51 protein-coding genes (1 of these 51 only partly in view) are annotated in these 57,234 nt (G+C 66.4%); 26 read left to right on the top strand and 25 right to left on the bottom strand.

The annotated features are described in order from the left end of the window. The 7 genes from J7E80_RS14430 to J7E80_RS14455 form a co-directional block, all read right to left on the bottom strand. A partial coding sequence (locus J7E80_RS14430; RefSeq protein WP_215052693.1) for a transporter substrate-binding domain-containing protein occupies nucleotides 1-517 on the bottom strand: 517 nt, incomplete at its 3' end. Nucleotides 518-564: 47 nt separating this feature from the next. Further along, on the bottom strand, nucleotides 565-1,386 hold the full coding sequence (locus J7E80_RS23870; RefSeq protein WP_251036900.1) for an FAD-binding oxidoreductase: 822 nt from the start codon (nucleotides 1,384-1,386) through the stop codon (nucleotides 565-567). Next, nucleotides 1,344-1,970, bottom strand: coding sequence for an FAD-binding oxidoreductase (locus J7E80_RS23875; protein ID WP_251036901.1), 627 nt, complete (start codon nucleotides 1,968-1,970; stop codon nucleotides 1,344-1,346). The genes J7E80_RS23870 and J7E80_RS23875 overlap by 43 nt, the downstream gene beginning before the upstream one ends. A gap of 35 nt (nucleotides 1,971-2,005) precedes the next feature. Beyond that, the gene (locus tag J7E80_RS14440; RefSeq protein ID WP_215052695.1) at nucleotides 2,006-2,740 is read right to left on the bottom strand and encodes an SDR family NAD(P)-dependent oxidoreductase; all 735 of its coding nucleotides are present in this window, start codon (nucleotides 2,738-2,740) and stop codon (nucleotides 2,006-2,008) included. Nucleotides 2,741-2,825: 85 nt separating this feature from the next. Continuing rightward, entirely contained in the window at nucleotides 2,826-3,932 is a 1,107-nt protein-coding gene (locus J7E80_RS14445) for an alanine racemase (protein ID WP_215052696.1), read from the bottom strand. Between the two features lie 135 nt (nucleotides 3,933-4,067). Beyond that, nucleotides 4,068-4,553: a RidA family protein gene (locus J7E80_RS14450; RefSeq protein WP_215052698.1), complete on the bottom strand. Its 486-nt coding sequence runs from the start codon at nucleotides 4,551-4,553 to the stop codon at nucleotides 4,068-4,070. 42 nt (nucleotides 4,554-4,595) lie between these two features. Then, entirely contained in the window at nucleotides 4,596-5,288 is a 693-nt protein-coding gene (locus J7E80_RS14455) for a haloacid dehalogenase type II (protein WP_215052700.1), read from the bottom strand. Nucleotides 5,289-6,259: 971 nt separating this feature from the next. Here J7E80_RS14455 and J7E80_RS14460 point away from each other — a divergent pair. The 4 genes from J7E80_RS14460 to J7E80_RS14475 all read left to right on the top strand — a co-directional run bounded on the left by J7E80_RS14460 (nucleotide 6,260) and on the right by J7E80_RS14475 (nucleotide 9,637). Continuing rightward, on the top strand, nucleotides 6,260-7,723 hold the full coding sequence (locus J7E80_RS14460) for a YdiU family protein (RefSeq protein ID WP_215052702.1): 1,464 nt from the start codon (nucleotides 6,260-6,262) through the stop codon (nucleotides 7,721-7,723). A gap of 136 nt (nucleotides 7,724-7,859) precedes the next feature. Further along, nucleotides 7,860-8,165 (top strand): hypothetical protein, encoded by a 306-nt coding sequence (locus J7E80_RS14465; RefSeq protein WP_251036902.1) that lies wholly within the window; start codon nucleotides 7,860-7,862, stop codon nucleotides 8,163-8,165. A gap of 44 nt (nucleotides 8,166-8,209) precedes the next feature. Then, nucleotides 8,210-9,340 (top strand): sialidase family protein, encoded by a 1,131-nt coding sequence (locus J7E80_RS14470; RefSeq protein ID WP_215052704.1) that lies wholly within the window; start codon nucleotides 8,210-8,212, stop codon nucleotides 9,338-9,340. 9 nt (nucleotides 9,341-9,349) lie between these two features. Beyond that, nucleotides 9,350-9,637, top strand: a complete 288-nt coding sequence (locus J7E80_RS14475) for a MoaD/ThiS family protein (RefSeq protein ID WP_215052706.1) — start codon at nucleotides 9,350-9,352, stop codon at nucleotides 9,635-9,637. A gap of 5 nt (nucleotides 9,638-9,642) precedes the next feature. On the opposite strand, the gene J7E80_RS14480 is transcribed toward J7E80_RS14475, so the two are convergent. Then, the gene (locus tag J7E80_RS14480; RefSeq protein WP_215052708.1) at nucleotides 9,643-9,879 is read right to left on the bottom strand and encodes a hypothetical protein; all 237 of its coding nucleotides are present in this window, start codon (nucleotides 9,877-9,879) and stop codon (nucleotides 9,643-9,645) included. Nucleotides 9,880-10,107: 228 nt separating this feature from the next. Between J7E80_RS14480 and J7E80_RS14485 the strand changes: the two genes are divergently transcribed. Beyond that, entirely contained in the window at nucleotides 10,108-11,841 is a 1,734-nt protein-coding gene (locus J7E80_RS14485; protein WP_215052710.1) for an alpha-glucosidase, read from the top strand. 53 nt (nucleotides 11,842-11,894) lie between these two features. Here the strand turns inward: J7E80_RS14485 and J7E80_RS14490 are convergent, their stop codons facing one another. Further along, nucleotides 11,895-13,589: an alpha-amylase family protein gene (locus tag J7E80_RS14490; RefSeq protein ID WP_215052712.1), complete on the bottom strand. Its 1,695-nt coding sequence runs from the start codon at nucleotides 13,587-13,589 to the stop codon at nucleotides 11,895-11,897. Further along, the gene (locus tag J7E80_RS14495) at nucleotides 13,586-14,557 is read right to left on the bottom strand and encodes a TIGR03885 family FMN-dependent LLM class oxidoreductase (RefSeq protein WP_215052714.1); all 972 of its coding nucleotides are present in this window, start codon (nucleotides 14,555-14,557) and stop codon (nucleotides 13,586-13,588) included. The genes J7E80_RS14490 and J7E80_RS14495 overlap by 4 nt, the downstream gene beginning before the upstream one ends. 156 nt (nucleotides 14,558-14,713) lie before the next feature. Between J7E80_RS14495 and J7E80_RS14500 the strand changes: the two genes are divergently transcribed. Further along, nucleotides 14,714-15,781, top strand: a complete 1,068-nt coding sequence (locus J7E80_RS14500) for an ATP-dependent DNA ligase (protein WP_215052716.1) — start codon at nucleotides 14,714-14,716, stop codon at nucleotides 15,779-15,781. A 72-nt stretch (nucleotides 15,782-15,853) separates the two neighbouring features. Here the strand turns inward: J7E80_RS14500 and J7E80_RS14505 are convergent, their stop codons facing one another. Beyond that, the gene (locus J7E80_RS14505; protein ID WP_215052718.1) at nucleotides 15,854-17,173 is read right to left on the bottom strand and encodes an MFS transporter; all 1,320 of its coding nucleotides are present in this window, start codon (nucleotides 17,171-17,173) and stop codon (nucleotides 15,854-15,856) included. Between the two features lie 386 nt (nucleotides 17,174-17,559). On the opposite strand from J7E80_RS14505, the gene J7E80_RS14510 reads away from it, so the two are divergent. From J7E80_RS14510 to J7E80_RS14585, 16 genes are all read left to right on the top strand, one after another. Next, nucleotides 17,560-18,300, top strand: coding sequence for an IclR family transcriptional regulator (locus tag J7E80_RS14510; protein WP_215052865.1), 741 nt, complete (start codon nucleotides 17,560-17,562; stop codon nucleotides 18,298-18,300). A gap of 151 nt (nucleotides 18,301-18,451) precedes the next feature. Next, on the top strand, nucleotides 18,452-19,333 hold the full coding sequence (locus J7E80_RS14515; protein WP_215052720.1) for a shikimate dehydrogenase: 882 nt from the start codon (nucleotides 18,452-18,454) through the stop codon (nucleotides 19,331-19,333). Beyond that, complete coding sequence (locus J7E80_RS14520; protein WP_215052722.1) at nucleotides 19,333-21,258, top strand: bifunctional sugar phosphate isomerase/epimerase/4-hydroxyphenylpyruvate dioxygenase family protein; 1,926 nt, start codon at nucleotides 19,333-19,335, stop codon at nucleotides 21,256-21,258. The genes J7E80_RS14515 and J7E80_RS14520 overlap by 1 nt, the downstream gene beginning before the upstream one ends. Before the next feature lie 12 nt (nucleotides 21,259-21,270). After that, complete coding sequence (gene pcaH / locus J7E80_RS14525) at nucleotides 21,271-22,176, top strand: protocatechuate 3,4-dioxygenase subunit beta (protein WP_215052724.1); 906 nt, start codon at nucleotides 21,271-21,273, stop codon at nucleotides 22,174-22,176. Beyond that, entirely contained in the window at nucleotides 22,169-22,750 is a 582-nt protein-coding gene (pcaG, locus tag J7E80_RS14530) for a protocatechuate 3,4-dioxygenase subunit alpha (protein ID WP_215052726.1), read from the top strand. The genes pcaH and pcaG overlap by 8 nt, the downstream gene beginning before the upstream one ends. After that, nucleotides 22,747-24,231 (top strand): lyase family protein, encoded by a 1,485-nt coding sequence (locus tag J7E80_RS14535; protein ID WP_215052728.1) that lies wholly within the window; start codon nucleotides 22,747-22,749, stop codon nucleotides 24,229-24,231. Before pcaG ends, J7E80_RS14535 begins: the two co-directional genes overlap by 4 nt. Next, nucleotides 24,224-25,027, top strand: coding sequence for an alpha/beta fold hydrolase (locus J7E80_RS14540; protein ID WP_215052730.1), 804 nt, complete (start codon nucleotides 24,224-24,226; stop codon nucleotides 25,025-25,027). Before J7E80_RS14535 ends, J7E80_RS14540 begins: the two co-directional genes overlap by 8 nt. After that, a complete protein-coding gene (gene pcaC / locus J7E80_RS14545) occupies nucleotides 25,024-25,521 on the top strand; it encodes a 4-carboxymuconolactone decarboxylase (RefSeq protein WP_215052732.1) in 498 nt (165 codons plus the stop codon). Before J7E80_RS14540 ends, pcaC begins: the two co-directional genes overlap by 4 nt. Continuing rightward, entirely contained in the window at nucleotides 25,518-26,729 is a 1,212-nt protein-coding gene (locus tag J7E80_RS14550; protein ID WP_215052733.1) for a thiolase family protein, read from the top strand. Before pcaC ends, J7E80_RS14550 begins: the two co-directional genes overlap by 4 nt. A 3-nt stretch (nucleotides 26,730-26,732) precedes the next feature. Further along, nucleotides 26,733-27,428 (top strand): 3-oxoacid CoA-transferase subunit A, encoded by a 696-nt coding sequence (locus J7E80_RS14555; protein WP_215052735.1) that lies wholly within the window; start codon nucleotides 26,733-26,735, stop codon nucleotides 27,426-27,428. Between the two features lies 1 nt (nucleotide 27,429). After that, nucleotides 27,430-28,113: a 3-oxoacid CoA-transferase subunit B gene (locus J7E80_RS14560; protein ID WP_215052738.1), complete on the top strand. Its 684-nt coding sequence runs from the start codon at nucleotides 27,430-27,432 to the stop codon at nucleotides 28,111-28,113. A 130-nt stretch (nucleotides 28,114-28,243) separates the two neighbouring features. Beyond that, the gene (locus J7E80_RS14565) at nucleotides 28,244-29,080 is read left to right on the top strand and encodes an IclR family transcriptional regulator C-terminal domain-containing protein (RefSeq protein WP_251036903.1); all 837 of its coding nucleotides are present in this window, start codon (nucleotides 28,244-28,246) and stop codon (nucleotides 29,078-29,080) included. 231 nt (nucleotides 29,081-29,311) lie between these two features. Then, nucleotides 29,312-30,502, top strand: coding sequence for a Re/Si-specific NAD(P)(+) transhydrogenase subunit alpha (locus tag J7E80_RS14570; protein WP_215052740.1), 1,191 nt, complete (start codon nucleotides 29,312-29,314; stop codon nucleotides 30,500-30,502). Continuing rightward, complete coding sequence (locus J7E80_RS14575; RefSeq protein ID WP_251036904.1) at nucleotides 30,502-30,864, top strand: NAD(P) transhydrogenase subunit alpha; 363 nt, start codon at nucleotides 30,502-30,504, stop codon at nucleotides 30,862-30,864. The genes J7E80_RS14570 and J7E80_RS14575 overlap by 1 nt, the downstream gene beginning before the upstream one ends. Then, the gene (locus J7E80_RS14580; RefSeq protein ID WP_215052742.1) at nucleotides 30,861-32,234 is read left to right on the top strand and encodes an NAD(P)(+) transhydrogenase (Re/Si-specific) subunit beta; all 1,374 of its coding nucleotides are present in this window, start codon (nucleotides 30,861-30,863) and stop codon (nucleotides 32,232-32,234) included. Before J7E80_RS14575 ends, J7E80_RS14580 begins: the two co-directional genes overlap by 4 nt. A gap of 92 nt (nucleotides 32,235-32,326) precedes the next feature. Beyond that, nucleotides 32,327-33,244 (top strand): diacylglycerol kinase family protein, encoded by a 918-nt coding sequence (locus J7E80_RS14585; RefSeq protein ID WP_215052744.1) that lies wholly within the window; start codon nucleotides 32,327-32,329, stop codon nucleotides 33,242-33,244. Nucleotides 33,245-33,387: 143 nt separating this feature from the next. Here J7E80_RS14585 and J7E80_RS14590 read toward each other — a convergent pair whose 3' ends face one another. From J7E80_RS14590 to J7E80_RS14615, 6 genes are all read right to left on the bottom strand, one after another. Then, nucleotides 33,388-34,116, bottom strand: coding sequence for an aspartate/glutamate racemase family protein (locus J7E80_RS14590; RefSeq protein ID WP_215052746.1), 729 nt, complete (start codon nucleotides 34,114-34,116; stop codon nucleotides 33,388-33,390). A gap of 8 nt (nucleotides 34,117-34,124) precedes the next feature. After that, nucleotides 34,125-35,552: an amidohydrolase family protein gene (locus J7E80_RS14595; protein WP_215052748.1), complete on the bottom strand. Its 1,428-nt coding sequence runs from the start codon at nucleotides 35,550-35,552 to the stop codon at nucleotides 34,125-34,127. Between the two features lie 91 nt (nucleotides 35,553-35,643). Further along, nucleotides 35,644-36,480, bottom strand: a complete 837-nt coding sequence (locus J7E80_RS14600; protein WP_215052750.1) for an aspartate/glutamate racemase family protein — start codon at nucleotides 36,478-36,480, stop codon at nucleotides 35,644-35,646. Continuing rightward, nucleotides 36,477-37,160, bottom strand: coding sequence for a GntR family transcriptional regulator (locus J7E80_RS14605; RefSeq protein WP_215052752.1), 684 nt, complete (start codon nucleotides 37,158-37,160; stop codon nucleotides 36,477-36,479). Before J7E80_RS14605 ends, J7E80_RS14600 begins: the two co-directional genes overlap by 4 nt. Before the next feature lie 82 nt (nucleotides 37,161-37,242). Then, entirely contained in the window at nucleotides 37,243-38,607 is a 1,365-nt protein-coding gene (locus J7E80_RS14610; protein ID WP_215052754.1) for an MFS transporter, read from the bottom strand. A 236-nt stretch (nucleotides 38,608-38,843) separates the two neighbouring features. Next, nucleotides 38,844-39,734, bottom strand: a complete 891-nt coding sequence (locus J7E80_RS14615; RefSeq protein ID WP_215052756.1) for an ACT domain-containing protein — start codon at nucleotides 39,732-39,734, stop codon at nucleotides 38,844-38,846. A gap of 100 nt (nucleotides 39,735-39,834) precedes the next feature. On the opposite strand from J7E80_RS14615, the gene J7E80_RS14620 reads away from it, so the two are divergent. The 3 genes from J7E80_RS14620 (at nucleotide 39,835) to J7E80_RS14630 (ending at nucleotide 43,476) form a co-directional block, all read left to right on the top strand. Then, nucleotides 39,835-40,890 (top strand): hypothetical protein, encoded by a 1,056-nt coding sequence (locus tag J7E80_RS14620; protein ID WP_311380845.1) that lies wholly within the window; start codon nucleotides 39,835-39,837, stop codon nucleotides 40,888-40,890. A gap of 510 nt (nucleotides 40,891-41,400) precedes the next feature. After that, on the top strand, nucleotides 41,401-42,156 hold the full coding sequence (locus J7E80_RS14625) for an IclR family transcriptional regulator (RefSeq protein WP_215052758.1): 756 nt from the start codon (nucleotides 41,401-41,403) through the stop codon (nucleotides 42,154-42,156). Between the two features lie 132 nt (nucleotides 42,157-42,288). Next, nucleotides 42,289-43,476, top strand: coding sequence for a 4-hydroxybenzoate 3-monooxygenase (locus J7E80_RS14630; protein WP_215052759.1), 1,188 nt, complete (start codon nucleotides 42,289-42,291; stop codon nucleotides 43,474-43,476). On the opposite strand, the gene J7E80_RS14635 is transcribed toward J7E80_RS14630, so the two are convergent. The 3 genes from J7E80_RS14635 to J7E80_RS14645 all read right to left on the bottom strand — a co-directional run bounded on the left by J7E80_RS14635 (nucleotide 43,473) and on the right by J7E80_RS14645 (nucleotide 47,478). Further along, nucleotides 43,473-45,248: an iron ABC transporter permease gene (locus J7E80_RS14635; protein WP_215052761.1), complete on the bottom strand. Its 1,776-nt coding sequence runs from the start codon at nucleotides 45,246-45,248 to the stop codon at nucleotides 43,473-43,475. The two genes, J7E80_RS14630 and J7E80_RS14635, sit on opposite strands and share 4 nt — an antisense overlap. Beyond that, nucleotides 45,245-46,312, bottom strand: a complete 1,068-nt coding sequence (locus J7E80_RS14640) for an ABC transporter ATP-binding protein (protein WP_215052763.1) — start codon at nucleotides 46,310-46,312, stop codon at nucleotides 45,245-45,247. Before J7E80_RS14640 ends, J7E80_RS14635 begins: the two co-directional genes overlap by 4 nt. 77 nt (nucleotides 46,313-46,389) lie before the next feature. Beyond that, nucleotides 46,390-47,478 (bottom strand): extracellular solute-binding protein, encoded by a 1,089-nt coding sequence (locus J7E80_RS14645; protein WP_215052765.1) that lies wholly within the window; start codon nucleotides 47,476-47,478, stop codon nucleotides 46,390-46,392. Between the two features lie 268 nt (nucleotides 47,479-47,746). Here J7E80_RS14645 and J7E80_RS14650 point away from each other — a divergent pair, with 268 nt between their 5' ends. Further along, nucleotides 47,747-48,805: an FAD-dependent monooxygenase gene (locus J7E80_RS14650; RefSeq protein WP_215052767.1), complete on the top strand. Its 1,059-nt coding sequence runs from the start codon at nucleotides 47,747-47,749 to the stop codon at nucleotides 48,803-48,805. A 112-nt stretch (nucleotides 48,806-48,917) separates the two neighbouring features. Here the strand turns inward: J7E80_RS14650 and J7E80_RS14655 are convergent, their stop codons facing one another. The 5 genes from J7E80_RS14655 to purB all read right to left on the bottom strand — a co-directional run. Continuing rightward, nucleotides 48,918-49,352: an acyl-CoA thioesterase gene (locus J7E80_RS14655; RefSeq protein WP_215052768.1), complete on the bottom strand. Its 435-nt coding sequence runs from the start codon at nucleotides 49,350-49,352 to the stop codon at nucleotides 48,918-48,920. A gap of 190 nt (nucleotides 49,353-49,542) precedes the next feature. After that, nucleotides 49,543-50,046, bottom strand: a complete 504-nt coding sequence (locus J7E80_RS14660; RefSeq protein WP_215052770.1) for a GNAT family N-acetyltransferase — start codon at nucleotides 50,044-50,046, stop codon at nucleotides 49,543-49,545. Nucleotides 50,047-50,187: 141 nt separating this feature from the next. Next, nucleotides 50,188-55,167 (bottom strand): NAD-glutamate dehydrogenase, encoded by a 4,980-nt coding sequence (locus tag J7E80_RS14665; RefSeq protein WP_215052772.1) that lies wholly within the window; start codon nucleotides 55,165-55,167, stop codon nucleotides 50,188-50,190. 122 nt (nucleotides 55,168-55,289) lie between these two features. Then, entirely contained in the window at nucleotides 55,290-55,964 is a 675-nt protein-coding gene (locus J7E80_RS14670) for a histidine phosphatase family protein (RefSeq protein WP_215052774.1), read from the bottom strand. Nucleotides 55,965-56,076: 112 nt separating this feature from the next. Next, nucleotides 56,077-57,234: the 3' portion of an adenylosuccinate lyase gene (purB, locus tag J7E80_RS14675; RefSeq protein ID WP_215052776.1), read on the bottom strand. The gene runs 285 nt beyond the window's last position; 1,158 of the gene's 1,443 nt are visible here — the last part of the coding sequence; its start codon lies beyond the right edge, outside the window; the stop codon is at nucleotides 56,077-56,079.

Here is a 57,234-nt window from a genome sequence, read left to right on the forward strand (position 1 = left end):
CGCAGAGCGTGTCGTTGGTCAGGTTGAGCGGGTTGCCCTTGGCTACCGCCACGGCCGAGCCGCCCTTGAGGTAGTTGATCATGTCCAGGACCTTGAGCCGCTCTTCCGTGGCGGACATCGTGGTGGCGGTGAAGTCGTAGCGGCCGCCGTCGATGCCGGGGATGATTGTGTCGAATGCCGTGTTCTCGAATTTCAGCTTCAGTCCAAGCTTTTTGGCGACCAGGCGGGCGAGGTCCGGGTTCACGCCGATCGGGGTTTTGTTGTCCTCGGCGAGGAACGTCATCGGCGGGGAGCTCAGGTCCATCGCCACGGTCAGTTCGCCCTTGGCCTTGTAGGACTCGGGCAGCAGCGCCACCGCGGCGGCATCCGGCTGGACACCCTCTGAGATGTCACGGGTGTTCTGCGTCTTCGGGATGTCCGTCCCCTGAGTGCCCGTTGCAGCGCCGCCACAGGCAGTCAGGGCCAGCAGGACAGCAAGCCCCGCAGCGGCAGTCTGGACTTTATTGATGGTCTTCATGGTGCTTCCCTTCAAGGGGGTTCAGGTGCAAGTTTTTGGTTGACGGACTATTCGTGAAGTCCGGCGAGGCGGCTGCCGAATTTGGCCAGGAGCGAGGTCTTGGTGGAGTCCCTGCGTTCCTCCCACTGATCGGCAATGCCGAAGAGCCGGTACATGCTGTGGACACCGAGCCAGCGGATGGGTTCCGGTTCCCACTTCCGTGCGCGGTACCCGACCCAGGGAAGTGTCGTGCGTTCTGTCTTTTGTTCGAAGGCGAGTTCCACGAGGGTCCTGCCGCCAACGTAGGCTGCCGTGACGCCGTGTCCGGCGTAGCCGGTGGAAGATCCGGTCCCGGACGCGTGGTCCCAGTTCACGCCGCCGTTCCAGTCACGGGTAACGCCCAGGACTCCGGACCAGGCGTGGTCCACTTCGAACGGGATACCGGGGAAGAAGGAGCGAAGCTTTGCGGAGATCAGGTCAACAGTGGACTGGGCTGTTGAACCGGTGCCTCCTGTGCCGGAGCCGTAGCGGTAGGGCCTTCCCCGGCCGCCAATGGCGATGCGGCCGTCCGCTGTCCGCTGCGAATAGATGAAAGTGTGTGCGGAGTCGCTGAGGCACTGGAGCCCGCTCCAGCCGATCTGCTGCCATGCCTCTTCCGAGAGCGGCTTGGACACGATCATCGAGGAATTGATCGGGATCAGGGTCCTGCTGCCAAGCAGCTGTCCGGAATACCCCTCGGTGCAGACGAACGTTTTAGCCGCGGAGACGCGTCCGTTGTCCAGAGTGAGGGTCTTGCCGTCGATGCTGCCTACCCGGCTGCCTTCGTAGATGCTCACCCCCATGGAGGTCAGGGTGTCGGCGAGGCCGTAGACGAGTTTCGCCGGGTGCATCCGGGCGCAGTGCTTGTAGAAGAGCCCCCATGGACGGTGGAGATGTTGATCTGGCTCTGGAACTCGTTTCGATCGAGCAAATGGACATCGTCTTCGGTCAGCCCGTACTTCCAGTCGGCGTCACGCCTGGCTACCAGCCGGCCCAGCCCCGCTTTGGTGTGGGCAGCGACGAGGGCGCCGCCCTTGTTCTGATCCGCGTTAATGCCCTCGGCCTGAAGGATGTCCAGGACGGAATCGACGCCGGCGACAAACTCCTGCTGCAATGCCCGGCTCGCGTCCAGCCCTCCCCCGGATGCGCGGGCGAAGGTGGCCCGGTTTCCTGGGGGCATTGCTGAGAGCCAGCCACCGTTTCGTCCGGAGGCGCCGTAGCCGATCTGTTCTGCTTCAAAAACCGCGACCTTGAGTGAGGGTTCGAGTTTCTTGGCGAAGTACGCGGCCCATAGGCCGGTGTAGCCGCCACCGATAATTGCCAGGTCTACAGTGTCCTGACCGGTGAAGCGGGGGTAGGCGGGCCTGGTGGCCGCGAGTCCGGCCATCCAGAAGCCGAGCTCTCCGTTTCGGGGTGTTGCCGCAAGGGCTGTCATGGTTGTCCTTCGTTGTCTGTGAAGCGTTGAGGTGTTCAGGCGGCGGTGTATCCGCCGTCGACGGGCAGGACCGCTCCGGTGATGTAGGACGATTCCGAGGACGCCATGAAAAGGATGGCGTCGGCGATCTCTTCAGGGGTGGCCAGTCGCTGGAGCGGGATCTGGCCCTCGCGCTGGGCGCGGTAGGCCTCGGGGTCTTCCCTGCGCTGGAACGACGCTTCAATGACCGGGGTGACGGTCAACCCTGGTGCGACGACGTTGACCCGGATGTTGCGTGACGCCCATTCGATCGCCGCGCCCTTCGCGAGCATGATCAGGCCTCCTTTGGCCGCGGAGTACAGGACTTCATCGGGCTTGCCGACCATGCCGAGCCGCGAGCTGACGAGGACGAACGAGCCACCCGTAGCGGGCATCAGCGGCGCGAAGTGCTTCATCACCAGGAACGAGCTGAGCAGGTTGCTGTGGAGCACGTTCTTCGCGTCCTCGTAGGCCATCTCCGTGAGAGGGCCGCTGACCTGCAGGCCGTGGTTGAGGACGACGACGTCCACGGTGCCGAAGGACTCTGCGGCTTGTTGGGCGAGGCTTTCGACGAACGCCTCGTCGTTAAGGTCTCCCGGGAGGTACAGGTCGTCGGGCTGGGCGCTATCGATGTGCTTCCTGCGGCCGGTGAGCAGCAGCCGGGCGCCCTCGCGGCGGAAACGGGAACATATTGCCTCCCCGATTCCGCTGTTGGCGCCGGTGACCAGGGCGGTGGTCTTGTCAAGTCTCATGTCAGTCACTCCATCGTGAAGTAGGTTGCTTGGGTTGCAGGCTGGGGGGACGGACTTCCCGTCCCCGGCGTCAGTTAGGGGTCGGTCAGTTGAGGAAGCCGCGGGCATCGACCGGCCACCGTTCCAGCGTCGTGCCCGTGCTGTCGGTGACGATGTACTCCTCGAAATTCACCACCACCGGGCAGACGTGGTTGGGCACCACCGGAAGCACGGTCCCGACGCCCGGGCGGAAGTCTCCGTCGGGCAGGGGGAGGAATCCGTGATACTCGTTGAGCTTGGACAGGACGGCCGCGGTGCCGGCAATGGCGCCGTAGCCGATCTCGGGGCTGCCTTCGCGGCCGAGGGCTTTGGTGCCGACATCGAGGATGACCTGGCCGGAAACCCAGTCGCTGACCACTGTGCCGGCGACGAACAGCGCGATCTGATCCTCGGTGCAGGCGCCGAGCCTGGTGTTGTTCAGGTCGTTGAACACGTATTCGCCGGGCCTGATCTCCGTGATCACGCTGCTTGTGGCAAACTCGACGGTGGGTGTGGAGCCGGCGCTCACCACTTCGGCGGTGATCCCGGCTCCGCTGAGGCTGCGGACCGCTGTGATGAGTGCGGCATCCTGGTCTTCGGCTGCACCCTTGCGTGCGTCTGGACCGGCGCTGCCATGGCCCGGATAGGTGAAGACACCCACTGGCACCAGGCCGCGCTTTCGGGCGGCGAGAGCGAGGGCGCCTGCGTCCTCGGGAGCAGCCCCGGAACGACGGGCGCCGCAATCGACCTCAATCACGACCTCCAGCCGCTCGGCGTCGTCTCCCATCGCGTCGGCAAGGGCATTGATTGCCGCGACGTTGTCGGCGCCGACCCGCAGCCGGGTCGTTTCGGCCAGTTTGCGGATCCGAGGGCCTTTTGTTCCAGCGGGCCAGATCGGGTAGGCGATGAAGATGTCGTCGAACCCGGCAGCGGCGAAGACCTCGGCCTCACCCACGTTGCCTGCGGTAATTCCGACTGCTCCCGCCTTGACCTGGCGTCGTCCGATTTCGACGCATTTGTGTGTTTTGACGTGTGGCCTGACGTCGAGGCCGTGCTGGGCGGCGAAGGCCTGCATGCGGTCGATGTTCTCCTGCATCACGTCGGCGAGCACTATGGGTGCGGGGGTGTCAATTCGCTCGACGAGAGCGTCCAGTGCTCGTTGCAGCCGGTTCACGCTGTACTCCTCATGATTCTGTGTATTTGATTGAGGACAGCGGTGCTGACTTCCTCGAATGCTGACTGTTCGGGACCCGCATCAGCGGGTCCCGAACACCACCGCCTTCGAACAGCACCGCCGTCGTACCCGGCCTTAAACGGCCGTGCAGACCATCTGGATCTCTACAGGAGTGTTGAGCGGCAGCCCGGCGACGCCGATCGCGGTGCGGGCGTGCCGCCCGTTTTCACCCAGGACCTCGATGAGCAATTCACTTGCCGCGTTGGCGACCTGGGACTGCAGACCGAAGTCCGGCGGGCTGGCCACGAAGACCAGCATCTGCACAATCTGGACCCGGTCCAGGTCTCCCACTGCCTGCACAGCGGCGGCAAGGCAGTTCAGCGCGGCATGGCGGGCGAGCTCCTTCGCGGCCTCCAGCTCCACGTCCCGGCCGACAACACCCTGACCCAGCAGCACACCGTCCTTGAAGGGCAACTGGCCCGAGATATGGATGCTCTCGCCCACTGCCCGGTGGTGGACGAAGTAGGCGTTGCCGTCGAGGTAGGGCAGCTCCAGTCCGAGGTTTCGGAGCCTATCTGAAGCCGTGTCGCCCTGAACGGTCTGAGGTAGCGGAAGGCTCACGGCGCCACCGCATTGCTGTGAATCACGGTCTCGGTTCTCCGCTTAGGAGGCAGGACGCAGCAGTCCGAAGAGGACGGGGAGGTCGGCGATGTCGGTGATCCGCTCGTAGCCGAGCCAGTGTTCGTCGTGCTCGAAGCCGCGGTCCATGTACACCTTGTTCTTGATGCCCATGGTGTCCGCGGAGCGCAGGTCGTACATCGGGCTCGCGGAGCCGTGCACGATCTCGTCGGGTGTTACACCAAGCTTGTCGAACATGTACTCAAACGCTCCAAGCCGCGGCTTGTACATGCCCATCTGCTCGGCGCTGATGATGACCTCGAACGGGGCCTGGAGGTTCTCCGCAAGGCGAACAGCATGGGCGGTGTCGCTGTTCGTGATGATGACTAGCGGGACTTCCTCAGCCAGGCGGTTCAGTGCCTCAGTGACACCCGGGTACGGGCCAAAAGAGGGGATTTTCTCGTAGACTGCCCGTGCGTCGGCTGCACGGAACTCCAGGCCGACCCTGCGCGAGGCGCGTTCCATGGAGTCGGCAACGATCTGGTGGAACGGCTTGTACTCGCCAGTGCACTCGTCGATGCGGTACGCCTTGCAGGCCCGCAGATAAGCATCGGCGATCTCGGCCGGGAGCCGGTCACCCAGGACCTCACTGATCGCATCGTTGATGGCGAACCTGATCAGCGTCCCGTTCATGTCGAACGTAGCGAACTTCGGCTTAGTTTCGAATTCGAATGCCATTTTATCCTCCAATTAGGTTCTATCGTCGATTGTCGACGAGATTGGATCGTCGATTGTCGACGACGCGTAGCTACGACGATACGCGGCAAGCTTGTCCATTGTCAACGATTTTTCGGGACTGAGGGGCGCTGCTGTCGGCGAGCAAGGATCTTCGAAAGATTTACAGCATCCAGCTCTATCGTAGATTGTTGACAATTGCTATGCTGGTTGCGTGATGTATTAGCCGATTCGACCGGCCACACGCCGGCGCTTCTTGTAAGGAACCATGATGAAGAAACGACGCCCCGCCGCCCCTGCTTCTACGTTCGATGAAACGCGCACCGGTCACCACTGCCCGAAAGCCGGATGGTGGTCAGTCGCTGGCCATCCAAGCGAGGTGAGGTTCGTTACCAAGGGCGAGGTGATGCCTGCTTGGAGCGGAGCACCGGCGCACTGGATCCTGAGGGAGACGGAGGGCGGCCAACATCTTCAAGCAGGGCAGTCGCAATTCGTTGGGCTCCGCTAGCAAGGCGCCCCACAGTCAGATCGAAAAGCAGCAGATTTTGAACGGAGATCTTCACTGCTGCGCGAAGCTGGTGTCCGGGCGGCTTGATGGCATGTGACGTACTGAGCAGCGGCACGCCAGTGCTCGCCGTGTCCGTCGATACATGTCGGCCCAAGGCGGCCCAGCGGCTGAGGAACGTCCACCCCTGACGAACGGAGCGCACCAAGATAGCTCTGTACCGCGGAAGAGTTTTCCAGCCAAGGCTTTCGGACGGTGTGACCTATACGCACAACACTTTCGGACGCATTTCCACCTGTCAGTTCTTGCTCGTCCCCGGCCATCCCAGAAGGCTACTTGGTTCGAGCTGGATGCCAAGGGCCGCGCCGCCACAAGGTACGGGCTGTGCTTGACGATCATCGCCCTTAACCGCATCGCGATCAGCGGCTCCTACACCGCCGCCCCCAGGGGTCGCAGGTATTCTGGAAAGATGAAAACCCCAGCACAGCAAACCGTCACGTTTGGCGGTCGCTTCGCCCGGGAGTTTAGGGAGATGGCCATTCCGTGGCGGGCGGAGGAGGCCCCCGACCCGCAGCTGCTCATGCTTAACGAGCCGCTGGCCATCGAGCTGGGCCTCGACCCAGCCTTCCTGCGGAGTTCCGAGGGTTTGCTTCTGCTGATCGGCAGCCAGGTCCCCAGCGACGCCACCCCGGTGGCGCAGGCCTACGCCGGCCACCAGTTCGGCTGGTACGCCCCCCGCCTCGGCGATGGCCGCGCACTCCTGCTGGGCGAGATTGCGCACGCGGACGGCCGGCTCCGCGACGTTCACCTCAAAGGCTCGGGGCGCACGCCGTTCGCCCGCGGCGGCGACGGCTGGGCCGTGGTCGGCCCGATGCTGCGCGAGTACCTCGTAAGCGAGGCGATGCACGCGCTGGGCATCCCCACCACACGATCCCTAGCAGTCGTGGCAACGGGGCGCCCGGTGCAACGTGAAACCGTGCTCCCCGGCGCCGTCCTCACCCGTATCGCGAGCAGCCACGTCCGTGTTGGCAGCTTCCAGTACGCACGGGCTACGGGGGACATCGGCCTCGTTCGCCGGCTTGCCGAGTACGCCATCACCCGTCACTACCCCGCCGCCGGTGAGACCGAGAACCCCTATTTCGCCCTGTTCCAGTCAGTGCTGGCAGCCCAGGCGTCACTGGTCGCCCAGTGGATGCTGGTGGGATTCGTCCACGGCGTCATGAACACCGACAACATGACCATTTCGGGCGAGACCATCGACTACGGCCCGTGTGCCTTCATGGAGGCATTCGACCCCGCTGCGGTCTACAGTTCGATCGACGAGGGCGGACGCTACGCATACGGCAACCAGCCGGTCGTGGCGGAGTGGAACCTTGCCCGGCTGGCCGAGTCCCTCCTGCCCTTCCTCCATGACGACCAGGAGAAGGCAGTCGAACTCGCGGTGGAATCGCTCGGCGAGTTCCGCCGGCAGTACAGTGCCGCCTGGTCGGAGGGGATGCTTGCCAAGCTCGGCCTGCAGGACGGCCTCGACGGCGACGTGACGTCGCCTCTCCTGGACGATCTGGTCGCCGTCCTTTGGACGGGGCGTGTCGACTACACATCGTTCTTCCGGAGCCTCGGCAAGGCCGCCCGCGGCCAGGCTGAACCTGTGCGGGGCCTGTTCCCCGATCCGGCGGCCTTCGATGCCTGGGCCGAGCGTTGGCGCGCGCTGAGCCCGGACGCGGACGCGATGGACAGGGTCAATCCTGTCTACATTCCCCGCAACCACCTCGTGGAGGAGGCCCTGGCCGCTGCGACCGGGGGCGACCTTGATCCGCTCCACCGGCTTCTCGTCGCAGTGACAAATCCGTATGACGAGCGTCCCGGTCTGGAACGCTACGCGGCCGGCGCCCCGGAGGACTTCGGCACCTACCGGACGTTCTGCGGCACCTGAGACTTCGCCCCCTGCCCGCGGCCGCCACACCCTGGTCAGTTTGCTCACATCGGCTCGTGGCGCACGGCCAGTGCAGCTGCGCGCGTCGCATACTTGAACGAGTGAGCCGTTTGTGGGGAAGCGTAGAGGAGCAGGCATGGGGATGCTTATGAGGGTCGTGCGGAATGAGTATTTTCCCGCGGCCGCAGTATTGGCGCTTGTGGTGCTGTTTTGGACCGCCGGACTGTTTGGCGGACTGTCACTGCTGAGCCGCAGTCAGCCGCCCCTGGCTGCGCTGCTCTGGCTGCTGTTCGTCTACGCCGTTGCTGTCCTGTCCCCGCTCGCCGGGCTGCTGGCCGCCGTCGATCTGGCCCGGCGCTGGTGGCGCAACCGCCGTCGCGGCAAGCTGCGCGCGGCCGCCAGGGCACGAGCGGCCTCCAAGGCTGACGAACCGGCTCACTGATGCCGGCGCCAAAACCATTGCGGCCCTCGGGCCGGAGTGGTTGCATGGGGTTCATGGCTACCCCAGAGACATACCTCTTAGCGATCGGGACCAAAAAAGGACTCTGGCTGGCGACCAGCCGAGACCGACAACAATGGTCCTTCTCCGGCCCGCACTTCCTGATGAGCGAGATCCCCAGCATCGGAATCGACACTCGGGACGGCCGCACCCGGATCATGGTGGGGGTGCGCTCCGAACACTGGGGGCCTACCGTCGCGCACTCGGATGATCTCGGTGCCACCTGGACCGAACCGGAACAGGGCGCCATCAAGTTTCCCGAAGGCACCGAGGCCGCCGTGGAACGCATCTGGCAGATACACCCCGACGCCGACTCGCGGCCTGGCGTTGTCTGGGCCGGTGCGGAGCCGATCTCCGTCTGGAAATCCACGGACGGCGGCGAGCACTTCGAGCTGAACCGCGGCCTGTGGGACCACCCGCACCGCAGCGAATGGGGCGCCGGCTACGGCGGCGCCGCCGCCCACTCCATCGTCGTCAACCCGTCCGGGGACAACGTGCACGTGGCCATGAGCACCGGCGGCGTCTACCGCTCGCTCGACGGCGGGACGTCCTGGGAACCGCGGAACAGGGGAATTTCGGCCTACTTCATGCCCGATCCCAACCCCGAGTTCGGCCAGTGCGTCCACAAGATTGCCGCGGATGCCGCCGTCGAAGGCCGGCTCTACGCGCAAAATCACCACGGCGTGTACCGCAGTGATGACAACGGCGAGAGCTGGCAGTCGATCGCCGAGGGCCTGCCGGCCGATTTCGGGTTCGTGATGCTGACCCACCCGCGGCGGGCGGGCACGGCGTGGGTGGTTCCGCTAAAGGCCGACGGCGAACGGATTCCGCCGGAGGGCAAACTCGCCGTGCACCGCACTGACGACGCCGGCGGGACCTGGAAACGGCTGGACGCAGGCCTGCCGCAATCCGAATACAACGCGGTGCTCCGTGACGCGGCCTCGGTGGATTCTGCGGAACCCGCCGGGGTGTACTTCGGAACGCGCGGCGGCGCTGTGTACGCCAGTGCTGACGAGGGCGAAACCTTTGCGGAGGTGGCGTCGCACCTACCGGACGTCCTGTGTGTCCGCGCTGCCGTGGTGGCTGACGGCCGCGTTGCGGCGCCGGTCTCCGCATGAGGAACCGTGGTGGCTGAGATCAGCGTGGTGCTTCCCAGTGTCCTGCAGCCGCTCGCCGGCGGGCAGTCCTTGCTGACTGCGCCCGCCGACGGGACGGTGACTGTGGGCTGGTTGCTGGATGCCGTGACCGGGGATTATCCGGTGCTTGCCAGGAGGCTGCGGGACGAAACCGGTGCCCTCCGCCGCTACGTGAATATTTACGTGAACGGTGACGAGGTCCGGCGACTCCGGGGCCTGGAGACGGAAGTGGCTGCCGGCCAGGAGGTGCTGATCATTCAGTCCGTGGCCGGAGGCTAACTGGTTCAGGCGACGCGCCAAACGCTGCACTCATCGGTATTGATGGCTTTGCGCATCCCGGTGTGATGATCCATGATCCACACGACGCCGATCCCGGGCGCTGTCTCCTGGACGCTGCCACGGCGGATGATGACGTCGTCGTAACTGGGCCCCACCGACAGGCGGGCTTCGATCTCGTCCCCGCGGTCGAGCTGGTCCAGGGCGCGGACGCGTGTTATGTGGGTTTTGGCTTCCTTCAACATGGCATGGCCTCCCGGGCTGGATCTGTGCCGGCCATTGCCGGCACTTCCAGTGTGGCGGGGGATTGTTGCGCCTTGGTTTCCTGCCGGTTAGCGCCCGGTTAGTTTCACGCGCCGGCCCGGTTTCGAGCCGCAAACGGGGCATCCAAAGCCATTGACCCGGGAATCTTCTCCAACCAGACTTTCAGTGGGCTTGCAGTCCGTCACGCCGCCGACCGGGAGGAACCAGCAATGACGATCCAGGAAACCGAGGCGGAAGCAGCCTTCCGCGCAGGCCGGGAGTGGTTCAAGAGCGCTGTGGTCTACCAGATCTATCCGCGCAGCTTCGCCGATTCCAACGGCGACGGCGTGGGCGATCTCCGCGGGATCATCGGCAGGCTCGACTACCTGCAGAAGCTCGGAGTCGACGTCGTCTGGCTTTCCCCGGTCTACCGCTCGCCGCAAGATGACAACGGCTACGACATCAGCGACTACCGGGACATCGATCCCGTGTTCGGCGACCTGGAGACCCTGGATGAACTGCTCGCGGGACTGCATGACCGCGGCATGAAGCTCGTGATGGACCTCGTGGTCAACCACACCTCGGATGAACACCCCTGGTTCCTGGAGTCCCGCTCGAGCAAGGACAACCCGAAGCGCGACTGGTACTGGTGGCGGACGCCGCGGTCCGGGGCTGAGCCTGGATCAGCCTGGGCGGAACCCAACAACTGGGGTTCAGCGTTTTCCGGCCCCGCGTGGGAGTACGATGCCGCCACGGGGGAGTGCTACCTCCACCTGTTCTCGAAAAAGCAGCCCGATCTGAACTGGGAAAACCCGGACGTGCGGGCCGCCATCTACGACATGATGAACTGGTGGCTGGACCGCGGCGTGGACGGCTTCCGGATGGACGTCATCAATTTCATCTCCAAGGAGCCGTCGCTGCCGGACGGGCCAAAGGCTGAAGGCATGCTGTACGGCGACGGCAGCCCGCATTACATCTGCGGCCCGCGCATCCACGAGTTCCTGCAGGAGATGCACCAGGAAGTCTTCGCCGGGCGGGACAAGGACCTGCTCACCGTGGGCGAGATGCCCGGGGTGACGGTTGAGGACGCCGTGCTGTTCACCGATCCGGGACGCCAGGAACTGGACATGGTGTTCCAGTTCGAGCATGTGGCCCTGGACCAGGAGGGCGGCAATAAGTGGCGGCCTAAGAAGCTCCTGCTTACCGACCTGAAACAGTCGCTGGGCCGCTGGCAGGAAGGACTCGCCGAACGCGGCTGGAACAGCCTGTACTGGGGCAACCATGACCAGGCCCGTGCCGTATCCCGCTTCGGCGACGACGGCGAATACCGCGAGCTGTCCGCCAAAATGCTGGCCGCCGTGCTCCACCTCCACCGGGGCACCCCGTACGTGTACCAGGGCGAAGAGCTCGGCATGACCAACATGGCCTTCGGCGCCATCAGCGACTACCGCGACATCGAAGTGCTGAACCACCACCGGGAGGCAACCACGCACCTGGGCCACACGGACGCCGAGGTCCTCGCCGCGCTGGCGCCGCTCAACCGGGACAACGCACGAACCCCGGTCCAGTGGGACGCCAGCCGGAATGCGGGCTTCACCACCGGAGCGCCCTGGATTGCGGTCAACCCGAACGCCAACACCATTAACGCCGCCGCGCAGGTGGATGATCCGGACTCGGTCTTCAGCTTCTACCGCAACGTCATCGCCCTCCGCCACGCCGACCCCGTGGTGGCCTACGGTGACTTCACCATGCTGCTGCCCGACGACGAGCACGTCTACGCGTTCCGGCGCTCACTTCCGGACGCGGAGATGCTGGTCCTCGGCAACTTCTCCGGCACGTCGCAACGCTGCGACCTGGGCGACGATGCCTGGAACGGTGCAGAGCGGGTGCTCGGAAACTACCCGGCCGAGCCCGGCCTCGAACTCCGTCCCTGGGAAGTGAAGGTGTTCCGCCGGACCATGTGATGGGCGGCGCTGTTCACGTCATGCTGTTCGCCGTGCTGGTCAGTGGGCCCTGATCACGGGGCCAGCCTGTCGCCCGGGCGGTGGACCCGGAACCAACCGTAGCCGTAGCGGCCCAGCTCAACGGTGAAACCGCCGTCGGGCTCCAGCTCCTGGTTCTCGCCGTCGAGCAGGTCCAGCAGGACGGCGCCCTTGAAGGCCCGGGGCGGCCCGTCCGGCGAACCAATGGTCCCGCTGACTTTCACGGTGTCCTCGCTGAAGTTGTGCAGCAGCACCAGGGTTGCCCCGGCCGTGCTGCAGCTGTGGGCGAAGACCGCCGGCTCGGGCTGGTCGATGACGGCGAATTCGCCCCAGCCCAGCTCCGGCGATTCCCGGTAGCGCTGGATGAGGGTCGCCACGAAGTTCCAGAGCGAGGCAGGATCGCGCTTGGCATCCGCCGCGTTGACCTTCTCTGGCCCGAACTCGCCGCGCACCACCGGGACCACGAGATCGGCTGGAGCGGCATCCGAAAAGCCGCCGTTCTTGTCACCGTTCCACTGCATCGGGGTCCGCACCGACGCCCTGCCCTTCTGCCGCAGGTCTTCACCCATGCCGATTTCCTCCCCGTAAAACAGCACGGGTGTCCCCGGCAGCGAGAACATCAGCGAGTACGCCATCCGGATCCTGTCGGCGTCACCGCCGAGCATGGGCGGCAGGCGGCGGCGCAGGCCCCGGCCGTAGAGCTGCATGCTCTTTTTCGGGCCAAACGCCGCAAAGACTTCCTGGCGTTCGCCGTCGGTGAGCTTGTCCAGCGTGAGTTCATCGTGGTTCCGGACGAACATGGCCCACTGGTTGTCCGAGTGGAGCTGCGGGCGGCTCTTGAGCGTCTCGGCCAGCGGCCGGGCATCCTGCCTGGCGAGCGACAGGTAGAGGTGCTGCATGGACATGAAATCGAACTGCATGTTCAGCTCGTTGCCCTCGGCTCCGCCAAAGTACTCCAGCTGCTCCTTGTACGGGAGGTTCACGTCGCCCAGCAGGATCGCACTGCCCTTGCGCCGGTTCAGGAAGCTGCGCAGGGCACTCAGATAGTTGTGCGGATCGAGGTTCGCCGCTTCATCCTTGGGCTGGCCCCGGGTCTCGAGGAAGAACGGCACGGCGTCGAGCCGGAAGCCGTTCAGCCCGAGCTCGAGCCACAGCCCCATGGCTTTGGCGATCTGGTTCCGGACCTTGGGGTTGGAGACATTCAGGTCCGGCTGGTGCTCGGCGAACATGTGCAGGTACCACTCGCCGGTCGCCTCGTCCTGGGTCCAGATTGATTCCTGCTCGCCCGGGAACACCACCTCGGAGGAGGTGTCAGGCGGCGTGTCTTTCCGCCAGACGTAGAAGTCGCGGAAGGGGTTGTCCACTGATTTCCGCGCCTCGACGAACCAGGGGTGCTGGTCCGAGGTGTGGTTGACCACGAAGTCCGCGATCACGCGCATTCCGCGGTCCTTGGCGGTGCGGACGAACTCCACCAGGTCGCCCATCGTGCCGAGCCTTTTGTCCACGCTGAAGAAATCGGTCACGTCGTAGCCGTCGTCCCGGTCCGGGGAGGGATAGAACGGCATCAGCCAGATGCAGCTCACCCCCAGCGCCGCGAGGTAGTCCACGCGCTGGGTGAGCCCGGCGAAATCGCCGGTGCCGTCGCCGTCGTCGTCGAAAAACGTCTCGACATCGAGGCAGTAGATGACAGCATCCTTCCACCACAGGTCTGACGTCTCGGCAATTTTCATGCTGTGCGGACCTCCCGAAGTTGCGGCAGCACCTTCGAACCGAAGGCGTCGATGAAGGGGGCCTGGTCCTGCCCCACGAAGTGCAGGTACAGCTCGTCGAAGCCCAGCTCGAGGTACCCGCCAAGCCACTCCACGTGCTGGTCAAGGCTGGCGGAAACGTTCACTGACTTCCGCACCTGGTCTTCGCCCACGCCCGAGCTCACGCCGTCGAAATGGGCCGCGCTGGGCAGGTCCCACGGCACCGGCGGGGCAAACACGTTGGACCGCCACTGATCCATGGCTATGGCCGTGGCCTCGTCCTCCTGCCCGGCCCAGGACAGGTGGATCTGGAGGACCGCTTTGCCGCGTCCGCCGTTGTCGCGGTAGGCGGCGAGCATCTCCTGGAGCTTGCCGGGAGGCTGGTTTACAGTGACCAGCCCGTCCGCCCACGCCGCCGACCGCCTCGCCGTCTCCGTGCTGATCGCCGGGGCAATGAGGAGCGGCTTGGTCTCCGGAACGTCCCAGATCCGTGCCTGCTCCACCGTGACAAGCCCGTGGTGCGTGACCTCCCCGCCCGCGTGCAGTCGGCGGATGACGTCCACGCACTCCTCCAGCCGGTGCTGGCGCGTCTCCTTCTGCGGCCACGGACCGCCGGTGATGTGTTCGTTCATGTTCTCCCCGCTGCCCAAGGCCATCCAGAACCGGTCCGGGAACATGGACGCCAGCGTGGCCGAGGCGTGCGCGATGATGGCGGGATGGTACCGCTGGCCCGGGGCGGTGACCACGCCGAACCGCAGGTTGGTGGTGGCCAGCGCGGCGCCGAGCCAGGACCACGCGAAGCCGGAGTGGCCCTGCCGGGCGGACCACGGTTCGATGTGGTCCGAGCACATCGCGGCGTCGAAGCCGGCCTCCTCGGCGCGCTGGACATCTTTCAGGAGCTGCCCGGGGCTGATCTGTTCATGCGATGCGTGAAATCCGATGGCTGCCATCGTTAAGGTCTACCGGGCGGCCGGTCCGTGTGTCGAGGGCACGGGTCTGTCGAGGGCGCCGTGCGTCGAGCGGGCCTCGAACTCACACTGGAAATCAACTGAGCCAACGCGCGATAGGGGTGGCGCCGGGGCTGGCCCCGGGCAAGAATGGGGCCTATGCAGCTGCCGGTCATGCCCCCTGTCTCCCCGATGCTTGCCAAGTCCGTCACCGCGATCCCGGACGGCGCCCTGAGCTACGAGCCGAAGTGGGATGGCTTCCGCTCCATCATTTTCCGCGACGGCGACGAGGTGGAGATCGGCAGCCGCAACGAAAAGCCGATGACCCGTTACTTCCCTGAGCTGGTGGAGGCACTCAAGGCCAACCTGCCCCCGCGGTGCGTGCTTGACGGTGAAATCGTGCTGGTTGCCGAGTCGGGGGACCGGCTCGACTTCGACGCCCTGCAGCAGCGGATCCACCCGGCCGCGAGCAGGGTCAAGCTCCTGGCCAAACAGACGCCGGTGAAGTTTGTGGCATTCGACCTGCTGGCCCTGGGTGACGAGGACTTCAGCCGCCGGCCGTTCGCGGAGCGGCGCGCCGCCCTGGAACAGGTTTTCGCCAACGCCGGTCCGCCCCTCCACCTGACCGCCGCCACCCAGGACCGTGAGGTCGCCGGCCAATGGTTCCATCAGTTTGAAGGCGCCGGCCTTGACGGGATCATCGCCAAGCCCCTCGACGGCGTGTACCAGCCGGACAAGCGCACCATGTTCAAGGTCAAGCATGAACGGACCGCCGACTGTGTCCTGGCTGGCTACCGGTTGCACAAAAGCGGACCGAACGCGATCGGTTCGCTGCTGCTCGGCCTCTACAAGCCTGACGGCGAGCTGGCCAGCGTGGGCGTCGTGGGCGCCTTTCCCATGCAGCGGCGCCGGGAGCTCTTCGAGGAACTGCAGCCGCTGGTCACGGACTTTGACAGCCATCCGTGGGCCTGGGCCAAACAGGAGGAAGGGACGCGCACGCCACGCAACGCGGAGGGCAGCCGCTGGAGCGCCGGCAAGGACCTGTCCTTCACGCCGCTGCGCCCCGAACGGGTGCTGGAAGTGAAGTACGACCACATGGAGGGCGAGCGGTTCCGCCACACCACGCAGTTTGTGCGCTGGCGCCCGGACCGCGATCCGGAGTCATGCACCTATGAGCAGCTCGAGGAGCCGGTGAAGTTCGACCTCGCCGACGTGCTCGCCACGTAAGCGCTGGTGCTTAACGACGCCGGCGACCCGCCCCGAAAGGGGAGGGCCGCCGTCGTTCGGAGCTGCTTGAGACTACTTCAGGCCGAGCTGCTGGGTCGGAACCTTGAAGGTTTCCTTGGCGGTCAGGGCCGAGACGGCCGCAACGGTGCAGATTACAGCGGTGAAAATGCTGATCTGGACCCAGCCGCCGGGCTTGATGCCGCCCATGGCCGCCACGATCGCCGGGGCGAAGCCTGCCATGAGGAAGCCCAGCTGGGTGCCGATGGCGAGGCCGGAGAAGCGGACCTTCGTGCTGAACATCTCTGCATAAAAGGAAGGCCAGACGGCGTTCGAGGCGGCGTAGCCGCAGGAGAAGAAGCCGATCGCGGCCAGGAACATCAGCGGGACGCTGCCGGATTCGAGGCTGAGCAGGAAAACCGGCGTCAGGACAGCGCTGGAGAGTGCGCCGTAGATGAAGACGGGCTTGCGGCCGATCTTGTCGGCAAGCCGGCCGAACAGCGGCTGGGTGCCCAGGGCCACGAGGTTCGCTCCCACCACCAGCCATAGGGTGGTAGTGCCGTCCGCGCCGGCGACGGTCTTGGCGTAGCTGATCGCGAGGGTGCCGAACACCGTGGAAACAGCGGCGATGAAAGCGCAGCAGACAACGCGGAGGACATCGCGCCAGTGGCTCTTGAGCAGGTCTGCAACGGGCAGCTTGGAAATCTGGGCGGTCTTCTGGGCTTCCTCGAATGCCGGCGGCTCGTGCAGGGTGCGGCGGATGAAGAAGGCAACAACCACAACGACGGCGCTGAGCCAGAACGGGATGCGCCAGCCGATGCCGTACTTGATCTCGTCAGGCAGGGCCAGGACGGGAATGAAGACCAGGGCCGCCAGGATCTGGCCGCCCTGGGTTCCGGTGAGGGTCCAGGAGGTAAAGAAGGAGCGGCGGTTGTCCGGCGCGTGCTCCAGTGTCATTGAGGAGGCGCCGGCCTGCTCGCCCGCAGCAGAAAGGCCCTGGCAGAGGCGCGCCAGCACCAGCAGGGCCGGAGCCCACCAGCCGACGGTGTCGAAGTCCGGCAGGCAGCCGATCAGGAAGGTGGAGGCACCCATGAGCAACAGGGTGAACATGAGGACCTTCCGGCGGCCCACCCGGTCACCGAAGTGCCCCAGGATGACGGCGCCCACGGGACGCGCGATATAGGCAAAGCCGAAGGTCGCGAAGGACATGATGGCTGCGTTGGCGTCAGCGCTGGGAAAGAAGACCGTGGGGAAGATCAGTGCTGCGGCGGAGCCGAAAATGAAAAAGTCGTAGTACTCGACGGCGCTGCCGAGGAAGCTGGCAAGGGCTGCCTTCTTCGGGGTCCCGGCCGGGGCAACAGCCACCGGCGTAGCGGACAAAGGTGTCTGGCTCATGGTGTTCCTTCAGTGTGACGACATTGTCGCGGATGTATCAGGAGGGTCGCAGCCACCGTCCTTGATGGGGAAGGGGCGGCTGGAGGTCCTTGGGAAGACCCGGACGAAGTAGCCACATGATGGGAGCTACTTGCGCGATATAGCAACTATGGCTGTGAGGCCAGTCACTTGTCAAGAAATTTATTCACCATCTAGAAATAGCTCTCACATTGTGGCAACATCGAGTCATGAGTGTGAAAGAAGCCACAGGCAGCGACGCCAACGTTCAGGCCCCCGAAGCAGCAGCCGCCGCCGAAGAAAGGGCCGCCGCCGACGAAACATCGGGCGCGACGCCGGCCGCAAAGGCCAAGGCTGCCAAGGCAGCCAAGGACGATTCCCGCACGGACATGGTGGGCAAGGCCCTGGGCCTGCTGGTCCTGCTGGGGGATGAGCCGCGCGGCGCGAGCGCCTCCGAGCTCTCCCGCCGCGCCGACCTTCCCTTCAGCACCACGTACCGGCTCCTGGGCTCCCTGACCCGCGACGGCTTCGTGGACTATGAGCCGGACGGGCGCCGCTACCATCTGGGCCTGCGCATCTTCCAGCTGGGCCAGCGTGTGTCCAACCACCACGGCTTCGCCGGCACTGCACTCCCCATCCTGCGCCGGGTCACGGAACAGACGGGCGAAGCGACCATCCTTTCTGTCCGGGACGGCCATCATCACCTCACGGTGAACAAGGTGGATGGCCCCCAGACCTTCCGCGTCACCAGCGATCCCGGCCATCTGGGCGCGCTTCACACCACCGCCGTCGGCAAGGCATTGGTGGCCTTCGCCGAGGACGCGGAGCGTGAACGGCTCCTGGCCGAGCTGCCCCTGGAACCGCTGACGAACGTTTCCATCACCGACCGCGACGTGTTCCGGGCCGAAATCGACAAGGTCCGGCGCCAGGGCTACGCCGTGATGGATGAGGAAAACGAGCTCGGCATGCGCGCCGTCGCCGTACCCGTGTTCAACTCCCAGGGCGTGGCCTTCGCGTCGCTGGCTACCGCCGTTCCGGTATTCCGGCTCAGCATGAAGGCTCTTGTGGGGCTTGTTCCGCTCCTGCAGGAGGCGGCGGCAGAGCTGGCCGCCAGGCTGCCTCAGCGCTGATGCCCGTCCGCACGCTCCGCGAATTTGTTCGTATCTAGAACAAGAGTGCATTATATGAACTTTTCTTGTACTGTAATCCCTAACACCAGGCCAGCGGCGGTGCTTCAGTCGCTCTCGCCGGCCGTGTGCCGTAGTCAAAGGAGCCGCACGCATGAGCAATCGAACTGAGTCCTACCTGGTGGGACTGGTCGGCGATGGCGTGATGCCGTCGCTCTCCCCCCACATGCATGAACGCGAAGGCGACCTCCAGGGGCTGCGCTACCTGTACCGCCCGATCGACCTCCACGAGCTGGGCCTTCCCGCCACGACCGTCGGTGACCTGCTGCAGAGCGCGCACCGGATGGGCTTCAACGGGCTCAACATCACCCACCCGTGCAAGCAGCTGGTCCTTGAGTACCTGGATGAGATTGCCCCCGATGCGGAAAAACTTGGCGCCGTGAACACCGTGGTCATCCAGGATGGCCGCTTCATCGGCCACAACACCGACTTCTCCGGCTTTGCCGCCGCCCTCGCTTCCGGCCTCCCGGACGCGACGCTGGACCGTGTGGTCCAGCTCGGAGCAGGCGGTGCCGGTTCCGCCGTCGCCTACGCCCTGCTCACCGCCGGCGTGCAGACGCTGGACCTCGTGGACACGGACCCGGCGCGGAGCGCCGAACGCGCGGCCGAACTGGCAGGCTTCTTTCCGGACCGGACCATTATTGGAGGGACGACGGCGGAGCTGCCGCAGCTCATGCCCTTGGCCGACGGTCTGGTGCACTGCACGCCAGTGGGCATGGCCGCCCACCCCGGCACCCCGCTGGACGTGGCCCTCGTGGAACCGCGCCACTGGGTGGCGGACATCGTCTACCGGCCCATCGAAACCGAACTGGTCCGCGAGGCCCGCGCCAAGGGCTGCGCCGTTCTCGACGGCGGCCGCATGGCCGTCGGCCAGGCCGCCGACGCCTTCCGGATCTTCACCGGCCTGGACACGGACGCCGAGCGCATGCGCGCCCATTTCCTGGAGCTCATCGCCGCGGAAGAGGTGTCCGTCTGATGCGCACCGGCATCGCCACAGTATGCCTCTCCGGCACGCTCAAGGAAAAGATGCAGGCCTGCGCCATTGCCGGCTTCGACGGCATCGAAATCTTCGAGCAGGACCTGGTCACCTCCCCCCTGAGCCCGGAGGAGGTCCGCCAGATGGCCGCCGACCTCGGCCTCACCCTGGACCTCTACCAGCCGTTCCGCGACTTCGACAGCGTTCCCGAGGACCTGCTCGCCGCGAACCTGCGCCGCGCCGACGCCAAGTTCCGGCTCATGTCGCGGCTGGGCATGGACACCATCCTGGTCTGCTCCAACGTTGCCACCGCCACAATCGACGACGACGGACTCCGCGCCCAACAGCTGGCAGCCCTCGCGGAGCTGGCCGGCGACCACGGCGTCAAGGTGGCCTACGAGGCGCTCGCCTGGGGCAGGTACGTCAACGACTACGAACACGCGCACCGGCTTGTGGAGATGGTGGACCATCCCAGCCTCGGCACCTGCCTGGACTCCTTCCACATCCTGTCCCGCGACTGGGACACCGCGCCCATCGAGGACATCAACCCGGAGAAGATCTTCTTCGTGCAGGTGGCCGACGCACCCAAGCTCTCCATGGACGTGCTGTCCTGGAGCCGCCACTACCGGGTGTTCCCGGGCGAAGGGCAGTTCGAGCTGGCCAAATTCATGGGCCACGTGGTCCGCGCCGGCTACACCGGGCCGGTCTCGCTGGAGGTCTTCAACGACGTCTTCCGCCAGTCCGACGTCGAACGCACTGCCGTGGACGCCATGCGGTCGCTGATCTGGCTGGAGGAACAGAGCGCCAAGTGGCTGGACGCCAACGCTGCTGCTGCTTCGAACGGCGCCGGAACCGCCACCGGTGCGGCGGGCGCCAAAGCTGCCGGCCGCCGTCGTTATCCCATGGAACTGGCCACGCTCCCGCAGGTGGCCGAACCGGCAGGCTTCAACTTCGCCGAGGTTAAGGCCGCGGACACTGCCGCCCTCGAAACCGTCCTGCGGCAGCTCGGCTTCGAGTTCAACGGCCGGCACCGCACCAAGGACGTGCAGCTGTGGTCCATGGGCCACGCCCGGGTGATCATCAACGAACTGGCCCCCGACGCGGCTTCGGCTGCCCCCGCCATCGCCGCCCTGGGGTTCGACGTCGACTCGCCGGTGATTGCCTCGGCCCGCGCCCAGCAGCTCAAGGCGCCCGCGGTTCCCCGGAAGAGCCAGGCCAACGAGGAAGTGTTCCAGGGCTTCTCCGCCCCGGACTCCACCGAGATCTTCCTCTGCCAGGGCAACCCTGACGGCACGGCTGCCTGGACCCGCGAATTCGGTGAGGGGCTTGAGGTCCCGTCGGGTGCGCGGAACGCCGTGATCGACCACGTGAACCTGGCGCAGCCGTGGCAGCACTTCGATGAGGCTGTCCTCTTCTATACGAGCGCCCTGGCCTTGGAACCTCAGCCGTACGCGGAGGTGGCAAGCCCCACCGGGCTGGTCCGCTCCCAGGTCATGCAGACCGAGGACCGGGCCGTGCGGCTGGTCCTGAACCTGGCACCGCTCATCCAGCAGGACGGTGCCCGGCACAAGACCTACCAGGAGCACATCGCGTTCGCCGTGGATGACCTGGTAGCCACGGCCCGCGCCGCCCGCGACCGAGGGCTGGAATTCCTGCAGATCCCGGCCAACTACTACGAGGACCTGGACGCCCGCTTTGGGCTGGAGCCCGCGTTCCTCGCCACGCTCCAGGAACTGAACCTGCTCTACGACCGTGACGCCGAGGGCGAGTTCCTCCACTTCTACACCGCCACGGTGGGCAGTGTGTTCTTCGAAATGGTGGAACGCCGCGGCGGCTATGACGGCTACGGGGCGCCGAATGCACCGGTCCGCCACGCCGTCCAGTACGACCATCTGCACCAACTGACCAACACCATTACCTATTGAAAGGAGGCTGCTGTGCCTGAAGACGTGAATCTCGCGACATACAACGCCGATGCGCTCACCGAGGACCTGACTGACGCAGTACCCGCTGCGTCCCAGACCCCGCCGCAGACCGGCTCGGCAGCGGCGCCGCGCGCCGAGACCCAGCAGGACCTTAACGCTGAGATCAAGGCGCTCGGCGAGGCCTACGCCGAGGCACTGAAGGGCGGCGCGAAGAAGGAAACCCAGCCGCGCCTCGACTTCGCGCCCTACCGCAGCAGCATCCTCCGCCACCCCACCAAGAGCCTGCACCACGCGGACCCGGAAACCATCGAACTGTACTCCCCGGCGTTCGGGCACCAGGATGTGCACGCGCTTGAATCGGACCTCACCATCCAGCACAACGGGGAACCCCAGGGCGAACGCATCATCGTGGCGGGCCGCGTGCTGGACGGCGACGGGCGCCCGGTCGCGGGCCAGCTGGTGGAGATCTGGCAGGCCAACTCCTCCGGCCGCTACATCCACAAGCGCGACCAGCACCCGGCGCCGCTGGACCCCAACTTCACCGGCGTGGGCCGCTGCATCACCGGCCCGGACGGCTCCTACCGGTTCACCACCATCAAGCCCGGCGCCTACCCGTGGAAGAACCACCTCAACGCCTGGCGCCCGGCACACATCCACTTCTCGCTGTTCGGCTCGGAGTTCACCCAGCGGATCGTCACCCAGATGTACTTCCCGGGCGACCAGCTGTTCCCCCTGGATCCGATCTACCAGTCGATCGTGGACCAGGACGCCCGTGACCGCCTCGTGGCCAGCTACGACCACGACCTCACCGAGCCCGAATGGGCCCTGGGCTACAACTGGGACATCGTCCTGACAGGCTCCAAGCGGACCTGGACCGAAAACGAAGCCCTTGGGGCGGAAGGTGACGATCATGAGTAAACTCACCGCGACACCCGGCCAGACCGTCGGCCCCTTCTACGGCTACGCGCTGCCCTACGAGAAGGACCGCGAACTGCTGGCTCCCGGTTCGCCGGGGTCCATCCGCGTCCAGGGAACCGTGTACGACGGCGCCGGGCACCCGGTCCCCGACGCCATCCTCGAGATCTGGCAGCCGGATTCCGACGGCAACATTGTCCGCCGGACCGGCTCGCTGGTCCGGGACGGCTACACGTTCACCGGCTTCGGCCGCAGCGCAGTCGGCAACACCGGCGTGTACACCTTCACCACGGTCAACCCCGGTCCCACCGAGCCCGGCGCCGCTGCATTTATCTCGGTCGCCGTCTTCGCCCGCGGCCTGATGAACCGGCTCTTCACCCGCCTTTACCTCCCGGAGAATGAGGAAGCACTGGCGAAGGATCCGCTGCTGTCGTCGCTGGACCCCGAGCGCCGGAAGACGCTGATCGCCCGGCGCGATCCCGACGGCGGACTCACCTGGGACATCCGTCTCCAGGGCGAGGGCGAAACAGTGTTCCTCGACTTCGAGGGGACCAGGGCAGGGAGCGCCGCACAGTGACCACGTCCCAGCCGGCCGGTACCGAGGGCGATGTCGGCCTGCTCAGTCCTGTGTCGGCGTCGCCACTGGTGGCTGCGCTGACAGGCGACCGGGCCGTCCTGGCGGCGATCCTCGCCGTCGAGGCCGGCTGGGCCGCGGTGCTGGAGAACCACGACCTCGCACCTGCAGGCTCGGCCGCCATGGTGGCACACGCCGCCGACGCGTCCCGGTACGATCTTGCCGATATATCCAGGCGGGCGCAGGGCGGCGGCAATCCGGTCATCCCGCTGCTGGCCGACCTCCGCGCGCAGGTCAGGGCCCTGGACACGGGCAACCCTGGTGCAGCCGGTGTTGGTGCACTGCTTGCGGTGCACACCTCGTTGACCAGCCAGGACGTTCTGGACACGGCCCTCATGTTGCTGGCCCGGAACACCGTTTCGGCACTGCTCGCGGACGTGAAAGGCACGACGGCGGCGCTCGCCCGCCTGGCCGAAGAGCATGCGGACACGCTCTGCGTGGGCAGGAGCCTGACGCAGCATTCGCTGCCCTTCACGTTCGGGCTCAGGGCCGCGCAGTGGTTCCACGGACTGGCCGCCGCCGCACGCCGGCTCGAGGCTCTCGAGCTGCCGGTGCAGGCCGGGGGCGCGGCGGGAACGCTGGCTGCGGGCACCGTCCTGACCTCGGGCTCGGCCACCAATCCGTTCCGCCTCGCGGACGCGCTGGCCGCCCAGCTGGGTCTCGCCCGGGCGCCGGCGCCATGGCATACGAACCGGCTCGCCGTCACATCGCTGGGGGATTCCCTGGCCGCCGTGGTGGACGCGCTGGGCAAGATCGCCGCGGACGTCCTGTTCCTGAGCCGTCCCGAGGTGGCCGAACTGGCCGAACCCCGGGCGCCGGGCCGCGGGGTCTCCTCGGCGATGCCGCAGAAGCAGAACCCGGTGCTGTCCGTGCTGGTCCGCAGCGCCGCCCTCCAGGCGCCCGGCCTTGCCGCGCAGCTGCACCTTGCCGCCGCCACCTTCAACGATGAACGCCCCGACGGCGCCTGGCACACCGAGTGGCCGGCCCTGCGCCAGCTGCTCGCCCTGGCATTGGGAGCCGCCGGGCACCTGCGGGAACTGGCGGACGGGCTGCAGGTCTTTCCGGAGGGCATGCGCCGCAACCTGGAGCTGTCCGGACCGTTGCTGCTGAGTGAGGGCGTGTCCGCTGCGGTCGCCCCCGTGCTGGGCGACGACGGCAAGCAACAGCTCCAGGCGGTAGTTGACCGGACCCTGGCGGCACCCGCCGGCGAACAGGGCGCCACCTACCGCCGGCTGCTCCGTGAGGCGGTTCCGCTGGACCAACTCTCCGCCGAAAGGCTGGATGAACTGCTCGATCCCACGAGCTACCTCGGCCAGGCCGCCGAGATCTCGCGCCGGATTCTTGCCGCCTTCCCCGACTACGCGCTGACGCCAACCGCGCTGACCCCAACCGCAACAGACCGAAACGGAGACCCCCGTGGCTAGACCAACAGTGAAGGCAGTGCTGCTTTCGCCCCCGCGCGGCCTGGGCGACAAACCGCTCCTGGTCGTGGGACCCTCGCTCGGCACCTCCTCGGTGCTCTGGGCCCGGACCGCCGCCCTGCTGGGCAACGAGTTCGACGTCGTCGCCTGGGACCTCCCGGGACACGGCGTCTCGCCCGCCGCGGCAGAGACGTTCAGCGTAGCCGAACTGGCGGACGCCGTCGTCGGGCTTGTCGACTCAATCGCCCCCGGCGAACGGTTCCACTACGCCGGCGTGTCCCTCGGCGGAGCCACCGGCCTGCAGCTGGGCATCAAGCACGCCGACCGGCTCAAGAGCCTGACCGTGCAGTGCTCCGGCGCGAAGCTCGGCACGCCGGAAGGCTGGCACGAGCGCGCCGAAACCGTCCGCACGCAGGGAACACCGGTGATGATCCAGGGCTCGGCCGAGCGCTGGTTTGGCCCCGGCTTCATGGACCGCGAACCGGAGCTCAGCAGCCGCCTGCTGCACGCCCTGCGTGACGCAGACCGCTTCAGCTATGCCTTCTGCTGCGAGGCGCTGGCCGGCTTCGACGTCCGGGAACAGCTCGGCAGCATCACTGTCCCCACCCTCGCCGTGGCCGGCGCCGAGGACGGCGTGGCACCCCCGCCGTTGGCCGCGGCAATCGCGGACGGCATCACCGCGGGCGGCGGCATGGCATCAGCCGTCACCCTCGAAGGCGTGGCGCACCTGGCACCCGCCGAAGCGCCGGGGCCCGTCGCGGACCTGTTGCGCGACTTCATCGGAGGAATTGAAAAATGAGCACCCCCGTTTCCGCCGCCCCTGACCTGAGCGGGCCCGCGCGCAATGGTGTCGTCCAGCCGGATGCCACCAGCCAGGAAATCTACGACGGCGGCATGGCGGTCCGCCGTGAAGTGCTTGGCGACGAGCATGTGGACAAGGCCAACGCCAAGAAGGACTCCTTCACCGAGGACTTCCAGGACATGATCACCCGCATCGCCTGGGGCGGCATCTGGACCAGGCCGGGCCTCTCCCGGCAAATGCGCTCCGCGGTCACCATCACCGCCATGGTGGCGCACGGGCACTGGGAAGAACTGGCCATGCACATCCGCTCCGCCATCACCAACGGCCTGAGCAGGGACGAAATCAAGGAAATCCTGCTGCAGACCGCCATCTACTGCGGAGTTCCCTCCGCGAACACCGCCTTCAAAACTGCCCAGCAGGTCTTCCAGCAAATGGATAACGCTGCAACGGATAACGCTGCAACCGACACAGAAAATATAGAGGAAGTATGAACCAGGCTTTTGTGTACGACGCTGTCCGGACGCCCTTTGGGAAGTTCGGTTCCGGTCTTGCCGGGGTCCGCCCGGATGATCTTGCCGCCCACGTGATTCGCGAATCCGTGAAGCGTGCGCCGCGGCTCGACGTTGAGCGGATTGATGAGGTGGTGTTCGGCAACGCCAACGGCGCCGGGGAGGAGAACCGGAACGTGGCCCGGATGGGCACGCTGCTGGCCGGGCTTCCGGTCTCGATCCCCGGGACCACGGTCAACCGGCTCTGCGGGTCGTCCCTGGACGCTGCGATCATCGCGTCGCGGCAGATCAATGCCGGGGACGCGGAGCTGATGCTGGTGGGCGGCGCGGAATCCATGTCCCGGGCGCCGTGGGTGCTGCCGAAGACGGAGAAGCCGTACCCGGCCGGGGACATGACCCTGGCTTCCACCACGCTGGGCTGGCGGCTGGTGAACCGGGCGATGCCGGCGGAGTGGACCATTTCGCTGGGCGAGGCCACCGAGCGGCTGGCCGGGAAGTACGGCGTGACCCGCGAACAGCAGGATGAGTTCGCCGCGGATTCGCACAACCTCTCCGCCGCTGCTTGGGACGAGGGGTTCTATGACAGCCTGGTGGCGCCGGTGCCGGGCACGAACCTAGTCCGCGATGAGGGCATCCGTGCCGGGTCCTCCGCGGAGAAGCTTGCCGGGCTGAAGACCGTGTTCCGCACCGAGGACGGCACGGTCACGGCCGGGAACGCGTCGCCGCTGTCCGACGGCGCCTCCGCGGCCTGGATCGGCTCCGAATCCGCCGCCGGGCTGCTGGGGATGGAGCCTTTGGCCCGGATCGCCGGGCGTGGGGCGCACGCGAACGATCCCCAGTTCTTCGGCTACGCGCCGGTGGAGGCGGCCAACAAGGCCCTCGCGAAGGCGGGCATCGGCTGGGATCAGGTGGGCGCCGTCGAGCTTAACGAAGCGTTCGCCGCGCAGTCCTTGGCCTGCATTAACGCCTGGGGCATCGACCACTCGATCGTGAACCGGCACGGCGGGGCGATCGCGATGGGCCACCCGCTGGGCGCGTCGGGGACCCGGATCCTGGGCACCCTGGCCCGCAGCCTGCAGGCCTCCGGTCAGCGCTGGGGCGTCGCGGCGATCTGCATCGGCGTCGGCCAGGGCCTCGCCGTCGTGCTGGAAAACGTAACCTCTTCTGATTCCGCCAGCGGAAAGGCGTAAGCGATGCTGAAATTCATTGACACGGTCGGCGAGGCTGTCGCCGGCATCCGGGACGGCTCCACCGTCATGATCGGCGGGTTCGGCAATGCCGGCCAGCCGTTCGAACTGATCGACGCGCTGCTGGACTGCGGCGCCACCGACCTGACCGTGGTGAACAACAACGCCGGCCAGGGCGACCAGGGCCTGGCGCTGCTGATCAAAGAGGGGCGGGTGAAGAAGATGATCTGCTCCTTCCCGCGGCAGTCCGACTCCTGGCACTTCGACGCCAAGTACAAGGCCGGGCAGATCGAACTGGAACTCGTGCCGCAGGGAAACCTGGCCGAACGCATCCGGGCCGCCGGGGCGGGCATCGGCGGCTTCTTCACCCCCACCGGGTACGGCACCATGCTCGCCGAGGGCAAGGAAACCCGGATCATCGACGGCCGCGGACAGGTTTTTGAGACCCCGATCCACGCCGACGTCGCGCTGATCAAGGCGCTCAAGGCGGACGGCAAGGGCAACCTCGTGTACCGCAAGACCGCCCGGAACTTCGGCCCCATCATGGCCGCCGCCGCGAAGCACACCATCGCCCAGGTCTCGGAAATCGTGCCCACGGGCGGACTGGACCCGGAGAACATCGTGACCCCCGGCATTTACGTCAACAGCATCGTCCGGGTGGCCCCCGCCGCTGGCGCCCGAACGACAGAACAGGTGGCCTGAGATGAGCCTTGTGAAAACGACAATCCAGACATCGGACAAGCCCTTGGGCCGCGACGATCTCGCCCGGCTCGTGGCGCGGGACATCAAGCCCGGTTCCTTCGTAAACCTCGGGATCGGCCAGCCCACCCTGGTGTCCAACTACCTTCAGCCGGAGCAGGACATCACGCTCCACACCGAGAACGGCATGCTCGGCATGGGCCCGGAAGCCACGGGCGAGCAGATCGACGGCGACCTCATCAACGCCGGCAAGATCCCGGTCACCGAGCTGCCCGGGGCGTCCTACTTCCATCACGCGGATTCCTTTGCGATCATGCGCGGCGGGCACCTGGACATCTGCGTCCTCGGCGCGTTCCAGGTCTCCGCGACCGGCGACCTTGCCAACTGGCACACCGGGGCACCGGACGCGATTCCTGCCGTGGGCGGTGCCATGGATCTGGCCACCGGAGCGAAGGACGTCTTTGTGATGATGACGCTCCTGACCCGCGACGGCGCGTCGAAGCTCGTGGACACCTGCACCTACCCGCTGACCGGCGTCGGCTGCGTCACCCGCGTGTACACGGACAAGGCGGTGTTCCTCACGGGCCCCGACGGCGTCCAGGTCCGGGAAACGTTCGGCTGCACCCTCGAGGAGCTCCAGGCCATGGTGCCGGTTCCGCTCACGGCAGCCCCCGCCGTCGAACCCTAACCACCGCAGCGCGAACGGGCAGCAAATGCCCTCAAACCCCGCGTTTGAGGTCATTAGCTGCCCGTTCGCGCAAGGGCGCGGAAGGGGGACGGGCCGCAGGCGTCCGTTGGCGCCCATAGGATTGGTAACCATGACCGACGCAGCAGGGACCGCACCGAAGGCACGCCGCACGCCGAAGGCTGACGGGGCGCCGGCGGCGAGCGACCAGTACGTGCAGTCGCTGGCGCGCGGGCTGGCGGTGATCCGGGCGTTCGACACCGATCACCCCGTCATGACCCTCACCGAGGTGGCCGCGCGCACGGACCTGACCCGCGCCACGGCCCGCCGCTTCCTGCACACGCTCGTCGAGCTCGGCTACGTCCGCACCGACGGCAAGACCTTCGCGCTCACCGCCCAGGTGCTGCAGCTAGGGTATGCCTACCTGTCCGGACTGTCCCTCCCGCAGCTCGCCCAGCCGCACCTCGAAGAGCTGTCCCTCAAGCTGGGCGAGTCCACGTCCGCCGCGGTGCTGGACGGCACGGACATCGCCTACATTGCCCGCGTCACCACCCGCCGGATCATGAACATCGGCATCACGGTGGGCACCCGGTTCCCCGCCTACGCCACGTCCATGGGCAGGGTGCTCCTCGCCGCACTCCCGCCCGAGCAGCTGAAGGAATACCTCGCCGCCGCGGAGATCAAGCCGCTCACGCCCCGCGGCATCGGCACCGTGAAGGATCTCCTGGCCGTCCTGGAGACCGTGCGCGCCCAGGGCTGGTGCCTGCTGGACCAGGAGCTCGAGCTGGGGCTGATGTCCGTCGCCGCCCCCGTGTATCACGGCCGCAAGGTGATCGCCGCCGTCAACGTTTCGCTGCAGGCCCAGTCCGTTAACGCCAAGCCCGACCCGCAGGCCTACCTGGACTTCGTGCGCAAGGAAATCGTGGCCACGGCGGAAAAGATTTCCGCGGACTTTTCCACCGGCCGGTAGCACCACAGCAGGCCCGGCAGCTGGCCCCGGAGCCGTGCCTGGCAGGGCATGCGGCCAGTGCCGCCAGGGCACGCTGGCACCTCTACACACCCGCCCTACTGCCGCGGAGCGCGGCTGGGCCATAGACTCTAGCCAACTACGTGCAGCAGCGCCGCTCCGCGAGTTCCGCCCCCTTGAGGGGAAGAGCCCACGCTGAAGGCGCCGCTGCACCCGTTGGAAGGGGAGTGGCGGGTGAAGCTGGGTATAGCGCGGGAACGTCGTGAGGGCGAGCGGCGGGTTGCCGCCACACCGGAGACCGTGAAGCAACTGGCCGGACTGGGACTAGAGGTGCTGGTTGAATCCCGGGCAGGTGTCTTCGCCGGGCACGGCGACGACGACTACCGCGAGGCGGGCGCCATCGTCGTCCCGGACCTCGATATCGGCGACCTCGACGTTTACGCCCATGTCCGCCCGCTGGAGCATCCGACGGCGGCCGCCCTGCGCCGGGGCGCCGTCACCGTGGGTCTGGCCTCGCCGTCGTCGGAGCTCGCTGTGGTGAGGGAACTCGCAGACGGCGGCATCACCTCCTTCGCCCTGGAGCTCGTGCCGCGAATTTCCCGTGCCCAGTCCATGGACGCCCTGTCGTCGCAGGCCCTCGTGGCCGGCTACCGCTGCGTGCTCGAGGCGGCCATCCGGCTGCCCCGGTTCTTCCCCCTCTTTATGACCGCGGCCGGAACCGTTCCGCCGGCGCGGGTGCTGGTGCTCGGCGTGGGCGTGGCCGGGCTGCAGGCCATCGGCACCGCGAAACGGCTCGGCGCACGCGTCTCGGCCAACGACATCAGGCCCTCCTCGGCCGAAGAAGTCACCTCCATGGGCGGCACCTTCATCAAACTCGACCTCGAGACGGCGGAAGCCTCGGGCGGCTACGCGCGCGAACTCAGCGCAGACCGCGGCGCCCTGCAGCGCCAGCTCCTGACGCCCCATGTGGCCGACGCGGACGTGCTGATCACGACGGCGGCTGTGCCCGGCCGGCGGGCCCCGCTCCTGGTGACCCGGGACATGGTGGAGGCGATGCGTCCGGGATCGGTCGTCGTCGACCTCGCCGCGGAGTCCGGCGGCAACGTGGAGGGCTCGGTTCCCGGCCGCGACGTCCATATGAACACCTCCGATGGCAAGGGGTCCGTCACGGTGGTGGGCCTGAAAGACGCCGCCTCCGCCATGCCCACGGATGCCTCGCGGCTGTACGCGAAGAACGTGGCCAACCTGCTCGCCCTGATGATCCGGGACGGCAAAGTGTCCCCGGACTTCGGCGACGACGTGATCGCTGGCGCCTGCCTGACGCACGAGGGCGTGGTGCGGCATCCGCCGACGGCGGAGGCCCTCGCGGCCCTCGCCGGGGACGAATCGAATGAGAAGGCGCCGGAGAACGAGGGGGTGGCCTGATGGACGGCATCAGCCTGCTGACAATCACCGTGCTGGCGGTTTTCGTGGGCTTCGAGGTGGTTTCCAAAGTCTCCAGCACCCTGCATACTCCACTGATGTCAGGGGCCAACGCCATCCACGGCATCATCCTCGTCGGCGCCATCATCGTCGCCGGCCAGGCCACCCACCCGTGGGTGCTTGCCGTGGCGCTCCTCGCTGTGGTGCTCGCCACCGCGAACCTGGTGGGCGGCTTCGTGGTGACGGACAGGATGCTGGAAATGTTCCGCGGGCGCACCGGCAAGGAAGGCAAGCCCGCTCCTCCGGGCCAGGACCGGGCACCAACTGACGCTTCAGCCCGTGAAGGCGGGGGGAGCTCCCGGTGACCCTCCTCGACCCCACCGTGACAGCGCTCCTCTACCTCGCAGCTGCCGTATTTTTCATCCTGGCCCTCAAGGGCCTGAACTCGCCGCGCACGGCACGCCGCGGCAACCTGATCGGCGCCTTCGGGGCGCTGGTCGCCGTCGTGACCGTCTTCTTCTCCGTCAGGCTGGACAACATCCCGTGGATCGTCGGCGCCATCGCAGTGGGATCCGGCGTGGCTGCACCCGTGGCGCGGCGCGTCAAGATGACGCAGATGCCGCAGCTCGTGGCGCTCTTCAACGGCGTGGGCGGCGGCGCCGCCGCGCTGGTGGCCCTGCTGGAACTCCCGCACGCCGACGACGGCTGGTTGCGCCTCGCCGTCGTCTTCACGCTGCTGGTCGGGGCGGTTTCCTTCGCCGGCTCCGCCATCACGTTCGCCAAACTGCAGGAGCTGATGACCACCCGCCCCGTGGTGTTCCCCGGGCTGCCGGCGGTGATGGGCGCCGTGCTGCTCGCCGCCGTGGGAGCCGCCGTCGCCGTCATTCTGGGCGGTTCCCTGGCGTTCGCGCTGGTGCTCCTGCTGCTGGGGCTGCTGGCCGGTGTGCTGCTGGTCCTGCCGGTGGGCGGCGCGGACGTGCCGATTGTCATCTCGCTGCTGAACGCCTTCACCGGCCTGGCCGTCGCCGCCTCCGGCCTGGTGCTGGGCAACGTGCTCCTGGTGGTGGCCGGCACGCTCGTGGGTGCCTCGGGCACCATCCTCACCCGGGCCATGGCGGCCGCCATGGGCCGCAGCGTCACGGGCATCCTGTTCGGGGCCTTTAAAGGAAATTCGACGGCGGGATCGACGGCCGTGAGCGACCGCCCTGTGCGCTCCTCCAGCGCGGAGGACGTTGCGGTGCTCCTGGGCTATGCGCAGCGGGTGATCATTGTGCCAGGGTACGGCCTCGCGGTGGCGCAGGGGCAGCACACCGCCGCCGAGCTTGCCCAGGCCCTCGAGGCCCGCGGCATCCGGGTGGACTTCGCCATCCACCCGGTCGCCGGGCGCATGCCGGGGCACATGAATGTGCTGCTTGCCGAGGCCAACGTGCCCTACGAGTCGCTCAAGGAGATGGGCGAGATCAACTCCGAGTTCCGGACCGCCGACGTCGCGCTCGTGGTGGGCGCGAACGACGTCGTCAATCCTGCCGCCAAGACGTCCGCCGGGTCGCCGATCTACGGCATGCCGATCCTTGAGGTGGCTGACGCGCGGCAGGTGGTCTTCCTGAAGCGCTCGATGCGGCCGGGGTTCGCCGGCATCGAAAACGACCTCATGTACGAGCCGCAGACCACGCTGCTGTTCGGCGACGCGAAAGACTCGCTGACGAAGGTGCTCGGCGCCGTCAAAGCACTGTAAAGGCATCCCGCGCGCTGCTGCAGGCGGATGGCCAATCCGGATACGATTTGAATTCCAGGGCTTTGCCGCCCTTCCCGCAGTCGAAGGACACCATGCCAGCCAAGAACGCCGCCTCGCCTCAACGGGCCGCCGTGGTCATCAACCCGTCCAAAGCGGTGGGGGCCAACCTCCGCGCCTCGCTGGTCCGGCTGTGCGACACCCAGGGCTGGGCCGAACCGCTCTGGCTGGAAACTACGGTTGAGGACCCGGGCGTCGGGCAGGCGCGCCAGGCACTGGAGGCGGGGGTCGACGTCGTCATTGCCGCCGGCGGCGACGGAACCGTGCGCTGCGTTGCCGAGGTGCTCGCCGGGACAGACACCCCGCTGGGGCTGGTCCCGCTGGGGACCGGGAACCTTCTGGCCCGCAACCTGGGCGTTGACATCTCCGACCCCGTCTCGGCCGCCTATGACGTGCTGAACGGCACCGAACGCACCGTGGATGTGGTCAGGAGCAGATTCGACCACTCCGAGGACGAGAACGTGTTCCTGGTGATGGCCGGCGTGGGCTATGACGCCGCCATCATGGCGGACACCGTGGACGTCCTCAAGGACCGCATGGGATGGCTCGCCTACGTTGAAGCGGGCATCCGCAAGCTTCCCGGCAAACCCGTCAGGGCCACGATCAAGGTGGACGGCAAGCACCCGGTCAAACGCCGGATCCGCAGCGTGATGATCGGCAACTGCGGCCGGATCATGGGCGGAATCGAAATTTTCCCCGAGGCCAAGATCGACGACGGCCTCATGGACCTGCTGGTCCTTGCCCCCCGCGGCCGGTTCGGCTGGCTTGGCGTGATCGCCGGCATCTTCGGACGCAAGAAGAACAAGAGGCAATCAGCGGAGTACTTCCAGGGCAAGAGTGCCGAGGTGACCTTGGACCAGGCGGAGGAATTCCAGCTCGACGGCGATCACGTGGGGACCGGAAAGCACCTCGTCATCCGCCTGGAACCCGGGGCGCTCAAGATCCGCATGTAGCCCCCGGCCTCGCCCAGCATTTAATGTCGACGGCGGCATTTAATGTCGACGGCGGCGGGCCGCTCCCAGTGGGCGGCCCGCCGCCGTCTGTCTTGTCCGGGCTGCTGGATATCCGGCGCTGCTGGATGTCCGGCGGGCTGGGGTCAGTCCGCGAGCAGCCTGCCCCACCTTGGTGCGAGCAAGGGGGACCCGGCAAGTTTGAGGCAGTGCCACAGGGTCACGGCCACCGAATCCAGTACCGGAACGCCGGTTTTGGCCTCGACGTCGGCTGCGATGTTGGCGCCGTACAGATTGGTACAGAGGTAAACGAGGGCGTCCGGCGCCGCCGCTGCCAGCTCCAGTGAGCCGGGGCGCATCTCCTCGTCGGTGACCCGTGCGAAGGACTCGTTGTCGCTCAGGCCCAGGCAGCGGTGGCCCACGGTCTTGATGCCGTCCCGCTCGTAGGACGCGATGACGGCGAGGTTGACGTCCTCCGTGTAGGGCGTGAACAGCCCGATCCGCTCCGTGCCGAATGACCGGAACGCCTCGAGATAGGCAAGCGTGGACGTGGTGGCCGGTATGCCGGTGGCGTCGGAGATCTCCCGCACGAGATCCCGGTCGTGGTCCGCTCCGAGCCATGACCCCGAGGTGCCGTTCCAGGCAATGACGTCCACGTCCGCCGTCGCGAGAAGCCCGGCCGCTTCGCGCATGACGGCCGGATCGAACTGCCTGTCGGAGGAATCGTCCAACGCGATCCGGGTCACGGGGATCCGGGTGAAGTGGATGGTGACGTCGTCCCGGTCACCCAGAATGCGGTAACTCTGCGGTTCAAGGCAGGTGTTGGAGGACGGCACGATCATGCCGATCCGGGTTTTGCGTGTTGTGGCAGGCATGGGTGCTCCTAGAGGGTCGCCAGGGCGGGGGTGGCCGGTGCCGCTGCTGTGTGTTCGCGGAAGCCCTGGCGGGCCACGAAGCGGCCCACGGGGCCGGGATCGTGGAAAGTGCCGGCCTCCACCACGACGCGTCCGGCGGAAACTACGACGGCGGGCCAGCCGGTGAGCCGGACGCCGTCGAACGGGGAGAAGTCCGTACCCATGTGGAGGCTGCCGCCGTCGACGGTGCGTTCCTCGGCCGGATCGAAGATCACGAGGTCGGCGTCGAAGCCCGCGGCGATGGTCCCCTTGCCGGGGACCGCGTTGATCCGGGCTGGTCCGGCGGAGAAGACCTCCACAAAATCCTCCACGGTGTTGCGGGCGGATTCCATCATGGCCGTGAAGGTGACGGGCATCCGCGTTTCCACCCCCGGCAGGCCGTGCGGCATGGCCCTGATGTCATCGGTGCGCTCACGCTTCTGCGACAGGTCGTAGCAGGAATGGTCCGAGGAGACCGTGTGGATGGCGCCGTCGGCAAGGCGCTGCTTGAGGGCGGCCACAGTCTCGGCGCTCCGCATCGGCGGGCAGCAGGCGTACCACTCGGGAAAGGCCGAACCGTAGACGGAATCGTCAAGGGTGAGGTAGTGCGGACACGTCTCGGAATACGCCTCCTGGCCGCTGCTGCGGGCCTCGGTGACCAGGTCCACCGCGCCGGGGGTTGACTGGTGGACAAAGTAGACGGGAGCCCCGGCGTATTCGGCCATGGCCAGGGTTTCCTTGACCGAGATCTCCTCGGCCAGTTCGGGGCGGGTCCGGTGCAGGTGCTCGATGCCGATCCGGCCGTCCTCGGCATGCTGTTCGGTGCAGTGCGCGATGATGGGGTCGTGCTCGGCATGGATGTAGGTGAGCCCGTCCAGCCGCACCATTTCGCGCATGACCTTCAGGATGGTGTCCCCGTCCGCCATGGTGGTGCCGCGGTTGGTCGTGTACATCTTGACCGACCGCACGCCCTCGGCAGCGAGCTGTTCGAGCTGCCACGGCACGGTCTCATCCCAGCTGACCACGGAACCGTGGAGCGCGACGTCGCAGCGGGATTCCTGCGCCAGCTCCTTTTTGTGCAGCACGGCCGCCAGCGGCGTTTCCTGGGCATCGCGGGGAATGCCGAAGTCGATGATTGTAGTGGTGCCGCCCCACACTGCTGCTGTAGAGGTGGTCTTGTAGTCGTCCAGGGTGCGGAACCGTCCGGTCACCTGTGCTACGTGGCAGTGGCCGTCGACGCCGCCGGGGATCACGAGGCGACCAGCGGCGTCGATGGTGCGCTTGGCCCCGGGGACCGGCTCCGAGGCGTCGACCAGCCTGGCGATTTTGCCGTCTTTGATGACGATATGGGCGTTCTGGCGGCCGGAGCTGTTGACCACGGTGCCGTTGGCGACCACGAGTTCTGGGGTGTGGGACATCGTTGTCCTCCTTATTGGGGGAAGCTGGTTGAAGTAGTTGGCGGAGGCCTGGCTAGCAGGGGCCCAGCTGACAGGGGCCCTCATCGGGGCCCTAGTTCGGAGGGGCCGCGGGAGCTCCGGCAAGCGCTGCCGTCTGGGCCGCCGCCAGGGCGGCGTCGAGGTTTTCTGAAAGCCCCTTGCGGGCCTTGACGGGCGGCGGGGCGAAGGCGCCGGCGCGACGGGGTCCGGACTGGAGCCCCACCACGGCCTCCGCCATGCGGATGCCGGCGGAAATGCCGTCCACGACGGGGACGGGGATAAGCCCCCGAAGTTCTCGGGCAAGCCCGGCGAGGGGCGCGCCGGCCAGGATCACGACGTCGGCCCCGTCCTCTGCGACGGCCTGCCGGCTGAGTGCCAGCAGGGTTTCCTTGAAGTCCTGCTGCACGGAGCCGATGGCGTTGAGGGCTTCGTTGATGGAACGGATGGAGGCCAGCCGGCCGCCGAGGCCGAAGCGTTCCACGCAGTCCAGATACCACGGCCGGATCCGGTCCGAGATGGCGATGATGGAGAAGCGGTGCCCCTGCAGGGCCGCCGCGCAGAGCGCCGCCTCGGTGATGCCGATGACCGGCACGTCTGCGAGTTCCTTCAGGGCGGGCATGCCGGGGTCGCCGAAGGCGGCAATAACGACGCCGTCGACAGCATCGCGGTGGCTGCGGTCCGTGCGGTCCGCCGTGCCGCCGTCGGGAGTGGCGCGGGAGTATTCGGCGATGATCTCCGCAACGGCTCCTGCCGCGATGAGGGACTCGAAACGGGTTTCGATGTACTCCATGCCGTGGCCGGCAGTGCGGACCACGAGTTCCGTGCCCGGGGCTGCGGAGCGCAGAGCCTCGGACTCGATGAGGGCGGTGACGTCGTCGCTGATGTTGGGGTTGATGACGAGCAGTTTCATTTTTTCTTCCGATGCAGCGTGGGTTCGGTTTTCTGGAAGTCCTCGGGGAACTGCTCGCGGTACTTGCCGATGTGCGAGGCGGACTGGGCGGCTGCCCGTTCCGGGTCGCCGCTGGCGATCGCATCGTAGAGGTCGCGGTGTTCCTGGATCAGTTCCGGCAGGTCGCTGACATGGCGGAAGAGCCAGTGCATGCGTCCCTGGAGGGGTTCCAGTGCGGATTTGAGGAAGTTGTTGTCGGCGATGCCGGTGATGGCGTCGTGGAATTCGCTGTTGGCGCGGTGCGCCTCCATCACGGCGCCCTTGCTGAGGCAGCGCTCCGCCTCGTCGAGCAGGCCTTTGAGGCGGGCGAGATCCTCCCGGGTGGCGCGGACGGCGGCGAGCCGGCAGGCCAGTACTTCAAGGGACTGGCGGACGTCGAACAGGTCCTCGACGTCCTTGGGGCTGAGGGTGCTGACTTCCGCGCCGCGCGCTCCCCGGTCGCTGATGAGGCCTTCCTGGCGGAGCATGCGCAGGGCTTCGCGGACGGGGAGCCGGGAGACGTTGAATTCCGCGGCGAGGTCCCGTTCCACGAGCCGGGTGCCGGGAGCGTAGTGACCTTCAAAAATCCGGGTGCGGAGGGTGTCCCGGACAGCCTCGCGGAGGGGGCGTTCCTTGTCCTGGGTCTCTTCTGCGGTAAGCATGGTGCTCCATTCGGATTCTGGATGGTTTTGCGCTCCCGGCGGCGGGAGGACGTGGCTGCGTGGCTTGCTGTGGATTGCCAGCTTAGACAGGAAGCCGCTTGTTGTAGTTGAGGGTCAGCACAGACACTCCCATCACGATGGCGGATCCCACGAAGTACAGCAGCGCCCAGGTGTACGAGCCGGTGGCGCCGACAATCAGGCCCACGGCGATGGGGGTGACAAAGCCCGAGATGTTGCCGCTGAAGTTCATGGCCCCGCCCAGGACGCCGGCATTCGTCCGGCCGCCCAGGATGGAGGGGATGCTCCAGAAGAGTCCCACCCAGCGGAGGAAGAACATGACCAGGGAGAGCAGGACGACGGCGGTGATCGGGTCGGCGATGACGGTCACCCCAATGAGGCCGCCCACCACTACGACGCTGGAAATGCCCAGCAGCGTCCGCATGACGCGGTTGGCGGACGCACCTGCCGCCCGCCACTTGTCCGCGATGGTGCCGCCCAGGATTTCGCCGACGAAGCCGGCGCCGAAGATCACGAAAGTGGACCAGCCGATGGTTTTCAGGTCAAAGCCCTTGGCCTGGGCCAGGTAGAGCGGACCCCAGGTCAGCAGGCCGTAGAAGACGCCGTTGAAGCCCAGCCAGCCGAAGCACATGGCCCAGAAGGAGCGGAACTTCAGGTAGGGGAGCAGGGCGCGCTTGCCCTTGCTGCCGTCGCGCTCGGCTTCAGCGTCCTCGGCGGCGTGGGAGGCCTCGATGTACTCGGCTTCGGCCGCATTGACCCCGGGGTGCTGGCGGGGGTTGTCCCGGACATACCACCACACGGCCAGGCCCATCAGGACGGTGGCGGCGCCGGCGATGAGGAACGCCATCCGCCAGCTGCCGGTGGAGGCAATCAGGCCTGCGATGATGATGCCGCCAAGACCTGCACCGAGGGGAGCGCCGGCATCGAGGATGGTGGCGCCGCGGCCCCGTTCGGACTTGTGCATCCAGATGGCGTTGAGCTTTCCGCCGGCCGGCATTACGCCGGCTTCCATGACGCCAATGCCCATGCGGGCGATGAACATGCTGAGGAAGCCCCCGGCCATGCCGGAGGCTGCCGTAGCGGCGCCCCAGCCGACGCACGAGGCCGTCATGACCTTGCGCGGACCGAATTTGTCGATCAGCCAGCCCACTGGGATCTGCATGAGGGCATAGGTCCAGAAGAAGGCGGACAGCAGCAGTCCGACGAGCTCGGGGGCGAGGTTGAATTCCTTCTGGATGATGGGCAGGGCCACCGAGATGGAGCCGCGGTCGATGTAGTTGACGGCGACAAGCACCAGGAGGAGGAGGAACAACTTCCAGCGGACGTTGGTGCGTCGTTGCACGCCGTCCTTGCCGGATTTGTGGGCGGCCGGGGCCTCGGCGGTGCCTTGAGCCTCTGTGGTCGCTGTTTCGGTATTGGGGATAGACACAGCTTCTCCTTCACGGGGAAGTTACGGACTGGGAGACGAGCTTGATGATTCGGACGAGCGGCCGCGGGTTGGGCGGCGGAAATCTTTGAGCGGAGCCTGTAGCGGCAGTTCCGGAGGCGCCTGGGCGTTTTTGGGATCCCTATTTGGGATCCCAAAATCAAAGTTAGAAGTGACCCGGCGCACTGTCAAGGATTTTCGCGAACTTGGACCGGGCCGCCGCTAATAACCGATTGTGACTATGATCCTGCCTCTGATGCTGCGTGTGTCGGCCCCGGATAGGTTCCGGTCGTGGAGGCGGGTACGTGGGCCAGGATCTCAGCGAGCTCCGCAAGCCGGTGTGCCCTGGCGGACTCTGCGGGGGTGAACGGTTCGCCGGGGCGGTAGAAGGTGATGGGTCCGTGCCAGGCGGTGGGAATCTTAAGGAGCGTGCCGGCGTCGTTCGTTTCCCTGGGCAGCTGCGCTGACTCAGAAGCCGGGTCGAGGATCCGTGCGGACAGCAGTTCCGCGACAGCCAGCGGGAGCTCTCCGGGCGTCGCGGCAATGCGCGCCGCAAGGCTCAGCGCCTTCGTCTGCCCGTCGGCCATCGCCAGTGCGGTGGTCGGCCACACCTGCGGCTGGCGTCCGCCCGCGTCTTTCAGCGCGTCAACCAGTTGGCGCTCGGTCAGTTCACCGGGCGCGGACAGCACAAACTCATCCATGACGCCGCCGCGCACCGGGTGGACGTGGATGCTGAGGATGTTGGCGTCCAGCAGCGCCAGGGAGCGGGTGATCTTCTTCAGCGACCCCGGCTCGTCCCGCAGCAGGGTCCGGGCACGCCACAGCGCAGGGGCAGCGCCAAGCCGCCGCCGGTGCCGCAGTGCCGGTGCATGCAGCCAGCGCCGCAGAATCCGCGCGGCCGAAGGCTCCGCCACCCAGATCACCAGGACGGTGGCCGTGAGAGTGAGAACCAGGACTTTTGCCACATAAGGCAGGTGCGTCTGAACCACCAGAGCGTGGACCAGCAGCTCGATGGGAAGCATGACGGCCACATTCGCCGCCGTGAGGCGGCTCTTGGGGGGCTCGGGCATTTGGCCGCAGACTTCGCAGCTCAACTCAGCAGAGGCAGGAGTCGGTGCTTTACGCTTCATGGCTTCATCCTGCCGGGCCCCTGTTACGGGCGCGTTGCCCCCGCGTTCCGAACGCGGGAACGGATTTTCCTGCCGGTAAGGCCACCCGGAGCATCGGGCTATGGCGGGGCTTAGGGGCCGAATCTACACTGAAGAGACCATCGTGCGGAGCCTTCCGTACACCGGTCGGCTCGCACGGAAAATCGGCCAGACTCCGGAGAGCATCATGCGCCACAGCATACGAAAATCAGGTTCTTCACGCCGTGCCGCCATCGGGCTGATTGCCCTCGCGGCCCTTCTGGTCCCGGCCCCCGCGGCATCCGCCGGCCACCAGGACTCAGAGGACCGGCACTCGGTCATCGTCCTTCCCGGCGCCAAGGGAGCGGAAGGCATCACCGCGGGCGAAGGCAGCACCTTCTTCGCCGGTGACCTCGCAACAGGAGACATTTTCCGCGGGGACATCCGCAAGGGGACTGCCAAGAAGTTCATTGATGTGCCCGACGGCAGGGTCGCCGTGGGCATGAAGGCGGACAACGAGAACGATCTCCTCTTTGTGGCCGGCGGTGCCAGCGGCAAGGCGTACGTCTACGACACCGAGGACCGCAAGACCGTCAAGACCATCCAGCTGACCAGGAAGGCAGCCTTCATCAACGACGTCGCGCTCACTGACCGCGGCGCCTGGTTCACCAACTCCCTGCAGGGGGAGCTGTACTTCGTGCCAGTGGGCGATGAGGGCAAACTCGGCATGGTCCGGACACTGAAACTGACAGGGCCTGCAGCTGATGCAGGGGATCAGTTCAACCTGAACGGCATCGCCAGTGCGCGGAACCATCGCACCCTCGTGGTGGCACACTCGGGCAACCAGGCCCTGTACACCGTCAACCCGCGGACCGGAGCGAGCGCCCAGATCAAGGGTGTGACGCTTCCGAATGTCGACGGCATAGTCGTCAAGGGCGACACCATTTGGGCTGTCCAGAACTTCTCCAACCAGATCAGCCGCCTCCGCGTGGACTTCCCCGATCGTTCCGGAGAGGTCAAGGAAGTCATTAAGAGCAGGCACTTCAACATCCCGACGACGGCGGCCCTCTTCGACGGTACGCTCGCCGCGGTTAACGCGAAGTTCATGGTCCCGAATGCGAAGACGTTCGAGGTCGTCCTGGTCAAGGCCCGCAGCTAGCTGCACCTTGTTACCCGCCCTGCCTCGCTGACCGCCCTGCCCCGCATGACCGCCCTGCCCCGTGTGACCGCCCTGCCCCGCGTGACCGCCCTGCCCCGCATAACCGGCCTTGGCCCGCCCGGCCGGCCCTGGCCCGCATGACCGGCCCTGCCCCGCACGACCGGCCCTGGGCAGGGCCGGTTATGCGGTCGAGGGACGGTTACGATGGGACTAGGAATGCCGACGGCGGGTGCCGGCCGGGTGCCGGAGTGATCGCGTGGGGGACGGTCACCATGGCGACCACCGCCAGCAGAGCCGCTGCGCCGACACGTAGAAGCCCCACGGGTAGGCGATCCCCTCGGCCACTAGTGTCCCCGTCCCGGCCAGTCCCATGCTGGCGCCAATGCGTCCCACACCGGCAGCGAGCCGGGGGTGCTTCCGCGGAGCCGAGGCCGGCGGCTGACATGAGAGTTGTATCAACCGCAGGTGTAATCTGGGACCAGTCAGACCATTGAATGGAAGCGGAAAGACATGGCGAACTCAGTCTCCGGCGACTCTGTGGTGGATCGGGTGGTGCGCGTTATCGCGGCCTTCCCCGAGGGCGTGAGCGTCCTCCAACTCTCGGAGCTTGCGGCGCGCGCGGAGCTTCCCCTCACCACCGCGCACCGCCTGGTCAGGCAGCTCGCTCAGCACGGCCTCCTCGAAACGGGGGCGGGCGGTTCAGTCCGGCTGGGCCTGCGGCTGTGGGAGCTGGTCAACCGCAATTCACCCACGCTGGCCCTGCGGCAGGCTGCCATGCCCTTCATGGAGGACATCCAGCACGTGCTCAACCAGAACGTGAACCTTGCAGTGCTGGACGGCTGGGAGGCGCTCTTCGTGGAACGGCTTTCCCGCCGCGGATCCGCCGTGAACCGTGCGCAGATTGCCGGGCGCCTGGCCGTGCACGTGTCCTCGGCTGGACTGGCTTTGATGTCGCACCAGCCGCGGCCCGTCCAGGCAGAGTATCTCGATCAGTTCGCTGATCCGGCCGGGACGGTAACGCGGGAGGACGTGCGATCCCTGCTCACTGAGTCCGCCCATCAGGGATATGCCCAGCTGGCAGGCGTGATCGACCCTGACACGTGGGGGATTGCGGTTCCCGTGCTGGATGGCAAGAAGCGCGCGGTAGCGGCCCTCGGCGTCGTCGTTCCCCTGCAGGAGGTGCGCCTGCAGGCGCTGGTGCCGGCGCTGCAGACTGCCGCCCGGGGGATCGGTCGGCGGCTGAACCAAGCTGGCACCTCAAGCTGACTCCGGCATCTGGTTCCATTGAGCGGAATTGGTGTAACGCTCGATGCCCCGCCCGCCGCACACTGTTAGCCAGCAGAAACTTCCGGCCCCACCTTTCCTGCAGAGGGCCTCCGCGACGAAGCGAGGAACGTCATGGCAACACGCAAAATCATCACTACCCAGGTCGCCATCATGGGCGCCGGCCCGGCCGGACTCATGCTGTCCCACCTGCTGGCCAAGGCCGGCATCGAATCCACCGTGATCGAGGTCCGCAGTCACCAGGAGATCTCCGAAACCGTCCGGGCGGGCATCCTGGAACACGGAACGGTCAACATGCTGGTGGACAGCGGCGTTTCCGACCGCGTGCTGCGCGAAGGGGACCGGCACGACGGCATCGAGCTGCGGTTCAACGGCGAAAGCCACCGCATCGACTTCAAGGACCTCGTGGGGGAATCGGTCTGGCTCTATCCGCAGACCGATGTCTTCATGGACCTCGCCGCATGCCGCGAGGCTGACGGCGGCGACGTCCGGTACAGCGTCACGGATACCACGGTTCACGACCTGGAAGGATCGCCGAAGGTCCGGTTCACGGACTCGGACGGCGCCGAATACGAACTGCAGGCTGACTTCATCGCCGGGGCCGACGGGTCCCGCAGCCACTGCCGCTTCCAGATCCCTGAAGCGCACCGCAAATGGTATTTCCACGAATACCCGTTCGCCTGGTTCGGCATCCTGGCCGAGGCTCCCCGCAGCTCCGACGAGCTCATCTACGCCAATTCTGAGAACGGCTTCGCGCTCATCAGCCAGCGCACCGAGACCGTGCAGCGGATGTACTTCCAGTGCGACCCCAACGAGGACGTGAACACCTGGGGCGAGGAACGGATCTGGGACGCCTTCCGGAACCGGGTCAACGGCAACGGCTTCGAGCTCAAGGAGGGGCCGGTCCTCGACAAGATGGTCCTGAAGTTCCGCAGCTTCGTGCACACGCCCATGCGCCATGGCAAGCTGTTCCTTGCAGGGGACGCAGCGCACACCGTCCCGCCGACGGGGGCCAAGGGCCTGAACCTGGCCATCCACGACGTCAAGGTGCTGTTCGAGGGCCTGGACAGCTTCTACAAGACAGGCTCATCCGCGCTCCTTGATTCGTACAGCGACCGCGCCCTGGACCGGGTGTGGAAGGCACGGCAGTTCTCCTATTGGATGACCTCCATGCTGCACACCCCAGTGGATGCCGATGACTTCTCCCGTGCACGCCAGCTCGGCGAGCTCAACTCGGTCGTGTCCTCCCGTCACGGCCGGGCCTACCTCGCCGAGGCCTACACAGGCTGGCCCTCCGTCTAGGATTTCGACAGCACCGTATCCTTGGGAGCCGCGTCCTTGGGTGCTCCGTTCCTGGGTGCCGTGGAGGCATCACGCCTGCGGGCTCTTCCGTACACCAGGTACATGGTCAGGCCGGTGATGATCATGAGCAGGACTGTGTAGACGAAAGTGTTGGAGACGCCTTCCGCCCCCTCGGCACCGTCCGTGTTGGCCTTGATGACCAGGCCAAGGGGCTGGACCAGGGGATGGGCCAGGAAGATGGCGGTGTCGTAGTCGTCCAGCATGCTGTTGAAATTGAGGGCGGCGATGGCCGCGGCCGTTGGCAGCACCAGTGGGAGCAGGATCCGGCGGAAGATGTACAGCGTCCCGGCCCCCATGATGGCCCCGGCCTCTTCGAGGGACGAGTTAACCGAGGCGAAGGACGCTTTCAGCATCCTCAGCGTGAAGGGGATTTTCACTGTCACGAACGCGATCAGCAGGATGACGGTGGTGCCGGTCAGGACGGCGCCGCCCACAAGCGGATTCGGGTGGTCGTAGCTGATGATCAGGCCGAGGGCGAGCAGGGCAGAGGGCAGGATCCAGGGAATGTGGAGCAGGTACTCGAAGACGGCCGTGAGCCAGTTGCGGTGCTTCTGCAGCAGGCGGGCGACGAACAGCAGTCCACCCACGGCGATCGCGGCGGCCACTGCGCTGTACACGATGCTCACGACGAACGGCCGCAGCGCCGAGGACTGGGTCAGTACCCGGATGTAGTTGTCCACGGTCAGGCTGTCGAGGGATATCTGCCCGGTCTGGATGGCTGCGCTGTCCGCGAAGGAGTAAATCACGATCAGGGCCACCGGCAGGGTGTAGATGGCGAACAGGACGTACGCCGCAACATGCACGAGGGCGTTGCCCACAGGATGGGTGATCTTCTGCTTCTCCAGGGCCGAGGAAACTTTCGACACCGAAAAGTTAGTGCCGCCCCTTTCCATGCGGGTCATGACCGTAAGCATCAGTATGGTGGCCACGCCGAGAATCACGGCCAGCAGGGCGGCTAGGTCACGGGACGTCGGGCTGTTGGTGAAGGTGAGAATCATCGGTGTGATGGTCTGGAACTCCCGGCCGCCCAGGACCTGCGGTGCACTGAGCGCGCCGAGTCCAGTCAGGAAGGACAGGATGGTGACGGCGAACAGGGTGGGCTTGAGCATCGGCAGTACGATGCGCCGGAGGATGGTCCAGGTGGAGGCCCCCATGTTCTTTGCGGCCTCGATCGTCTGGTGGTCCACTCCCTTGAGTGCGTTCGCCACGAACAGCATGTGGTTGGTGGTGGTCGCAAAGGTCATGACTACCAGGACTGCCAAAAACCCGGAGAACCAGTTGCGGTCCATGCCGGGGAAGGCGTCGCTCAAGAGGGCCGTGACGATGCCCTTGTCCCCATAGATGAACTTGTAGCCGGCCGCGAGGACAATGCCGCCATAGATAAAGGTGGTCGCATACCCCAGGAACAGAATTCGGGCGCCACGGATCCTGAAGTAGTGCGTGACGAGCACGATGAAGATCCCGACGACGTTCACCGTGACGGAGAGCGCCGCCGCCAGCAGGAAGCTGTTGCCGAGGGATTTCATGGCGCGTTCGGAGGACAGGAGTTTCTCCGCGGCACGTCCGGAGAAACGTCCGTCGGGAAAGAACGTTTCGATCAGGACATTGGCGTTGGGCCAGACGAGGAACGCGGCGATGAACCATGTCAGGATTACGCCCACGAAAAGCACGAACGGTGACCGGACCATGGTCCGGGCCGGTGTGGGGTTCATGGCCGCGAGGCTGCCAGAGCGGGGTTGCCCACGGCTTCCCCGGTCTGGGGGTCGTACTGCAGCACGTGGACGGGCCGGACATAGACCGTGGCTTCGGCGCCGGGCACGGGGTGTACGCCGCCATCCTCCTTGACGAGCAGACGCAGTTCCGAGCCGTGGCAGCGCACTGTGTAGCGGCTGTGCAGGCCGTGATAACTCCGTGAGACCACGACTCCGCGTACTGGTACGGCGTCGGTATTGCCAGCCGGCGGTGTCAACGATGCCTTTTCCACCCTGAGGTAGGAGTTGGCGCCGGGGGCAAGGGTGCCGTCCGAGTGCCTGTTCAGTTCGGAAACGAAGTCGCTGGTGAGAACCGAGCTGTCGCCGATGAACGTGCAGACAAATTCCGTGGCCGAGGCGTCGTAGATCGTCTGGGGCGTACCCACCTGCTCCACCACACCCTTGTTGAAGACGGCGATCCGGTCGCTCATTGCCAATGCTTCGTCCTGGTCGTGCGTCACATAGACGGTGGTGATGCCAAATTCGCTTTGGAGTTCCTTGAGCTGCTGACGCAGCTGGTGGCGCAGTTTGGCGTCCAAGTTGGAAAGCGGCTCATCGAGGAGCAGGATTTTCGGTTGGAGGACCAGGGCGCGGGCCACGGCCACCCGCTGCTGCTGGCCGCCCGAGAGCTCAGCGACGTTCTTGCGCAGCTGGCTCGCGGACAGGTCCACGCGTTGTGCGATGTCGCGCACGAGGCGGTCACTCGCAGCCGGTTTTTCCTTGCGCACGCGCAGGCCGAAGGCGATGTTTTCCCACACCGTCATGCTGGGGAACAGGGCGTAGTTCTGGAACACCATGCCCACCTGGCGCTTATCGCTGGGAAGCCTTGTCACCGCCTTGCCATCGATGAAGACCTCGCCGGCCGCGGGATCAATGAATCCGGCCAACGTGCGCAGGGCGGTCGTCTTTCCGCAGCCCGAGGGTCCGAGAAGCGTGAAAAACTCTCCTCGCTCCACCTCCAGGTTCAGCTGCGGGATGGCAGTGAAATTTCCGAAAGTAACTTCTATGTTCTCCAGGCGGATCATGGGTACCTGTCCTCGGTGGTCCTGGCGGCAGTCGGCCTTCCGGCGGGGCGGCGATGAACGGCCCCGCCCAATGCCGGCTAAGTCATGTACTCGAGCTCGATCTTCTCCACCCAAGCTCCGATATTCTCCTGGACGAAGTTCCAGTCGATTTCCTGCTGCTTGAGCGTTTTACTGAATTCGACGACTTCCGGCCTGGCTTTTTCGGCTGCGGCTTTGTTAGCGGGCATGGAGCTGAATTCCTGGGCCCATTCACCCTGGACTTGAGCGCTGCCGAACCAGTCGATGAATTTGAGCGCCTGATCCTTCTTATCTGTTCCCTTGACCAAAGCGACCTGTTCAACCGCGAACGGGACGCCGACCGAGGGTTTGACCACGTCCACATTTACTTTGAATGCCTTTTCGCGTTCCGGGATGATCGACGACGGCATTTGTCCCGTGTCCACGTCTCCGGCCGCTATGCGCGCAAATAGATCGGTCTTCGCAACGGCGGGGTTTCCGTTCTGAAAATACTGTTCGATCTGGCGCCAGCCTTCGTCCGAAATCCCGAGCTCGCCGCTGTCGTCCTTGTACCGCGTGAGGATGCCGGCGAAGACCAACTGGGCGGTAGCGGTGCCGAGCCCCGTGACTCGCTCATAGCGGTCCTTGAATTCGTCCTTTGTCCACAGGTCGGTCCAGTCTTGGGGCGCCTTGTCCGCGGGAATTTTGTCGGAGTTGTAGCCGAGAAGAATGGCCTGCTTGACCAGCGGCCAGTAGGCCTTGCTGTCACCCTGGTCGCCGAGTCCGGCCTCCACTTCTGCCGCCCAGGAGGGGGTGAACGATTCGATGGCGTCAGCTGCTTTAATTTGCTCAAAGTACATGTTGTTCAAACCGAACGCGACGTCGGCAATCGGATTGTTCTTCTCGGCGATCAGCTTGTTCGTGGCATCTGCTCCGCCGGCTCCGACGATTTCAATTTTGAAGCCCGCAGCTGCTGCTTTCGTTGTCAGCCATTCACCGCGGCCCTCACCATTCGAATTTGTATAAACAATCAGCGTTTCACTGGACGAGCCGGCAGACGTTCCACTCGAAGCGCTTTCGGAGGCCGCTGGTGACCCCGCCCCGCCGGCGCATCCGGCCAAGAGCAGGACGGTGATGGCTGCGGCAGCAACAGATTTCAATTTGTGCACGATGAGACTCATTTCTGAAATGGAACCAGAGCGTTATCCGGTAAGCCTATAGCGGGAATTGGCGGAATTGGCGGATTATCACTATCGATTTTATGAACATCGGGTGATCCTTCTGCGCAACCGGCCCTAGCCCGCATAACCGCTCTTGGCCAGGGCCGGTTAAGCGGGTCGGGGCCGGTCATGCGGTCGTGGGCCGCCCAAGGGAAGCTGGGCCCAAGAGCCGCGGGCCGCCGTCGGGCTTAACAGCCGTCGGGCTTAGCATCAGTCCATGGAAGCCATAACCATCATCGGGGGCGGCATAGCCGGGCTGGCGCTCGCCGCCGGACTCGACCCGCAGCGCTTTGACGTCACTGTCCATGAGCAGCGACCCGGTACGCCGACGGTGGAAACGTCGCTCGCCATGTGGCCGGAAGCGCAAAGTGCCCTGGCGGTTCTCGGAATCCTGCCCGAAATCCGCAAGGTGGCCGCCAGATTCGGCGCTATGGCCCTGCGCGACGGTGCGGGCAAGGTCTGGGTCTCGCCGGAGGTGCGCGGAGTGATCGGCGTTTCCCGGCCCGACCTGATCAGGCTGCTCGATGCGGCCGTGCCCCGCTCCGTGCATCGGGTGGCGGGCCGAGTGGAGGACATCCCGGCCACTGGGCCGCTGGCGTCGGGCCTGCTGGTGGGCGCCGACGGAGTGCACAGCACGGTCCGCCGCGCCTTCTGGGGTGCACCGGCCGACGCGACGCTGACCCCTTACCTGGCGCTGAGGGGAGTCCTCCCCGAACCTGTCGACCCGGACAGCGGCGGCGAGTACTGGGGCAAGGGGAAGCTGTTCGGCATCACGCCAGCAGCGGGCGGGACCTACTGGTACGCCTCATTCCGTTCGGATCTGGGTCCGGCCGGGGTCGACGTCGCCGAAGCGCTGAGCCGGACTCGGGAACGGTTCTCCGGAGGGGCAGGCGCGATCAGGAAAGTACTGGAGTCCGCCACTCCGCAGGCGACCCTCGCCCAGCGGATCTGGACCGTGCCGGCGCTGGCCGGCTACGTCCGGCCGGGAGCCGTTCTCGTGGGAGATGCCGGGCACGGGATGACGCCGAACCTTGGACGCGGAGCCTGTGAAGCGCTCGTGGACGCGGTCACCCTCGCCGAGTTGCTGAACTCGGAATCCGCTCCAGAGGCCCTCAAGGCCTATAACAAACAACGGATCGTCCGGACCCAGCTGCTGCGCCTGGTCTCCTCGGCCATGACGCGGCTTGCGCTCGCCGAACGGGCCCAGCCCCTGCGCGACCGCCTGCTCCGGATCGCCACCCAACGAAGCCCGGCAGGCGCCGTCGGGCGTTCCTGACCCGTGGCTTCTCAGGCGCACAACCGGCCGCGGCCCCCTACAACCGGCGTTGGCCCGGGCCGCCTAAGCGGGGGAGGGCCGGCTTGGGCGTGAAACGGCCGACGGCGCCTGTTCAGTCCCGTGCCAGGGTTTCCGTGAGGTGGTGCGTGGGGATCCGGTCGCGGTCGTAGGTGATCTCGGTGTAGCCGTGCGGTTCCGGCTTGCCGGTGGGGCTGAGGTTCACGAACACGATCTCCTCGATGGTGAGAATGCTCTGCCGCGTGATCATGTTCCGCACTTCAGCGCGCATAGTCAGCGAGGTGCGGCCGAAGCGCGTGGCAGTCAGGCCCATTTCGATCAGGTCGCCCTGCACGGCGGAGCTGACGAAGTTGATCTCGGAGATGTACTTGGTGACGGCCCGGCCGTTGCCCAGCTGGAGGATGGCATAGATTGCGGCTTCCTCGTCGATCCACTTCAGCAGGCTTCCCCCGAACAGCGTGCCGTTGGCGTTGAGGTCCTCGGGGCGCACCCATTTACGCGTGCGGAAAGTGATGTCTGCGGTTGCCATAGTGCGAGATTAGCCGACGTCGGCCGCCCGGCTCCCAGTATGACGGCCGCCTTGTCCCTCCGGCACACGCGGCCCTGGCCCGCACACGCGGCCCTGGCCGGGGCCGGTCAAGCGGGGCAGGGCCGCTCGAGGCGCGGAAGCCGCCGAACCTAGCCCCCCAGCCCGCGGAACCCGCCGAGGCGCGGAAGCCTCATGCCATGGCCGTATGCGCCGCGCTGTGGGAGTCGATGGACTTGGCGTAGCAGTAGGAGTGCTCGACGCCGACGTAGGGACCGAAATTGGGCACCTGGTCGAAGCCGGAGTTCGCGTAGAAGTTCCGGCCGTCGGGCTGGGCGGAGCCGGCTTCGGCCGTGACGCGGGTGATGCCCAGTGCGTACGCCTCCGCTTCGAGGGCCGCCAGGATGGAGCTGGCCACACCCGAGCCCCGCGTGTACGGGAGGACGTAGAGGCGCTTAATTTCGGCGGTGGCTGAATCGAGAAGCCGCAGTCCTCCGCAACCCACCGGCTGGCCGGATCCCTTGTCATACGCCACGAGGAAGACGGCGGTGTCCACTTCAGACGGCTTGGGCCCGGGCTCGTGGTCCGGGCGGCCGAAGCGGGCATCGAGTTCGGCCTGCTGCGCCGCGCGCAGGTCGGCACCCACCGGGTTGGACCAGCTGACTTTCCGAATGTTGAGCCTGGGATTGGTTTGCATCTCTGCCTCGATTCGCCGAAGGGTTATGCATGTCAAGCCTAGGAGCGCCCCGTTACCGCAGTGTTTCCCGGGGGTAAGCGTCCGGAGAACACCGCGGGGCAGTGCGATGCGGGATATTGCCGGGAGGTAGCCGCCGGGAGATTAGCGCCGGACGAGCGTCCGCAGGAGTTTCAGGGCCACCGAGATCGAGGCGATGTCCACCTGCCCCGGCTTGGTCACTTCTGCAAAGGTGTCCTTGATTCGCGCCAGCTGCTCCTGGTGCCCGCGCTCCCATGCCACGATGCGTTCCACGACGTCGGTCCGTGCGGGGCCGGTGCCCGGAGTCATCTGCATGACGGAGATCGTCATGTCCGCCACCGCGGAATAGACGTCGTCCCGCAGCGCCGCCCGTGCCAGGGTCTCCCACCGGCTGTGCCGCGGCAGGTCGGTGATGCGCAGCAGCAGGCTCGCTGCGCCAATGCGCTGGAAGACGGCGTAATACAGATCGGTGATGGCGGTGATGGGTTCGTGCACCTGCTCGGACACGAGCGAAATATCGAGCAGCCCGAAGCTCTCCAGCATGTCCGCCGCGCGTTTGCCCAGCTCGTGGGGAAGCCCGACACTGTCCCAGTGCGTGAGGCGGTCCTGGACGCGGTCAAGGTCGGATCCGCGCAGGTAGTCCACCGTTTTGGTGCGCAGCAGGTCCAGGGTGGGCATGATCCGGTCCAGTGCCTCGGCCACCGGCTGGTCCCGATGGTCATGCGTGACGTACCAGCGGGTGGCCCGGTCCAGGACCCTGCGCATGTGAATGGCGACTTGCGCGGCGTGTTCAGTGGGATATCCGGCGGGCAGGGCGCTCAGTTGGCGCACGAACCACGGCAGGTCAAAGGCCTCCCGCGTCACGACGAAGGCGCGGGCCACAGCGGCGGCCGTGGCGGTGGTTTCCTCGATTGCCCGGAAGGCGTAGGTGATCCCGCCCAGATTGATCATGTCATTGGCCACCACTGTGCACACGATCTGCCGGCGCAGAGGGTGGGTGTCCAGCTCGGCATCGAAGCGCTCGGACAGCTGGCGCGGGAAGTAGCCGCGAAGAACCTTCTTGAACCAGGGGTCATCCGCAAGGTCACTCGCGTTCAGTTCCCTGGCCAGCTCCACCTTCGCGTAGGCGGCGAGCACGCACAGCTCCGGAGTGGTCAGGCCCTTGCCCGAGCGCAGTCTCTCCCGGAGCTGTTCCGTGCTGGGCAGCGCCTCCAGGCCGCGGTCCAGGTCGGTGGCATTTTCCAGCCAGTCCATGGTCCGTTCGAAGCCGGGGCTCCATTCGAGCACCAGATGCCGGTCGTTGAGCAGGAGGACGTTCTGGTCCACGTTGTTGGCCAGCACCAGCCGGGCCACCTCGTCGGTGAGGGACTGCAGGAAGCCGGTGCGCTCGGAGGCCTGCATCTTTCCCGCCGCGATCATCCTGTCAACGAAAATCTTGATGTTGACCTCGTGATCGGAGCAGTCCACGCCCGCCGAGTTGTCGATCGCATCGGTGTTCAGCAGGACGCCAGTGAGGGCTGCCTCGATTCGGCCGCGCTGGGTGACACCGAGGTTCCCGCCCTCGGCCACGGCCCGGGCCCGCAACTCGTTGCCGTTGATCCGAAGGGGGTCGTTCGCCTTGTCGCCCACGTCGGTGTGACTCTCGGACGAAGCTTTGACGTAGGTTCCGATTCCGCCGTTGTAGAGCAGGTCAACGGGCGCCCGCAGGATGGCCTGCAGGAGTCCGTGGGGCGGCAGCGCCACCGTTCCCGGGTCCAGACCGAGGGATGTCCGGACCTGTTCGGTGATGTCGATCGTCTTGGCCTGGCGTGAGTGGACGCCGCCGCCCTCACTGATGAGTGACAGGTCGTAGTCCGCCCAGGAGGAGCGTGGCAGGCCAAAGAGGCGCCGGCGTTCCGCGAAGGAGGCTGCGGCGTCAGGGGCCGGATCTAGGAAGATGTGCCGGTGGTCGAAGGCCGCCACGAGCCTGATGTGCGGCGAGAGCAGCATTCCGTTCCCGAAGACGTCCCCGCTCATGTCTCCGATGCCGACCACAGTGAACTCTTCCCGCTGAGGGTCCATGCCAAGCTCGCGGAAGTGGTGCTTGACGGACTCCCACGCCCCGCGCGCGGTGATTCCCATCTGCTTGTGGTCGTATCCCACGGACCCGCCCGAGGCGAACGCGTCCCCGAGCCAGAAGCCGTACTCCTGCGCCACGGCGTTGGCGGCGTCTGAGAAGGTTGCGGTTCCCTTGTCGGCCGCAACCACGAGGTAGTAGTCGTCGCCGTCGTGGCGCACAACACGGTCCGGGGGCACCACCGCTTCCCCGTCCGCCGATGTGACCAAGTTGTCCGTGAGATCCAGCAGCCCGCGGATGAAGATCCGGTAGCACTCCAGCCCTTCGGCCAGCCACGCCTCCCGGTCCGCGGCCGCGTCCGGCAGCTGTTTGGGGTAGAAGCCACCTTTGGCCCCGGTGGGCACAATGACGGAGTTCTTGACGTTCTGCGCCTTGACCAGGCCTAGGATCTCGGTCCGGAAATCCTCACTCCGCTCCGACCAGCGCAGCCCGCCGCGGGCAAGCTCCCCGAAGCGGAGGTGGACGCCTTCCGCCCGCGGGGAGTAGACCCAGATCTCGTACTTTGGCCGCGGAAACGGGGCGTTGGCGATCGCCGCCGGATTCAGTTTGAAGCTCAGGTGCGGCTTGTCCTGGAAGTAGTTGGTGCGGAGGGTGGCTTCCACCAGGTTCATGAACGTGCGCAGCAGCCGGTCGGCGTCGAGGACGGGGACCTCGTCTATCGCCGACAGAAGTTCAGCCCGCGCCGTGGCGGAGTCGCGGAAACGCCCGCTCACGTCCAGTGCCGGATCGAACTTCGCCTCGAACAGGGCCAGCAGCGCGTGCGTTGCCCGGACGTTGGCCATCAGGGTGTCTGCGATGAAGCCGTACGAGTTGGTTGTCCCCAGCTGCTGGAGGTACCTGGCATAGCTTCGCAGGATGGAGGCTTGCCGCCAGCCCACGCCCTCCCGGATGACCAGCGCATTGATCCGGTCCGATTCGACGTCGCCCCGCATGGCAGCGCAGAATGCGTCCGCCAGCAGTCCGCTGGTAGCTTCCGGATCCACACCGCCGGGGTACTTCACGCCAAGGTCATACAGGAACAGGTCCTGGCCGTTCCCGCGCCGAATGTCGAAGGGCCGCTGGTTCAGCACTTCAAGGCCGAGATGATGCAGGAAAGGCAGGATCTGGGTAAGGCTGCGGGCTTTGGTCAGGTACAGGCGGATCCGGGCCGGCTCGGCCGGGGTAGGCGACGTTCCCTGCGGGACCTGCACCGTCAACAGCGGGTCATCCAAGGAGCGGCCGCCGGTGCCGTCGAGGTCGAAGGCTTCAAAACTGATGATGTCCCTGATCGCAGCTTCCGGTTCGTAATCGGCCCGGTAACTCGCCGGAAAGGCCTCCGCCCACAGCCGCGAAAGCCGGGCAGCGTCCTGTGCGGGAAAACGGTCACGGATCAGTTCATCAAGCCCTTCCGTCCAGGACCGCGTGGCGGCTATCAGGCGCCGCTCCAGCTGGTAAGGGTCGACGGCGGCAGGGCCGGCTTCGGCGCCGGCGGCACCTGCTGCCCGGGTACTGGAGGGGGCCCTGGCTATGAGGATCCGAAAGAACACGCGGGCCATGGGGGAATCGGTCAGCCGGACCTCGAACTCGATGGACTTCGCCTTGAAGGCCTGCCGGAGCTCCTGCTCCATGAGCAGCCGGACCGCCGTGCTGTACCGGCGGCGCGGGAAGAACACCAGCACGGACATGAACCTGCCAAAGCTGTCCGGCCGAAGGAACAGCCGCGTGCGCCGGAGCTCCTCAGCGCGGAGGACATCGGCCGCGAGCCGCACGAGGTCATCGGTCTCGATGTGAAAAAGCTCATCGCGCGGGAAGGATTCAAGGATGGCCAGCAGATCCTTGCCCTGATGGGACCGGGGCGACAGCTCAAGGCGTTCCCTGACATCCCGGACCTTTTCGCGGATCACCGGGATCCGGCGGACGGACTGGTGTGCCGCGCCGGGCGTGAACAGTCCCACGAAACGTCTCTCCCCGGTGACTTCGCCGTCCTGCCCGAACACCGTCAGGCGCAGTTCATCCAAGTACGAGGGCCTCAGGACAGTGGAGCGGAGGTCGGACGTGGCAAGCGTCAACACTCTCGGACCCGGGATGCCGGGCTCACTGGCTTCCGGCCGCCCCGGCCCGGGCTCCCCAGGTTCCCGTTCCCCAGGCTCCGGCTCCCCAGGATCCGGCGGCCGGTGACCGTTTCCCGGCGGCTGCCGCAGCAGGCCCAGCGCCGAACCCCGGCGCTCGGCGAACAGCCCCCGGCCGCCCACCGTCGTGGGTTCATATTCGCGATAGCCGAGGAAGACGAAGTTGCCGTCGGCGAGCCACAGGAGCAGGGCGCGCAACTGATCGACGGGCGGGACCGCAGCGGGCGGAAAGCCGTCGAGGTCAGCGACGGCCTCGGATACCCGGGCGTTGATCGCGGCGGCATCCTCTGCAGTGACGCGGACGTCGTCGAGTACTCCCTGCAGCCGTTCCATGAGCTCGTCGGTTGCTGCCTCGTCAGCCATCCTGCCTATTTCGACGGCGAGCCAGATCTCGGCGGCCCCGCTCCCCTTTGGCCCCGCCGGATCAGGCCCTTCCGGACCAGGCCGCTCCCGATCGGGGCCCGCTGCTGGCTCGGGCTCACCGCTCAGGCCTTCCCTGGCGGGGCCGGGCCGGACCTCCAGCAGCTGGTGGGACACAGGATCGCGCAGCACGTGGAAAATCGGATGGACGAGCAGCCCGATCGAGGCGTCCTCGCGCGTGAGTTCTGCCGTCACGGAGTGAACCAGGTATGGCAGGTCCTCCATGACCACGGCCACGACGCTCGCATCCAGCTCGTGCAGGACGCCCACAGCCGCTTGCCCGGGCTGCCGGCGGGATCCCACCTCCAGATGGTGCATCGCCCTGGCCCGGAGGGTTTCGGCGCTGTAGTTCTGGAGGTCCTCCGCGGCTACGTGCGCATAGTAGCCGGCAAGGAAATGCCGGTCGGGCTCTAGGGCATTCGCCGCCGCGGACTGCGAGGGCCCCGATCTGCGTGCCATGCCAATGCGCCTCCACAGCGCGGTCGTGCTGCCGCCAAAAGCGGCCGTTCCTCCTGCCCGCACCTCTTTTCATCATGGCCGCAGCCGCGAGGCACGTCCAGTGCTGCCGGTCAACCGCGAGGCTACTTGGTGGAGCGCCCCATCGGGTCCTCGGCAGTGGGGTCCGTCAGGGCCAGGCCGCCCACGGGGCTGGCATCCCAGTGGATCAGGTTCCAGCCGGCGTCGGGATCGCCATCGAGTGCCACGATGCCAGTATTGGCGAGGACGTGCCGGGCGGCGAACTCCATGTCGATGTTGTCGGCCCGGTGCCCTGCCCAGACGCGGATCGCCGCCCCGTGGCTGACGACGGCGACAGCGGCGGAGTCCGGAGCGCCGGCGGCTTCGGCCGCCACCTTGGCGATGGCGGCGTCGTAGCGTTCGAAGAACTCATGTCCGTTGGGGCCGGCAGGCATCCGCCGGTCGAAATCACCGTCCGTCCAGGCGAAGACGGTGCTCATGTACCGGCGGTGGGACTCGTGGTCCGTCAGCTTTTCCAGGGCGCCGGCCTCGATTTCGTGGATGCCGTCCAGGATCTGGACGTCCAGCCCGAGCTCACGGCTTAGCGGCCGGGCAGTGATCTGGGTGCGGACCAGCGTAGAGGCGTACAGCGCACCGATCGGCTCGTTCACCAGCGCCCGCGGCAGAGCCTCGGCCTGGCGCTCGCCCAGCTCGGTCAGGCCGGGGCCGGGGTGGGCCGTGTCCAGCTGGCCCAGCACGTTTCCGGGAGTCTCGCCGTGGCGGATGAGCAGGAGCTTCATGGTTCGTGTGTCCTTGTCATCGTCGGGAAAGTAGGCGGTCCCGGCGCTTTCCCGAAAAGCGGCCGGAAACGGAAGGGATGCCGGGCAGCGAAGCCCGGCACCGCCGTCGTACTTATTTCAGGTGGTCCACCAGCTGGTCGGCGATGCCGATGTACCTGTCCGGAGTCAATGCAAGCAGCCGCGCTTCGGCGTCGGGGGAAAGGCCCAGGCTCTGGACGAATTCCTGCATCCGGGCTGCGTCTACGCGCTGCCCGCGGGTGAGGTCCTTGAGCCGCTCGTACGGGTTTTCCATGCCTTTGACGCCGGCGATCGCCTCGGCCCGCATGACCATCTGGATGGCCTCGCCCAGGACTTCCCAGTTGGTGTCCAAGTCACCGGCGAGCACGTCTTCCGCAACGTCCAGTCGCTCCAGGCCCTTGGCCACGTTGGAGATCGCCAGCAGGGAGTGACCGAATGCCACGCCGATGTTGCGCTGGCTCGAGGAGTCCGTGAGGTCGCGCTGCCAGCGGGAGGTGACCAGTGTGGATCCGAGCACGTCCAGGAGCCCCGAGGAGATCTCCAGGTTGGCCTCGGCATTTTCAAACCGGATCGGGTTGACCTTGTGCGGCATCGTGGAGGAGCCGGTGGCGCCTGCAACCGGGATCTGGGCGAAGTAGCCGATGGAGATGTAGCTCCAGATGTCGGTGCAGACGTTGTGCAGGATCCGGTTGAAACGCGCGACGTCGGCGTACAGCTCGGCCTGCCAGTCGTGACTTTCGATCTGGGTGGTCAGCGGGTTCCAGGTGAGGCCCAGTCCCTCCACGAACGACTTGGAGACCTGCTGCCAATCGGCCCCCGGGACCGAGGCCACGTGGGCAGCGTAAGTGCCGGTGGCACCGTTGATCTTGCCGAGGTACTCGGTCCTGGCAATCCGGTCCAGCTGGCGGGTGAGGCGGTGCGCAATGACGGCAAGTTCCTTGCCCAGCGTGGTGGGCGTGGCCGGCTGGCCGTGCGTGCGGGACAGCATAGGCACGGCGCGGTTGTCCTCGGCCATCTTGCTGATCTGGGCCACGAGGGCGCGCGCGGCCGGCAGCCACACGTCCTCTACAGCACCCTTGACGCCGAGCGCATAGGACAGGTTGTTGATGTCCTCCGAGGTACAGCCGAAGTGCACCATGGCGGTCAAGTTTTCGATGCCGATCGCCGGCAGGCGGCGGCCGATGTAGTACTCAACAGCCTTCACATCGTGAACCGTGACGGCCTCGATTTCGGCCAGTTCAGCCACAGAGGC

Origin of the sequence: Arthrobacter sp. ISL-28 (assembly GCF_018613875.1) — a bacterium.
Lineage (GTDB): Bacteria > Actinomycetota > Actinomycetes > Actinomycetales > Micrococcaceae > Arthrobacter.

Coding starts and splice junctions, on each gene's coding strand:
- J7E80_RS14590 (WP_215052746.1), bottom strand. CDS start 34,116: ATGCCTGCCACAACACGCAAAACCCGGATCGGCATGATCGTGCCGTCC.
- J7E80_RS14480 (WP_215052708.1), bottom strand. CDS start 9,879: ATGTTGAAGGAAGCCAAAACCCACATAACACGCGTCCGCGCCCTGGAC.
- J7E80_RS14520 (WP_215052722.1), top strand. CDS start 19,333: ATGCGCACCGGCATCGCCACAGTATGCCTCTCCGGCACGCTCAAGGAA.
- J7E80_RS14575 (WP_251036904.1), top strand. CDS start 30,502: ATGGACGGCATCAGCCTGCTGACAATCACCGTGCTGGCGGTTTTCGTG.
- J7E80_RS14440 (WP_215052695.1), bottom strand. CDS start 2,740: ATGAGACTTGACAAGACCACCGCCCTGGTCACCGGCGCCAACAGCGGA.
- J7E80_RS14495 (WP_215052714.1), bottom strand. CDS start 14,557: ATGGCAGCCATCGGATTTCACGCATCGCATGAACAGATCAGCCCCGGG.
- J7E80_RS14505 (WP_215052718.1), bottom strand. CDS start 17,173: ATGAGCCAGACACCTTTGTCCGCTACGCCGGTGGCTGTTGCCCCGGCC.
- J7E80_RS14615 (WP_215052756.1), bottom strand. CDS start 39,734: ATGAAGCGTAAAGCACCGACTCCTGCCTCTGCTGAGTTGAGCTGCGAA.
- J7E80_RS14550 (WP_215052733.1), top strand. CDS start 25,518: ATGAACCAGGCTTTTGTGTACGACGCTGTCCGGACGCCCTTTGGGAAG.
- J7E80_RS14600 (WP_215052750.1), bottom strand. CDS start 36,480: ATGAAACTGCTCGTCATCAACCCCAACATCAGCGACGACGTCACCGCC.
- J7E80_RS14655 (WP_215052768.1), bottom strand. CDS start 49,352: ATGGCAACCGCAGACATCACTTTCCGCACGCGTAAATGGGTGCGCCCC.
- J7E80_RS14490 (WP_215052712.1), bottom strand. CDS start 13,589: ATGAAAATTGCCGAGACGTCAGACCTGTGGTGGAAGGATGCTGTCATC.
- pcaC (WP_215052732.1), top strand. CDS start 25,024: ATGAGCACCCCCGTTTCCGCCGCCCCTGACCTGAGCGGGCCCGCGCGC.
- J7E80_RS14620 (WP_311380845.1), top strand. CDS start 39,835: ATGGCGGGGCTTAGGGGCCGAATCTACACTGAAGAGACCATCGTGCGG.
- J7E80_RS14500 (WP_215052716.1), top strand. CDS start 14,714: ATGCAGCTGCCGGTCATGCCCCCTGTCTCCCCGATGCTTGCCAAGTCC.
- J7E80_RS14465 (WP_251036902.1), top strand. CDS start 7,860: ATGGGGATGCTTATGAGGGTCGTGCGGAATGAGTATTTTCCCGCGGCC.
- J7E80_RS14585 (WP_215052744.1), top strand. CDS start 32,327: ATGCCAGCCAAGAACGCCGCCTCGCCTCAACGGGCCGCCGTGGTCATC.
- J7E80_RS14555 (WP_215052735.1), top strand. CDS start 26,733: ATGCTGAAATTCATTGACACGGTCGGCGAGGCTGTCGCCGGCATCCGG.
- J7E80_RS23870 (WP_251036900.1), bottom strand. CDS start 1,386: ATGCACCCGGCGAAACTCGTCTACGGCCTCGCCGACACCCTGACCTCC.
- J7E80_RS14460 (WP_215052702.1), top strand. CDS start 6,260: ATGAAAACCCCAGCACAGCAAACCGTCACGTTTGGCGGTCGCTTCGCC.
- J7E80_RS14635 (WP_215052761.1), bottom strand. CDS start 45,248: ATGAACCCCACACCGGCCCGGACCATGGTCCGGTCACCGTTCGTGCTT.
- J7E80_RS14640 (WP_215052763.1), bottom strand. CDS start 46,312: ATGATCCGCCTGGAGAACATAGAAGTTACTTTCGGAAATTTCACTGCC.
- J7E80_RS14625 (WP_215052758.1), top strand. CDS start 41,401: ATGGCGAACTCAGTCTCCGGCGACTCTGTGGTGGATCGGGTGGTGCGC.
- J7E80_RS14605 (WP_215052752.1), bottom strand. CDS start 37,160: ATGCTTACCGCAGAAGAGACCCAGGACAAGGAACGCCCCCTCCGCGAG.
- J7E80_RS14515 (WP_215052720.1), top strand. CDS start 18,452: ATGAGCAATCGAACTGAGTCCTACCTGGTGGGACTGGTCGGCGATGGC.
- J7E80_RS14665 (WP_215052772.1), bottom strand. CDS start 55,167: ATGGCACGCAGATCGGGGCCCTCGCAGTCCGCGGCGGCGAATGCCCTA.
- J7E80_RS14510 (WP_215052865.1), top strand. CDS start 17,560: ATGGTGGGCAAGGCCCTGGGCCTGCTGGTCCTGCTGGGGGATGAGCCG.
- J7E80_RS14670 (WP_215052774.1), bottom strand. CDS start 55,964: ATGAAGCTCCTGCTCATCCGCCACGGCGAGACTCCCGGAAACGTGCTG.
- J7E80_RS14650 (WP_215052767.1), top strand. CDS start 47,747: ATGGAAGCCATAACCATCATCGGGGGCGGCATAGCCGGGCTGGCGCTC.
- J7E80_RS14565 (WP_251036903.1), top strand. CDS start 28,244: ATGACCGACGCAGCAGGGACCGCACCGAAGGCACGCCGCACGCCGAAG.
- J7E80_RS14455 (WP_215052700.1), bottom strand. CDS start 5,288: ATGGCATTCGAATTCGAAACTAAGCCGAAGTTCGCTACGTTCGACATG.
- J7E80_RS14595 (WP_215052748.1), bottom strand. CDS start 35,552: ATGTCCCACACCCCAGAACTCGTGGTCGCCAACGGCACCGTGGTCAAC.
- J7E80_RS14485 (WP_215052710.1), top strand. CDS start 10,108: ATGACGATCCAGGAAACCGAGGCGGAAGCAGCCTTCCGCGCAGGCCGG.
- J7E80_RS14470 (WP_215052704.1), top strand. CDS start 8,210: ATGGGGTTCATGGCTACCCCAGAGACATACCTCTTAGCGATCGGGACC.
- J7E80_RS14560 (WP_215052738.1), top strand. CDS start 27,430: ATGAGCCTTGTGAAAACGACAATCCAGACATCGGACAAGCCCTTGGGC.
- J7E80_RS14660 (WP_215052770.1), bottom strand. CDS start 50,046: ATGCAAACCAATCCCAGGCTCAACATTCGGAAAGTCAGCTGGTCCAAC.
- pcaG (WP_215052726.1), top strand. CDS start 22,169: ATGAGTAAACTCACCGCGACACCCGGCCAGACCGTCGGCCCCTTCTAC.
- J7E80_RS14630 (WP_215052759.1), top strand. CDS start 42,289: ATGGCAACACGCAAAATCATCACTACCCAGGTCGCCATCATGGGCGCC.
- J7E80_RS23875 (WP_251036901.1), bottom strand. CDS start 1,970: ATGACAGCCCTTGCGGCAACACCCCGAAACGGAGAGCTCGGCTTCTGG.